The sequence below is a fragment of the Micromonospora antibiotica genome (assembly GCF_017599305.1).
In the GTDB taxonomy this organism is placed as follows: domain Bacteria; phylum Actinomycetota; class Actinomycetes; order Mycobacteriales; family Micromonosporaceae; genus Micromonospora; species Micromonospora antibiotica.
The window spans coordinates 1-57,671 of sequence record NZ_JAGFWR010000010.1; the positions used below are offsets into that span (position 1 = coordinate 1).

Below are 57,671 nucleotides of genomic sequence, written 5' to 3' on the forward strand. Positions count from 1 at the left end.
GGCCCCCGCGCTGGCCCACCGGCCCCCGCGCTGGCCCACCGGCCCCCGCGCTGGCCCACCGGCCCCCGCGCTGGCCCACCGGCCCCCGCGCTGGCCCACCGGCCCCCGCGCTGGCCCACCGACCCCCGCGCTGGCCCACCGACCCCCTTGCCGGCTGGCGGGGCTGGCCCGCCGGCCCGCCAGCTCCGCCAGCCCTCGCCAGCCCGCCAGCCCTTGCCAGCCCGCTGGGCGACGTAACCGGAGGGTCCGGGCGAAGAGCAGGCGGCGTCCGTAGGCATAGGCAATTCCGAGGGCGTGGGCCGTGACCGGCTGTGGGGCGGGCGGAACAAGCGCGGGATGAAGCAAGGGAGGCCGGGGCAGGGGAGGGCGGGCGGAGCAGAGGGCAGGCTGGGGACGGGGAGGCGGGCAGGAGGCGGGGAGGCGGGCAGGGGCGGTGACGGTGGGGATGCGGCCCGTGATGTGGGATCCCGCACGTGGTCATTGGCCCACCTCCGCAGGGTGTGGGAGCATGGCTGCATGACCGCCGCTGTCGTCCGCCGCTTCGTGGCCCGTCGCCACGTCGACTACGGCCGCGTGCGCAGCGCGATCTGTCCGGCCCACTGACGACGCCCGACTCATTCGTCTCGGGCGCGTGTTCCGCGCCGGCCGTTCCGACACCGTTGTCCTCGGCCCTTCCCGGGCCGGCTGCCGCCGCGAGCGCGCTCCCACCGAGGCACCGCAGAGACAACGGAGGACGCCGCGATGGCGGTCAGCAGCACCCCGGCCCGTCCCGGGACCCCGACGGCCACCGCCGTTCCCGCCACCCGTGCCCCCCGTCGTCCCCGTGGCGAGGGACAGTGGGCCCTCGGCCACCGTGAGCCGCTCAACCCCAACGAGCGGATCAAGAAGGACGACGACCCGCTGAACGTCCGGGCCCGGATCGAGAACATCTACGCCCACGGTGGTTTCGCCTCCATCGACCCACAGGACCTGCGCGGCCGGTTCCGCTGGTGGGGCCTCTACACCCAGCGCAAGGCCGGAATCGACGGCGGGCGCACCGCCGTGCTGGAGCCGCACGAGCTGGAGGACGAGTTCTTCATGCTCCGGGTCCGGGTCGACGGCGGCCAGCTCTCCCTGGCCCAGCTCCGGGTGATCGCCGACATCTCCCGGGAGTTCGCCCGGGACACCGCCGACATCACCGACCGGCAGAACATCCAGTACCACTGGATCCGGGTCGAGGACATGCCGGAGATCTGGCGTCGGCTGGAGTCGGTCGGCCTGCAGACCACCGAGGCGTGCGGGGACTGCCCCCGTATCGTGCTGGGCAGCCCGGTCGCCGGGGTCGCCGAGGACGAGGTGCTCGACCCGACCCCCGCGCTCGACGAGATCGTCAGCCGGTACGTCGGCGACAAGGCGTACTCGAACCTGCCCCGCAAGTTCAAGACCACGATTTCCTGGCTGGTCGACACCCCGTACGAGGCGAACGACATCGCCTTCCTCGGGGTGGAGCACCCGGAGCACGGCCCCGGCTTCGACGTCTGGGTCGGTGGCGGCCTGTCCACCAACCCGATGCTGGCCAAGCGGCTCGGCGTCTGGGTGCCGCTGGCCGAGGTACCGGACGTCTGGGCGGGGGTGGTCGGCATCTTCCGCGACTACGGCTACCGCCGGCTGCGCAACCGCGCGCGGCTGAAGTTCCTGGTCGCCGACTGGGGCGTGGAGAAGTTCCGCGAGGTGCTGGAAAAGGAATACCTGGGGCGTACCCTGCTCGACGGCCCGGCCCCGCAACTGCCCGACAAGCCGGTCGACCACATCGGCGTGCACCGGCAGCGCGACGGGCTCAACTACGTCGGGGCCGCCCCGGTGGTCGGGCGGGTCTCCGGCGGGCAGTTGACCAAGCTCGCCGACGTGGTCGAGGCGCACGGCAGCGGCCGGGTGCGGCTCACGCCGTACCAGAAGCTGCTGGTGCTGGACGTGCCGCCGGCGCGGACCGAGTCCCTGGTCGACGAGCTGCGCGGGATCGGCCTGGAGGCCCGGCCGTCGGCCTGGCGGCGCGGCACCATGGCCTGCACCGGCATCGAATTCTGCAAGCTGGCCATCGTCGAGACCAAGGCGCGCGGCGAGGAGCTGGTGGCCCGGCTGGAGGAGCGGCTGCGCGACTTCGACGCCGACATCTCCATCCACCTCAACGGCTGCCCGAACGCCTGCGCGCGCACCCAGGTCGCCGACATCGGCCTCAAGGGCCAGCTGGTGGTCGGCCCGGACGGCCGGCAGGTGGAGGGCTTCCAGGTGCACCTCGGCGGCGGGTTGGGGATGGCCCAGGGCCAGACCGCCGGGTTCGGCCGCAAGCTGCGCGGCCTGAAGACCACCGCCGACGAGCTTCCCGAGTACGTGGAACGACTGGCCCGCCGCTACCTGGCCGGCCGGACCGAGGGCGAGACGTTCGCCAACTGGGTGATCAGGGTCGACGAGGAGGAACTCCGATGAGCGAAACCCGATCCGCGCCGCTGTACTGCCCGTACTGCGGCGAAGAGGACCTGCGGCCGAACGAGGCCGGACACGGCGCCTGGGAGTGCCACGCCTGCGCCCGGGTCTTCACCGTGAAGTTCAACGGCCTGCTGAGTCGGGCGGTGGCCCGGTGACCCGCCTGCTGTCCGCCACGGGCCTGGGCCTGGTCGGTTCCGGCGGCCCGAAGCTGACCGATCCGGCCCGCCGTGACCCCGCCCGGCGTGACCCGGCCGAGTTGCGGGCGTTGGCCGAGCGGGCCGGCCGCGAGCTGGAGGGCGCCCCGGCGCTGGAGATCGCCCGCTGGGCGGCCGACACCTTCGGCGACCGGTTCTGCGTGACCAGTTCGATGGCCGACGCCGTGCTCGCCCACCTGGTGTCCCGGGTCGCCCCCGGGGTGGACGTGGTCTTCCTCGACACCGGGCTGCACTTCCCGGAGACGCTACGGGTCCGCGACGAGGTGGCCCGCCGCCTGCCGGTGAACGTGCGTTCGATCCGGCCCCGGCAGACCGTCGGCCAGCAGGACGGCGAGTACGGCCCCCGACTGTTCAACCGCTCCCCGGACGACTGCTGCCAGCTGCGCAAGGTGGAGCCGTTGGAGCGGGCCCTGTCCGGTTACGACGCCTGGGCCGCCGGGCTGCGCCGGGACGAGTCGCCGACCCGGGCGAACACGCCGGTGGTGACGTTCGACCCCCGGCGCGGCAAGGTCAAGGTGAACCCGATCGCCGCCTGGTCGCAGGCCGACGTGGACTCCTACATCTCCCGCTACGACATCCCGGTCAACGAGTTGCTCGGCCGGGGCTACGGCTCGATCGGCTGCTGGCCGTGCACCCGCCGGACCAAGGCGGGGGAGGACCCCCGGTCCGGCCGGTGGGCGATGTTCGAGAAGACCGAGTGCGGTCTGCACCTCTGACCGGCCCGGAGCGCGTTCCGGTGGCCGGCGTGGGACTCACCACGCCGGCCACCGGCCTGTCCGGTGCCGCCGTCGCGCCCGCCGTGGTGCGGCCCGGTGCCGCCGTCGCGTCCGGCGCGGCGCGGCCCGGCTCCGGGGTGCCGGTGGTGCTGGTGGCGCACGGCAGCCGGGACCTGCGGGCGGCGGCGGCGACCCGGGCGTTGGCCGGTGCCGTCGAGGCCGCCCGGCCGGGCACCCCGGTGTTGCCCAGCTGGTTGGACCACACCGATCCGGGGCCGACGGAGGTGCTGCGGGGGCTGGCTGCCGCCGGTCACCGGACGGCGGTCGTGGTGCCGTTGCTGCTCACCGCCGCCTACCACCGTCGGGTGGACGTCCCGGCGGCGGTCACGGCGGCCCGGCAGGTCGCGCCCGGGCTGACGGTACGGGTGACCGACGTGCTCGGTCCGGCCGACGGGACGGTGGACGCGGGGCTGCTGGCCGGGCTGGCCGGCCGGTTGGCCGAGGCCCGACCCGGGCCGGTGGACGCGTTGGTGCTGGCGGCGGCGGGCACCCGGGATGCGCGGGCCCGTGGTTCGGTGGGGCGGGTCGCCGCCGCCGTGGCTGACAGTTTCGGGGTGCCCTGCACCGTGTCGTACGCCTCGGCGGCCCCACCGACCGCCGACGTGGCGGTGACCCGGCTGCGCGGGGCGGGTGCCCGTCGGGTGGCGGTGGTGGCGTACTTCCTGGCCCCGGGGCTGTTCCACGACTCGGTGGTGGCGGCGGCCGACCGGGCGGGTGCGGTGGCCGTCAGCGGGCCGTTGGACGACTCGCCGGAGTTGGTCGACCTGGTGCTGCGCCGGGTCGACGCCACCGCTGCGGAGTGATGTGCGTCACTGCCCCGGCGCTACTTTCCGTGATTGCGCCGACACCGGCATTTCGGTCCGCTTGATCACGCAGAGTGTGGAAAGCAGAACGCCCCGGCGGGGTGTGAACCCGGCCGGGGCGAACAGCGTGTGATGGTTTTCAGGCGGAGTGAGCGCGCAGCACCCGGAGCCCGCCACGGCGCTTGACCGCGCGGCGCTCCTCCTCGCTCATCCCGCCCCAGACGCCGGCGTCCTGACCGGACTCCAGTGCCCACTGGAGGCACTGGTCGGTCACGGAGCAGCGCCGGCAGACGGCCTTGGCCTGCTCGACCTGAAGAACAGCCGGGCCGGACGTCCCGATCGGGAAGAACAGCTCCGGGTCCTCGTCGCGGCAGACGGCATTGTGACGCCAGTCCATGGCGGCAACACTCCTCATTCTGGATGGATGGCAGATAACGCTGGTGCTTTTCTTATTTGCGTCCGCAGTGCCGGTCGTCACGGTTCGCGTACGACTATTCAGCATTGCGTGAGCAGACTCGTTCAGCGCCTGGGCCTGCTGGAACTGCTCAACCGGCCGAGCATGTCCTGGCAATGTCCCGGTAACTCAAGTTCGCTTGTGAATACTTTCACGAACGAACGCGATGTCAAGGGGTGACGCTCGGAAAAACTCCGCTCGGTGAGCAAGCTCACGACCCTTTTGTCGGGTTCTCAGGCTTCCCTGTTACCCGGCGTACCACAGTCGAGGATCAATATAGTACAGTCCGCGTGACATTGCTGACATTTCCGGCACTCCTCCTCGGTGTGGCGGCCACCGCGCCGCGCGGTGTCCCGACCGCTCGACCTAGGGCGTTACCCGAGACCTAGCAGATTACTCTCAGTGCGCCGGAAACGGAGGTGAATCTGACTTTGTGTCGCTCGCCGAGGTAGTCCCCGTCCAGCTGGAAGGCCTGTGGACGGGCCGAGACCAGCGTGAACTCCTCCAGATCGTGCAACCGCAGCACCTGCTTGCCGCGCGGATCGGGGTGTCGGGACAGCAACTGAGTCACTGTCCGTGTCGTACTGGCGACGCGCAGCTGACGTAGCGCCAGCACGTCCAGCCCGAGATCGAACGACGCCTCCGGGTTCGGGTTGACCTCCCGGTCGCCCAGGTACGTCCACGGCGCGGTGTTCTGGATGATCACCGTGCCCAGCTCGCCCTCGGCCGGCTCCCCGGGCCGCTCCAGGCTGATCGCCGGATGCCGGCGGTGCGCACCGAGGAAGTAGTGACTGAGGGTGGAACGGAAGTAGAGCGACGGCGAGGACACCCGGCCCCGTCGCCGGGCCTGCTCCACCCGGTGGATCACCGCCGCGTCCAGGCCGAAGCCCGCGCAGAAGGTGAAGTAGCGGTCGTCGGCCCGCCCCAGCCCGATCGTGCGGGACCGGCCCAGCCGAAGCCCCTCCAGGATCATGCTGGTGCCGTCCGCCCACTCCCGGGGCAGCCCGAGGGCCCGGGCGAAGACGTTCGTCGAACCACCCGGCACGGTGGCCAGCGCCGGCAACCGCTCCGCCGGGGAGCCCCCGGTGCGGATCGTCGGCGGATCGGCCGTCATCAGGCCGTTGACCACCTCGTTGACGGTGCCGTCACCACCGAGCGTGACCACCAGGTCGACGCCCTCCTGGGCGGCCTCCCGGGCCAGGTCGGTGGCGTGACCCCGACGTCGGGTGTACCGCACCGACAGGTCTACTTGGCTGCGCAGCGCCCGGACCAGCACGTCCCGGCTGCGTTCGCTGGTGGTGGTGGCCTTCGGATTGACCACCAGGACGGCCCGCATGGCCGGCACTTTACGTGATCGGGCGGGGGTATCGTGGCCCGCGTGACGATCGACTCCGCGCCGGTTCCCGACACCCTGCGCTGGGCGGTACGCCTGCTGCGGGCCGAGGCCGTCGCGCTGGCGGCACTCGCCGGCTGGCTGGTCTGGGCCGACCTCACCGCCACCCGGACCGACCTGGTCTCGGCACTCTTCGTGACGGGGTTCGCCGTCGGCGGGGCGGCGGCGCTCTGGGCGTTGGGTGGGGCGCTGGCCCGCCGACGGGCCGGTGCCCGCGCCCCGGCGATGGTGCTGGAGTTGATGCTGCTGCCGGTCGGCTGGTTCATGATCTCCGGCGGGCTGGGCTGGCTCGGCGTGCCGCTGATGGTGCTCGGTCTCGGCGTCTGCGCGCTGCTGGTCAGCCCACCCACCACGAAGGCCCTGGGCTTCGGCTGACCAACCCGGTGACACCGCGCCCGGCGGCGGGCTCAGTAACCGGAGCGGCGGGTCAGCAGTGAGATGGTGGCCCGGCCGTCGGTCGACTCGGCCGCCGCCGCCGTGGTCAGCGCGGTGAGCACCTTCCAGGCGAACGAGGACTCGCCCGGGAGGGCGGCCCCGCGCACGGTCGGCACCGTCACCTCGACGGTCAGCGCGTCCTCGGTGACCGCGAAGCGGCACTCCAACTCGGCGTCGCGGGTGGCGATGGCGAGCAGCATCGCGCACGCCTCGTCCACCGCGATGCGCAGGTCCTCGATCTCGTCGAGCGCGAACTGGAGACGGGCCGCGAGGCCCGCCGTGGCGGTGCGCAGTACGCCCAGGTAGCCGCCGTCGGCGGGCACGGTGAGGTGCACCACGTCGTCGTCGGTCGCTGGCTGGCCGGTCAGTTGAGTCACGCCTCATCCCCCCGGTCCGGGACTCTACCCGGCCGGGCATCCGGACGCGTGGCCGACGTCACCCCTACCGCGGCGAGCGCGCGCAGGGCCGCCCCGTCGAGCCGGTAGGGCACCCACTCGGTCATCGGCCCGGCCCCGATCGAGGCGTAGAACCGGGCGGCCGGGTTCCAGTCGATCATCCACCAGTCGAGCCGCTGGTAACCGCGTTCGACGCAGATCCCGGCGAGGCTGGCGAGCAGCGCCCGACCGGCCCCGGTGCCCCGGTGGGTCGGGCGGACGTACAGGTCCTCCAGGTAGATGCCGTGCACACCGGCCCAGGTGGAGAAGTTGAGGAACCACAGCGCGAAGCCGACCGGCTGGTCGTCGTCGTCCACGGCGACGTGCCCGAACAGGGCCGGTGCGGGGCCGAACAGCGCGGTGTCCAGCTGCGCCGTGGTGAGCCGGCACCGGTCGGCGGCCCGTTCGTAGTCGGCCAACTCGTGCACCATCGCGACGACGGCCGGCACGTCCTCAGGACGTGCCGGCCGGATCGTCGGTGCCGTGGCGGGCACGGTCACGCCTGCTTGGTCTCCCAGAAAATCTTGGAGATCTCGTCGATCTTCTGGAGCAGCTCGTCGGCCTTGGCCGGGTCGGTCGCACCCTTGGCGCCGGCCGCGCCGGCCGCCTTGGTGGCCTCGTTGAACAGCTGGTGCAGGTGCGGGTACTTCTCGAAGTGCGGCGGCTTGAAGTAGTCGGTCCACAGCACCCACAGGTGGTGCTTGACCAGGTCCGCGCGCTGCTCCTTGATCAGGATCGCCCGGGTGCGGAACTCCGGGTCGGTGTTCGCCTGGTACTTCTCGCAGATCATTTTGACCGACTCGGCCTCGATCCGGGCCTGCGCCGGGTCGTACACGCCGCACGGCAGGTCGCAGTGCGCGCTGGCGGTCACACGGGGTGAAAGGATGCGGGCAAGTCGCATCAGGGTCCTCCATGGGATGTTTGCGATGATCCGAGCCGACACTACTCCTGAGCACGTCCCCGGCAGGGGCGGAGGGGAAACCTCGTGACGGTCGACGGGTCCGGTTCCCCCCCACGGCTGTCCGCCCCGCTCACCGCCGTGGGCGTGACCGGGCCGTCCATGTCGCCGACCCTGCGCCACGGCGACGCCGTCCTGGTCCGGCGGGGCGGTCGGCCGGTCCGCCCCGGTGACGTGGTGGTGGCCGTCTTCCGGAGCCGCCCGGAACTGCTGGTGGTCAAGCGTGCCGTCCGCCCCCAGGAGGGCGGCTGGTGGTTGCACGGTGACAACGCGCTGGTCACCGACGACTCCCGGGCGTACGGGGTGGCCGACGTGCTGGGCCGGGTGGTGCTGCGCTACTGGCCCCGCCCCGGCCGGCTGGCGACCACGCCGATATGACCCTCCTCACAACCCGGTACGGGTCGGCTGACTATGCTCGGGAGGTGCCCGGGTGACCCCCGTACCGCGTACCGCGTGTCGCCGCTCCGCCTCACCTCGCGCCCTCGCGCCGGCCGCTCCGTCTGCTCGACAGATCCTGGAGTCACCATGTCTGCGTCCACCGTGGATCCCGCTGATCCCGTCTTTCTGCTGCACCGGGGCGGCAAGCTCGCCGTCGCCCCGACGGTCCCGCTGAGCACCCGCGAGGACCTCTCCCTGGCGTACACCCCGGGGGTGGCCCGGGTGTGCGAGGCGATCGCCGCCGACCCGGCCCTGGCCGACGACTACACCTGGGTGTCGCACACCGTCGCGGTGGTCACCGACGGCTCCGCCGTCCTCGGGCTCGGCAACATCGGCGCACGTGCCTCGTTGCCGGTGATGGAGGGCAAGGCGGTGCTGTTCAAGCAGTTCGCCGACGTCGACGCGGTGCCGATCTGCCTGGACACCCAGGACGTCGACGAGATCGTGGCGACGGTGCGGGCCCTCGCCCCGTCGTTCGGCGGGATCAACCTGGAGGACATCAGCGCCCCACGCTGCTTCGAGGTGGAACGGCGGCTCGACGAGATGCTGCCCATCCCGGTCTTCCACGACGACCAGCACGGCACCGCGATCGTCGTGCTGGCGGCGCTGCGCAACGCGGCGACCCTGCTGCACCGCAAGCTCGGCGACCTGCGGGTGACGGTCAGCGGGGCCGGTGCCGCCGGGATCGCGGTCACCCACATGCTGGTCGCCGGGGGAGTGGACCCCGCACGGGTGGTGGTCTGCGACTCCCGGGGCGTCATCGGGCCGCACCGTACCGACCTGACCGCGACCAAGGCGCACCTCGCCGAGACCACCAACGCCGAGGGCCGCCGGGGGGACGTCGCCGAGGCGCTGCGCGGCGCGGACGTGCTGATCGGCGTCTCCGGCGGGCGGATCGCCGAGGCGGCGGTCGCCGGGATGGCCCCGGGCGGCATCGTCTTCGCGCTGGCCAACCCGACCCCCGAGGTCGACCCGGAGGTGGCCGCCCGGCACGCGGCGGTGGTCGCCACCGGGCGCAGCGACTACCCCAACCAGATCAACAACGTGCTCGCCTTCCCGGGGGTCTTCCGGGGCGCGCTGGACGCGCGGGCCACCCGGATCACCGACGGGATGAAGGTGGCCGCCGCCGACGCGATCGCCGGGGTGGTCGACGGGTCGCTCAGCGCGGACGCCATCGTGCCGTCGCCGCTCGACCCCCGGGTCGCCCCGGCCGTGGCGGCGGCGGTCGCCGAGGCGGCCCGCCACGACGGGGTCGCCCGCGTCTGAACCGACCGGTCGCGTGCCGCACGACGCGCCCCCGAGCAGGTGTGGAGGGTCCGGGCCGACGGCCCGGACCCTTCATGAACGATCGTTACGCTGTTACGGTGCGGATCATGCGTGCCGCCTATGCCTCCCGGTTCGACGCCGACAACCCGCTCACCGCGCTCACCGTCGGTGACCGTCCCGAGCCCGCCCACCCGGCCGACGACTGGGTGACGGTGCAGGTGCGGGCCAGCTCGCTCAACCACCACGACCTGTGGTCGCTACAGGGCGTGGGGCTCGCCGACGGTCAACTGCCGATGATCCTCGGCTGCGACGCGGCCGGCACCGACCCGGACGGCAACGAGGTGGTCATCTACCCGGTGCTGCCCACCCCCGGCGACCCGCGCGGGGTCTCCATCCTCTCCGAGCACTACCAGGGCACCCTCGCCGAGCGGGTGGCCGTACCCCGGATGAACCTGCTGCCGCTGCCGGCGGGCCTGTCGGCGACCGACGCGGCCTGCCTGCCGACCGCCTGGCTCACCGCCTGGCGGATGCTCACCACCCGGGGCCGGATCGCCGACGGCGAGGCGGTGCTGGTGCAGGGGGCCGGCGGGGGCGTCGCCACCGCGGCGGTCGCGCTCGGCCTGGCGCTCGGCAAGCGGGTGTACGCCACCAGCCGCGACGCCGCCAAGCGGGAACGCGTCGCCGCGCTGGGGGCGACCGCGGTGGAGCCCGGTGCCCGGCTGCCGGAGCGGGTCGACGTGGTCATCGAGACGGTCGGTGCGGCCACCTTCGACCACTCGTTGAAGTCGGCCGCTCCGATGGCCCGGATCGTGGTCGCCGGCGCGACCTCCGGCCACCTGCCGCCGGTGAACCTGCGCCGGGTCTTCGCCATGCAGCTGGAGATCCTCGGCACCTCCATGGGCACCCCGGACGAGCTGACCGAGCTGCTCGCCTTCTGCGCCGAACACGAGGTGCGCCCGGTGGTGGACAGCGTGGTCCCGTTCAGCCGGGTGGCCGACGCCTTCGCCCGGCTGCGCTCCGGCGAGGTCTTCGGCAAGGTCGTCGTCGACCACACCGCCTGACCGCCCGGCGGTGTCGGGCGGCCCGTGGGGCCGGCCGCCGGTCGGGCGACCGGCGCGGTCAGAGGCGGTCGTCGAGGACGGCGACGTCGCCCCGGGCCGCCGAGGCGGGAAGTCGACCCTTGGCGGCCTCGTCGCCGTAGAGGGACCAGCGGAGGAACTCGATCGTGGTGTCGGCGACCACCCGCAGGGCCGGGCCGTCACCGAGCAGCGCCCGACCATGGTCACCCCGGGGCAGGCTGAGCATCGCCTTGGGCCAGGGCACCGCGTCGTAGACGGCCTTGCCGGCGGCGTAGTCGACCACCTCGTCGGCCTCGCCGTGCACGAAGAGCTGCGGGGCGGCGGCCCCGGCGAAGGCGGTGCCCACGCCCAGCCCCGTCCCGGCGAGCACCACCCCGGCCTTGAGCCGCTCGTCACGGCCGGTGGTGAACAGACCGATGGTGGTCACCCCACCGGCCGAGTGGCCGGCCGCGCCCACCCGGTCGGTGGCGAGCCGGCCGCGCAGCGGGTCACCGGCCTTCACGTCCAGGGCCAGCACCTTGTCCAGCACGTACGACACGTCGGCGGGCTGGTTGAGCACGTCGAGGACACTGCCGTCGGTGCCCTTGCCGGTGTGCGGGAAGGTCGGCGCGGCCACCACGAAACCGGCCGCCGCCCAGCGGGTCAGCAGCACCTGGTAGTCGACCGGCCGCCCGTCCAGGCCGTGGCTGAACGCCACCACCGGGAACCGTCCGGTCGCCGCCGTCGCGTCGCGCCGGGCCGCCTCGCCGGCAGTGCCCCGGGCCGGATACCACAGGGTCACCGGCAGCGGGCGGTCGCCGCCCCGGTTGAGCTTGAGCTGTCGTACGCCGACCGCGAACGCCTCGGCCGGCGCGGTGCCGGCGGGGACGCGCGGTGCCGGCGCACTGGTCTTCGGCGGTTCCGGTGGGGCGACGGCGCGGTCGGGGGCCTGCGTCGAGCAGCCGGCCAGGCCGGCGGCGAGCAGCGCGGCGGTCAGCAGGACCGGGATGCGGCGACGGGACATGAACCCGATTGTGCCTCGCCCGCCGGGCCACCCGACCGGCTACGCCCGCCCCGGCGGGACGGTCGGCCCGCCGACCCGCCCCGGCCCCGGCCGGTCAGGGCCCACCGGTCGTCGAGGGTGGTGACGCCGGGACGGGCGGTGCCGGTACGCAGCCGGCGGCCGGCGTCCCGGTCGTCGTAGAGGGTCCACCGGAGGAAGTCGGTGGTGGCGGCGAGGACCTCGGCGAAGCCGGGGCGGCCCGGGGTCAGGTATTCGCCGTGGCCCTGCCCGAGCACGCTGAGGAACCCCTTCGGGCCGGTCGCCCGCCGGTAACCGGCCTGACCGACGGTCAACGGCACCACCGGGTCGGCGGTGCCGTGCACGAAGAGCAGCGGGGCGGCCGGCCCGGCGAAGGCACCGGCCAGCCCGCCCCCGGCGATGATCACACCGGAGCGCAGCCGGGCCGGGTGACCGGAGGTGAACATGCCGGCGGTGGTGAAGCCGCCCGCCGAGTGGCCGGTCGCGGCGAACCGGCCGACGTCCAGGTGCCCGGCCAGCGGGTCACCGGCACGGGCGTCCAGCCGGACCAGGTGCCGGATCACCCGCCAGGCGTCGGCGGGCTGGTTGCGGACGTCGGCGCGGCTGAACCGGGCCGCCCACCGGTTGGTGTTCGGGTAGGTCGGCGCGGCCACCACGAAACCGGCGGCGGCCCACCGGGTGGCCAGCGCGGCGTGCAGCTCGGGCAGGCTGCGCAGGCCGTGGCTGTGCACCACCACCGGGAACCGGCCCGGGGCGACCCGGCCCCGCTCGGTCGGGTACCACAGCGTCACCGGCAGCGGGCGCGGCCCGGACGGGTCGACGGTGAGGGTGCGGACCGCGACCGGCAGGGCCTGCTCCGGGGCGTGCCGGGCCGGCGGTGGCGGTGCATCGGTGGCGGCGGTGGCCGGGCCGCAACCGGCGAGCAACGCGGCCAGCACCACGGCGCACAGCCGCCTCACCCCCATGCCTGCACGGTAGGTGGTCGGTGGCCCGGTCCGGCCCCGCCGTCCGGACCGATGGTGGTCACCACCCCGGTCGGTCGGCCTCCACCGCTCAGCCCGCCTCCGCCAGCACCGCCCGGGTCTGCCGGGCGATCTCCCGCTCCTCGTCGGTGCCGACCACGCAGACGCTGACCTGCGCGCCGGCCGGGGAGATCACCCGGTCGCCGGTGCCGGTGTTGCGGTCGGGGTCGACGGCGATGCCGAGCCGCGCCAGCCCGGCCAGCGCGGCGGCCCGCACCTCGGGGGAGTGCTCGCCCACCCCGGCGGTGAAGGTGATCGCGTCCGCCCCGCCCAGCAGCGCGTGGTACGCCCCGACGTAGCCGGTGATCCGCCGGCAGTAGACGTCGAAGGCGAGGACCGCGGCGGGATCTCCGGCGGCCCGACGGGACTGCACCTCCCGCATGTCGTTGGCCCCGGTCAGCCCGAGCAGCCCGCTGCGGTGGTTGAGCAGGTCGTCGATCTCGTCGACCCCCATCCCGCCCTCCCGGCGCAGGTGGAAGATCACCGTCGGGTCGAGGTCCCCGCTGCGGGTGCCCATCACCAACCCTTCCAGCGGGGACATCCCCATCGAGGTGGCCACGCTGCGTCCGCCGTCCACCGCGCAGGCGCTCGCCCCGTTGCCCAGGTGCAGGCTGATCGTGCGCAGCCGGTCGTACGGCCGGTCGAGCAGCTCGGCGGTGCGCCGCGACACGTACGCGTGGGAGGTGCCGTGGAAGCCGTACCGGCGGATGTCGTGGCGGCGGGCGGTGTCCAGGTCGATGGCGTACGTGGCGGCGGACTCGGGCAGGGTGTGGTGGAAGGCGGTGTCGAAGACCGCCGCCTGGGCGACGTCCGGCAGCAGTTCCCGGGTGACCTCGATGCCGGCCAGGTTGGCCGGGTTGTGCAGCGGTGCCAGCGGCACCAGCTCCCCGATCGCGGCGACGACCGCGTCGTCGATCCGCACCGGCGCGCTGAACCGTCGGCCGCCGTGCACCACCCGGTGCCCCACCGCGGTCAGCCCGGTCAGGTCGAGCCGGCCGAGGATGTCCCGGACGGCGGTGGCGTGGTCGGGCGGCCCGCCGCCCGGCTCGCCGATCCGCTCCACGGTGCCGGAGTCGACGGTCGACTCCCCGGCGTAGAGCCGGTACTTCACCGACGACGACCCGCAGTTGAGCACCAGCACCCGGTCGGTCACGACCCCTCCTCCGACGATCCGGCCGCCTGGATGGCGGTGATCGCCACCGTGTTGACGATGTCGGCGACCTTCGCGCCCCGGGACAGGTCGTTGACCGGCCGGCGCAGGCCCTGCATCACCGGCCCGACGGCCACCGCCCCCGCCGACCGCTGCACCGCCTTGTACGTGTTGTTGCCGGTGTTGAGGTCCGGGAAGACGAACACGGTGGCCCGCCCGGCGACCGTGCTCTGGGGCAGCTTCGTCGCCGCGACCTGCGGGTCGATCGCCGCGTCGTACTGGATGGGCCCCTCGACCAGCAGGTCGGGCCGGCGCTCGCGGACCAGCCTGGTGGCGGCGGCGACCTTCTCCACGTCGGCCCCCGCGCCGGAGTCCCCGGTCGAGTAGGACAGCATCGCCACCCGGGGCTCGATGTCGAACCGGGCCGCCGTGTCGGCCGAGGAGATGGCGATGTCGGCGAGCTGGGCGGCGTCCGGGTCGGGGTTGACCGCGCAGTCGCCGTAGACCAGCACCCGGTCGGCGAGCAGCATGAAGAACACGCTCGACGCCACCGAGACACCCGGCACGGTGCGGATGATCTCGAAGGCGGGACGGATGGTGGCGGCCGTGGTGTGGGTGGCCCCGGAGACCATCCCGTCGGCGTGCCCGGTGGCCACCATCATGGTGCCGAAGTAGTTGGGTTGGGCCACGATGTCGTGGGCCAGTTCGGCGGTGACGCCCCGGTGGGCGCGCAGCTGCGCGTACCGGGTGGCGAACTCGTCCCGCCAGGCGCTGCCGGCCGGGTCGACCACCTCCGCGCCGGTCAGGTCGATGCCCAGCTCGCGGGTGCGGCGGGCCACGTCGTCGGGGCGGCCGAGCAGGGTCAGGTCGGCCACCCCCCGGCGGAGCAGGATCTCGGTGGCCCGCAGAATGCGCTCGTCGGAGCCCTCCGGCAGCACCAACCGGCGACGGTCGGCGCGGGCCCGGTCGATCAGGTCGTACTCGAACATCAGCGGGGTGACCCGCGCGGAGCGGGTCACCCGCAGCCGGCGGGCCAGGTCGACGGTGTCGACGTGGCGCTCGAACGCGCCGAGCGCGGCCTCCACCTTGCGCGGGTTGGCCGGGCCGGGCCGGCCCTCGATGTGACTGGACGCCTCGACCGTGTCGTAGCTGTCGCTGGTCACCGAGAGCACGGCGAAGCCGGTGTTGAGCCGTTCGACCAGGCGCATCACCCGGGGGTCGGGCTGCTCGCCGAGGGTGAGCACCACCCCGGCCAGCGAGACCTGCCCGGCGACGTGCGCGGTGGCCGCCGCGACCAGCAGGTCGGCCCGGTCGCCCGGGGTGATCACCAGGGCGCCCTCGGTGAGGTGGTCGAGCAGGGTCGGCACGTGCGCCGCGCCGACCACGTAGTCGAGCACGTCCCGGCCGAGGGCGGCGGCGTCCCCGGCCAGCAGGGTGGCGTCGAGCGCCGCCGCCACCTCGGCCACCGTCGGCGCCGACACGCTCGGCTCCTCGGGGATGGCGTACGCGGGGACCGGCAGCTCCGGCAGGGTCAGCGCCCCGGTCACCCGGTTGGCGATCACCGCCAGCACCGTCGCGCCCAGGTCGGCCAGATCGTGGTACGCCCCGCGTGCCGCCGCCGTGACCGCCTCCGGCTGCTGCCCGAAGCCGTCCACCACGGGCACCACCACGCTGCCGAACTCGGTGGCCAACCGGGCGTTGAAGGCCAGTTCGCGGGGCCCGGCGGTGTCCCCGCCGTCGGCGAAGTCGCTGCCCACCACGATCACCGCCGGGCAGCGTCGTTCCACCGCCCGGTACCGCTCGACGAGCCGGGAGATCAGCTCCTCCCGCCGACCGTCGGCGACCAGGGCCGACGCCTCGGCGTACGTGGTGCCGGTCAGTTCGTCGTCGGGCAGGTCGATCCGGTAGCGGTCGTGCAGCAGGGCGAGGATCGGGTCGGGGCCGGCGTCGGAGACCAGCGGCCGGAACACCCCGATCCGTTCGACCTGCCGGGAGAGGAGTTCCGCGAGGCCGAGGGCGATGGTCGACTTGCCGCCGCCGGACCCCACGCTGGTCAGGTAGACGCTGCGGGCCACGCCCCCACCCTAGGAGATCACGTCGTCCGCCGCCCGGGACCTTCGTCCCGTACCGGTGCCGCCAAGCGGTGCCGGCCGGTGCCCGCCAGCGGCCGTCGGTGCGACCCGAGTCTCATTCGTGGGACGCGCTAGGAGCTGAGTGATCCTCGTGCCTAGACTCGCATCCCATGACTGCCGACCCTCTGAGCAGGAAAAATGCTCCCTCCGAGAGATCGAAGCCTGAGGGCGCAATTGGCGGTCAGTCGGCTCAGGATCCACATCGTACCGACGGCGTGACGGGTCTCGATGGGCCGACCGTGACGATCAGCCGCGCCGACGGGCCCACCGCGACGATCGCCGCGGTGCCCCAGCTCACCCCCGTCTTCGTCGACCCCAGCGGCCGACGTCACTCCCGGCTGCGCTGGCTGGCGTACGCCCTCGGGTTGGTGGGCCTGATCTACACCGGGCTGGTGGGCGTCAGCTTCGCGGGCGGCCTCGCGCCGCACGCGGTGCTCCCCTTCGTCGACGAGGTCGCGCAACCCGAACGGTCGCCGTCGCCCTCCCCGTCGCCCACGACGGGCACCCCGGCCGCCCCCGCCCCCACCGTGCCGCCGACCGCCGCCCCCCGCACGCCCGGGTCGGGAACACGGGCCGCCGTCCCGGTCACCCCGTCCACGGTCCGCCCCACCACCGGCACCGCCTCGCCGTCGCCGAGCGCCACCGGTTCGCCGAGCCGCAACCCGGCCACCGCGTCGGCCTCACCCCGGCCCACCCGGCCCGTCCCGGAACCGACGACGCCGAACGCCCCGGACCCGACCGACGAACCACCGTCCCTGCCCGACCCGCTGCCCGGCGGCGTCGACGGCGTACGCCTCGATGGTTGAGCCGGCCGTCCGGTCGGGGCGCCGTCGCGTCGTCCGGTCCGCCAGGCGACGCCGGGCGGTGCCACCACCGAGCTGGATCCTGCTGGGTACGGTGCTGGCCCTGCTGGCCGGCGTGCTGCTCGTCGGCGCGTACGCCAACGCGTCCTTCGCTCCGGACCGCCGGGAGAGCACCGCCGGGCAACGGGAAGTGCCCACCTCGGTGGTGACCGGTGGCCCGATCATCAGCGCCAGCAGCGACATGGTCCGCTCCTACCGGCTGCCGCCGCGCACCATCGCGTTGACCTTCGACGACGGCCCCGACCCGGTCTGGACCCGGGAGGTGCTGCGGGTTCTGGACGCCCACCAGGTCAAGGGCACGTTCTTCGTGCTGGGCACCCAGGTCGCCCGGCACCCCGAGGTGGCCCGTGAGCTGGCCGACGGCGGTCACCAGCTCGGTGTGCACACCTTCACCCACCCCGACCTCGCCGAGCTGCCGGCGTGGCGGCAACGCCTGGAGTACGCCCAGACCCAGCTCGCCGTGGCCAGCGCCACCGGCCTGCGGACCTCGCTGGTCCGCTTCCCCTACTCCTCCCACCCGGGCGCGATCGACAACCGGGACTGGCCGGTGATGACCGCCGCCGGTGACCTGGGCTACCTGACGTTGCTCAACGACACCGACAGCCAGGACTGGTCGCTGCCCGGGGTGGACCGGATCGTCGACAACGCCACCCCCGACGACGGGGCCGGTGCGATCACCCTCTGGCACGACGCCGGTGGTGACCGGGCGCAGACCGTCGCCGCCCTCGACCGGTTCATTCCGATGATGAAGCAGCGGGGGTACCGGTTCGTCACCGCCACCGAGGGGTTGAACCTCGCCTTCGCCGCCGCCGGGGCGGACCACCGGGTGGACGCCGCCGTGCCCGCCACCGCCGCCGACCGGTGGCGCGGCCGGATGCTGATCTGGGCGGTGCAGGGCGCCGACAGCATGCTGACCGTGTTCGGCGGGCTCTTCGTCGTCGTCGGCCTGCTCACCGTGGGCCGCACGTTCGTGCTGTTCGTGCTGGCCGGGCGGCACGCCCGACGACGGCGGGCCAAGGGTTGGAGCTGGGGGCCGCCGGTCACCGCGCCGGTCTCGGTGATCGTCCCGGCGTACAACGAGAAGGAGGGGATCGCCGCCGCGGTCCGTTCCCTCGCCGGTGGCGACCACCCCGGCGGGATCGAGGTGGTGGTCGTCGACGACGGCTCCACCGACGGCACCGCCGACATCGTCGACGCGCTCGGCCTGCCCAACGTCCGGGTCGTCCGCAAGCCCAACGGCGGTAAACCCAGCGCCCTGAACACCGGCCTGGCGCTGGCCCGGCACGACCTGATCGTGATGGTCGACGGGGACACCGTGTTCGAGCCCGACGCCGTCCGCCGGCTGGTGCAACCCTTCGCCGACCCGCAGGTCGGCGCGGTGGCCGGCAACGTCAAGGTCGGCAACCGGCGCAGCCTGATCGCCAAGTGGCAGCACATCGAGTACGTCATCGGGTTCAACCTGGACCGGCGGCTCTACGAGACGCTGCGCTGCATGTCCACGGTGCCGGGCGCGATCGGCGGGTTCCGGCGGGAGGCGCTGCGCTACGCCGGGGGGATGACCGACGACACCCTGGCCGAGGACACCGACATCACCATCGCCCTGGGCCGGGCCGGCTGGAAGGTGGTCTACGAGGAGACCGCCCGCGCCTGGACGGAGGCCCCGGCGACCATCGGCCAACTGTGGAAGCAGCGTTACCGGTGGAGCTACGGCACCATGCAGGCGATGTGGAAGCACCGGCGTTCGGTCTTCGACCGGGGCGCGTCCGGCCGGTTCACCAGGCGCTGCCTGTTCTTCCTCAGCCTGTTCGGGGTGCTGCTGCCCCTGCTCGCGCCGGTGATCGACCTGCTGGCCCTGTACGGCCTGTTCTTCCTCGACCGTAAGGCCACGGCGGTGGCCTGGCTGGCCATGCTCGGGGTGCAGGCGGCCACCGCCGTGGTGGCGTTCCGGCTGGACCGGGAGAAGCTGGGGGTGCTGTGGGTGCTGCCCCTGCAACAGTTCGTCTACCGGCAGCTGATGTACCTGGTGATGGTCCAGGCGGTGGTCACCGCGCTGACCGGCGGTCGGCTGGGCTGGCAGAAGCTGCGCCGCACCGGCCTGGAACCGGCCGTCCGCAACGGCTGACCGCCGCCGGTCCCCGGTACGGGGGTGGGCCGTCCGCACCCCGCCGTTCCGCCCGCCCCGGGGCCGGCCCGGGGCGGGCCCCGGTCAGTCCTCGTCGAGGTCGTCGAGGCGGGCCAGCCAGGTGGCGAAGCGCTCGATCGGCGTCTCGAACTCGGGGTTGAGGTCGACGAAGTCGCGCAGTCGTTCCCCGAGCCACTCCAGGGTCACCTGCTCGTCGCCGCGCCGCTGCACCAGTTCCTCGATGCCACGATCGGTGAAGTACACCGGGCTCCTCGTTCCTTGCTGACGGGCCCGGCCCGCCCCCTGACAGGGGGCGGGCCGGGTGGGTCGGAATGGGTCAGGGGCGGGGTAGGGCGGCGTCGATCAGCCCGGTCTGCTCCACCTCGTGCATCTTGGCCGAGCCGACCGCCGGGGCGGCGGCGGCGGGGCGGGAGATGCGACGCAGCCGGACGTCGGCCAGGTGCTCCAGCAGGTTGAGCGCGACGAAGCTCCACGCCCCCTGGTTGGCCGGCTCCTCCTGCACCCAGGCGAAGTCCTCCGCGTTCGGGTACGCCGCCAGCGCGTCGCGGATCTCCTGCACCGGCAGCGGGTATAGCTGCTCGATCCGGATGATCGCGGTGTCGGTGACGCCCCGCTCCTGCCGGGCGGAGAACAGGTCGTAGTAGACCTTGCCCGAGCAGAGCAGCACCCGCTTGACCTGCTCCCGCGCGGGTGCGGCGGTGTCGGCCAGCACCGGGGCGAAGGTGCCGGTGGTGAAGTCCTCCACCGGGCTGACGCAGAGCTTGTGCCGCAGCAGCGACTTGGGCGTGAACACCACCAGCGGCTTGCGCTTGGGCGACAGGGCCTGCCGGCGCAGCAGGTGGAAGTAGTTCGCCGGGGTGGTCGGGATCGCCACCCGCATGTTGTCCTCGGCGCACATCTGCAGGAACCGCTCGGGGCGACCGGAGGTGTGGTCCGGGCCCTGCCCCTCGTGGCCGTGCGGCAGCAGCAGGGTCACCGCGGAACGCTGGCCCCACTTCACCTCGCCGGAGGAGATGAACTCGTCGATCACCGACTGGGCGCCGTTGACGAAGTCACCGAACTGCGCCTCCCAGCAGACCAGCGCGTTGACGTTCTCCACCGAGTAGCCGTACTCGAAGCCCATCGCCGCGTACTCGCTCAGCAGCGAGTCGTGCACGAAGAACCGGGACCGCTCGCCGTCGGCGGTGAGCGTCTTGAGCGGCAGGTAGTCGTCGCCGGTCTTGGCGTCGACGATCGAGGCGTGCCGCTGGACGAAGGTGCCCCGGCGGGAGTCCTGACCGGCGAGCCGGACGGTGACCCCGTCGTGCAGCAGCGAGCCGAAGGCGATGATCTCGCCGTACCCCCAGTCGATGTTGCCCTCGGCGGACATCCTGGCCCGCCGGTCGAGCAACTGCTGGATGCGCTTGTGCGGGGTGAAGCCCTCGGGGAGGTTGACGTGCGCCTCGCCGATCGCCTTGACCACGGCGGCGTCGGTGGCGGTCGCCACCTGCGGCTCCGGCTCGTCCTCGCGGCTGGGCCGGCTGACCTGGCGCGGGGTGGTGGCGGCGTCGCGGGTGGCCTTGAAGACCCGCTCCAGCTGCGACTGGTAGTCGCGCAGCAGCTCCTCGGCGTCCTCGACGGTGATGTCGCCCCGGCCGATCAGCTCCTCGGTGTAGAGCTTGCGGACCGACCGCTTCGAGTCGATGATCTTGTACATCTGCGGGTTGGACATCGACGGGTCGTCGCCCTCGTTGTGCCCGCGCCGCCGGTAGCAGACCATGTCGATCACGACGTCCTTGTTGAACGCCTGCCGGTACTCGAAGGCCAGCCGGGCGACCCGGACCACGGTCTCCGGGTCGTCGCCGTTGACGTGGAAGATCGGCGCCTGGATCATCCGGGCCACGTCGGTGCTGTAGAGGCTGGACCGGCTGTACTCCGGGGCGGTGGTGAAGCCGACCTGGTTGTTGACCACCACGTGCACGGTCCCGCCGGTGCGGTAACCGCGCAGCTGGGACAGGTTGAGCGTCTCGGCGACGACCCCCTGGCCGGCGAACGCGGCGTCACCGTGCACCGCCAACGGCAGCACGGTGTAACCCTCCAGCTTGAGATCGATCCGGTCCTGCTTGGCCCGGACGATGCCCTCCAGCACCGGGTCCACCGCCTCCAGGTGCGACGGGTTCGCCACCAACGACACCTTGACCGAGTGGTCGCCGGCCGGGGTGGTGAACTTGCCGTTCTGGCCCAGGTGGTATTTCACGTCGCCGGAGCCCTGGGTGGAGCGCGGGTCGAGGTGCCCCTCGAACTCCGAGAAGATCTTCTCGTACGGCTTGCCGACGATGTTGGCCAGCACGTTGAGCCGGCCCCGGTGCGCCATACCGATGACGACCTCGTCCAGCCCGTCCTCGGCGGACGCCTCCAGCACCTCGCCGAGCAGTGGGATCAGCGACTCGCCACCCTCCAGCGAGAACCGCTTCTGGCCGACGTACTTGGTCTGCAGGAACGTCTCGAACGCCTCGGCGGCGTTGAGCCGGTTGAGCACGTGCTTCTGCTCGTCGGCGGCCGGCTTCTCGTAGCGGCGCTCGATCCGTTCCTGGATCCAGCGGCGCTCCTCCGGGTCCTGGATGTGCATGTACTCGATGCCGAGCCGACGGCAGTACGAGTCGCGCAGCACGCCGAGGATCTCGCGCAGCTTCATCCGCTGCTTGCCGGCGAAGCCGTTGACCGGGAAGGTGCGGTCCAGGTCCCACAGGGTCAGCCCGTGCTGGAGGACGTCCAGGTCGGGGTGCTTGCGGATGGTGAATTCCAGCGGGTCGGTGTCGGCCATCAGGTGGCCCCGGACCCGGTAGGCGTGGATCAGCTCGTGCACCCGCGCGGTCTTGTTGATCTGGCCCTCGGAGTCGACGGCCACGTCCCGCATCCAGCGCACCGGCTCGTACGGGATGCGCAGCGAGGTGAAGACCTCGTCGTAGAAGCCGCGTTCGCCGAGCAGCAGCTCGTGCATGACCTTGAGGAACTCGCCGGACTGCGCGCCCTGGATGATCCGGTGGTCGTACGTGCTGGTCAGCGTGATGATCTTGCTGACCGCCAGCTCGGCCAGGGTCGCCTCGCTCATCCCCTGGTAGGGCGCGGGGTACTCCATCGCGCCGACCCCGATGATCGCGCTCTGCCCCTGCATCAGCCGGGGGATCGAGTGCACCGTGCCGATGCCGCCGGGGTTGGTCAGCGAGATCGTGGTGCCGCTGTGGTCCTCCATGGTCAGCTCGTTGCGACGGGCCCGCCGGACCACGTCCTCGTACGCCTGCCAGAACTGCCGGAAGTCCATCTGCTCGCAGCCCTTGATGGACGGCACCACCAGGTTGCGGGAGCCGTCGGGCTTGGTCAGGTCGATGGCGATGCCCAGGTTGACGTGCTCCGGGCGGACCATCGCCGGCTTGCCGTCGACCTCGGCGAAGGAGTTGTTCAGCTCCGGGTGCTCGACCACGGCCCGGACCAGCGCGTACCCGATCAGGTGGGTGAAGCTCACCTTGCCGCCGCGCCCCCGGGCGAGGTGGTTGTTGATCACGATGCGGTTGTCGACCAGCAGCTTGGCCGGCACGGCGCGCACGCTGGTGGCGGTCGGCACGGACAGCGAGGCGTCCATGTTCTGCACGATCCGGGCGGCCACCCCGCGCAGCGGCGTGGTGCCCGCGGCGCTGGCCGCCGGTGCCTTCGCCGGGGCGGGCTTCTCGGTCGACGCCGGCTTGCCGGCGGACCTGGTGGCCGACTTCGTGGCGGTGGCCGGCTTGGGGGCGGTGGCCGGCTTCGTGGTCGCGGTCGGTGCGGCAGCGCCGGTCGGCTTCGCGGTCGTGGTCGGCTTCGCGCCGGCCGCCGGAGCCTTCGCTGCCGGTTCGGCCGTGGTGGCTGCGGCCGGCTCCGGCGCTGCGGCCGGTTGGGGCGACGCGGCCCTACCGTCGGCCGGGCGCGGTGTCGCGGCGCCCGGGGCCGGTCGGTAGTCGGTGAAGAAGTCGTGCCAGGCCGAGTCGACGCTTGATGGGTCGGCGAGGTAGCGCTGGTACATCTCCTCGACGATCCACTCGTTCGGGCCGAAACCCGCCAGTGGGTTCTCCTGCGAAGTCTGCTGGGTCGACACGGCCGGTAATCGCCTCTTTCACGCGGGTTTGTGTGTCACGCGGTGCCGCCGTCATGCGAAGTGTCGTGGGACGGAGACGAGTCCCAGGCTACGCCGTGAAAATACGATAGGCATTTCCGCCTCGGCCAGGTGGTCCTTTTCACAAAAATTGTAGGAAGTCAATCAGCTCTTCGTGTCCACCTGGCTCCGGACTGTTCTGATGATCCGGAGCGGAGTCGGCCGGTCACCCGCGCCGGGCGGGCTCCCTGCTCCCACCCGGGCCTCCCGGTTTCCATCCGGGCCTCCCGGCTGGGGGCACCGGGCGGAGACGGAACGACCCGGCGTGACGGTCGTCACGCCGGGCCGGGCCGGTCGGAGCGCGGTCGGTCAGGAGATGTCCCGCCGCCGCATGGTGAGCGTGCCGATCGCGCCGGCCACCACCGCGTACCCGATCAGGACCACCGCGCCCGCCCAGCGGGGCGGGTTGCCGGGGATCTCGGTCCCGCTGACCATCAGCGACGATGCCAGCGACGGCACCAGCACCTGGAGGTCGTTGATCCAGTCACCCCAGCGGGCGGCCAGGATGCTGATCGCGATGGCCGCGCCGACCGCGCCACCCAGGTAGAGCAGGATGCCGGTGACGGTGGCACCGATCTGGCTGCGGATCAGCACCCCGATCCCGACGCCGAGCACCGACCAGAGCAGATAGGCCAGGCCGTTGAGCGCGGTGGCCCGCCAGACCGCGCCGCTGCCGAGCTGGGAGCCCAGGTCGACGCTGCTCATCACCAGTGCCCCGAAGATCAGGTTGAACCCGGTGGTGACCAGCCAGAACAGTACGGCCAGGACGGCCGCGGCGGCCAGCTTGGCCAACATCACCGCGGTGCGGTGCGGCACGGTGAGGAAGGTGGTGGTGACCGTCTGGTGGAAGAACTCGCTGGTCACCACGATGATGCCGAGCAGCATCACGATCATCAGACCGAAGAACTGCCCGTTGGTGTAGACGTTGGCGGCCAGGCTGTCCACCGACTGCGCGGCCTGGATCTGGTCGGCCTGGTCGGCCGGCACGTCGCCGAAGTTGTTGTTGGCCAGCGCGTCGGTCTGCAACCAGTTGATCAGGGCGGTGAGTGCCCACAGCGGCACCGTGATCAGGCCGAAGATCCACCACGTGCTGGTGGTACGGATCTTCAACAGCTCGGATCGGACCAGGTTCATCGGATGCCCGCCTTCCCGGCCGTCAGCTCCAGGAAGACCCGTTCCAGGTCGGGTCGTTCCGGGGTCAGTTCGTGCAGCTCGACCTTCGCGGCCAGCGCGGCCCGGCCGATCGCCGGGGCCTCCAGCCCGCTGATCAGCAGCACACCGTGCTCGTCGGTCTCCACCGTCGCGGACTGCTCACGCAGCGCCACGGTCAACTCCTCGGCCTGCGGGGTACGCACCCGCACCCGGCCGCCCTGCGCCATCGAGCCGAGCACCTGCTCCACCGGCCCCTGCCGGATCAGCTTGCCGGCCGCGATGATCACCACGTCGTCGGCGAGGAGCTGCATCTCGGACAGCAGGTGGCTGGAGACCAGCACCGTACGCCCCTCGTGGGCGAGCCCCTTGAGGAAGCCCCGCATCCAGCGGATGCCCTCCGGGTCCAGACCGTTGGCCGGCTCGTCGAGGATCAGCACCCGGGGGTTGCCGAGCATCGCGGCGGCGATACCGAGCCGCTGCTTCATGCCCAGCGAGTACCCCTTGAACTTGCGCTTCGCCGCCGGAGTGAGCCCGACCAGGGCCAGCGCCTCGTCGGCCCGGCTCTTCGGCAGGCCCGCCGCCGCACAGATCACCCGCAGGTGATTGATCCCGGTACGACCCTTGTGCGCGCTGGACGCCTCCAGCACCGCGCCCACGTGCCGCAGCGGGTCGGTCAGGTCGGCGTACCGCTGGCCGCCGATCGTCGCCGTGCCACCGCTCGGGGTGACCAGGTTCAGCAGCATCCGCAGAGTGGTCGTCTTACCCGCCCCGTTCGGGCCGAGGAAGCCGGTCACCCGGCCGGACTCGACCGTGAAGGACAGGTTGTCGACCGCCCGTACGTTCTTGTACTGCTTGGTCAGTCCGGACACGACGATCTGGCCGGTGCTGGGGCTCCACTGCCCGTCGGACATCGTTCTCCTCCCGTGCGGCGGCGCCTCGTGCGCCGCAGTCTGCGGCGTCGTTACGCAACGCGCCGCTGACCAGCCTGACTGGCCTGGTCAAGATATGCCATCAGCCCGGGTCGGTAAGTCGTGCTCCGTCTCAGGCAGGAGGCGGTCGTCCTCAGGGACGAGACACGGGCGGCAGCGCCACCCAGGTGGCGCGGGCCCGACCGAGCAACGCGCCGGCGCTGCCGTAGAGGCTGGTGTGCACCACCGCCAGCCGTCCCTCCGCGGTGATCACCTTACCGGTGACCACGCACTCCTCACCCGGTTCGGGAAGCGCGTCGAGCGCCACGGCGATCCGGCCCAGCACGTACGGCCGGCCGGGGGCGATCACCGCCCAGCCCCCGGGGCAGTCCAGCGCCGCCCAGGTGGTCGGTGCGGTCACCTGTCGGGGGGTACGCCACGACGCGGCGGTCCGGCCGTCGGGCAGCCGGCCGGGAAAGATCCGCAGCCCGTCCGGGTGCTCCGGGCCGCAGACGTAACAGCCGGGGAAGGGGTGGTCCACCAGTCCCGGGTAGCCGGCCGAGGCGGCACGTGCGGTCACCGGGTCCACCGGGTCCACCAGGGCGACCGGGTCGGGCAGGTCGCCGGCCGGGCGTACCTCGGCGACCAGGTGCCCGTCGGGGTCGTACACGTCGCCGTCGGTGAGGGTGAGCGGGGTGTCCAGCGGCGGCGGACGACGCAGCGTCACCTCGACGGGCCGGTCCGTGTCGTACGCCCCGGCGAAGACCCCGGCGCTCCACCCGCCGTTACCCGAACCGGGCGGGCCGTTGTACCGGGATTCGATGATCATCGCCACTCCGCACGTCGTCGTCCGCCCCGGACGGCCGGACGCCCGCAGGCAGCCTCGCACGCCCCACCCGCACCACGGCACGCGCGCCGCCGGACCCGGGGCCCACCCGACTGCCGACCGGCACCCGGGCCGGCCCGGCGCCCCCGCAGGTCACTGCGGGGGCGGCCCGCCGACCGGCGTTCACCGGATCGACACCCGTCAGGCGGGGGCCCGGCCACCCGGGGCACCTACACAGGTCCCATGGCTGTTCTGCATGCCGCTGGCGCACCCCTGACGACCAGTGGATACACCCTGCTGATCGCCGACGACCCGACCCAGGTCGCGGCAGCGCAACGCCTGCGCCACGAGGTGTTCGCCACCGAACTCGGCGCGACCCTGCGTCCGGATGCCGCCGGACTGGACACCGACGACCTCGACGCCCACTGCGACCACCTGATCGTCCGTGAGGAGCGCACCGGCGCGGTGGTCGGCACCTACCGGCTGCTGCCACCGGGCCGCACCGAACGTCGGTACGCCGCCGGGGAGTTCGACCTGACCGCGCTGGACCCGCTGCGTGACCTGCTGGTCGAGACCGGGCGTTCCTGCGTCCACCCGGACCACCGCTCCGGCGCGGTGATCAACCTGATGTGGGCCGGGCTGACCCGCTACCTGCACCTGCGCGGCTCCAACTGGCTGGGCGGCTGCGCCTCGGTGCCGGTCGACGACGGTGGCCGGGCCGCCGCGCAGGCGTGGGCGCTGGGCCGCGCCGGTCACCTGGCCCCGCCGCTGCTGCGGGTCCGCCCGCTGCGGCCCTGGTTCGCCGAGCCGGGCGCGGCGGCGGCGGAGACCGCCACCGGGGACTCCGCCGGGCGGGCACTGGTCCCGCCGCTGCTGCGCGGCTACCTGCGGCTGGGCGCGTGGATCGCCGGGGAGCCGGCGTACGACCCCGACTTCCGCTGCGCCGACTTCTACGTGCTGTTCGCACTCGACCGGATGAACCCGCGCTACCTGCGGCACTTCCTGGGCGGGGCGGCACGGTGAGCGCCGAACTGTGGCGGCCGACCGCCGGCTGCGGCCCGGACTGCCTGCCGGGGGCGCGGCGGGTGGAGGTGTCGCCCGGGCGGCAGGTGGCCCGACTGCTGGGCATGCTCGGGATGCTGCTGGTCGGGGCCGTCCTGGTCGTACTGCTGCCGGTGCTGCCGACGGCGGGGCGGGCGGCGGCACTGCGGGGCTGGGCCCGGTGGACCGCCGGTGCGCTCGGGGTGCGGCTGGCGGTACGCGGGCGGCTGCCCCGGCGGCGGGCGCTGCTGGTCGCCAACCACGTCTCCTGGCTGGACATCCTCGCGGTGCTGACGGTCGCTCCGGCCCGGCTGCTGGCCAAGCGGGAGGTGCGGAACTGGCCGCTGCTCGGGCTGCTGGCCCGCGCCGGGGGCGCACTCTTCGTGGACCGGTCGCGACCCCGGGACCTGCCCCGCACGGTGGACCGGCTCGCGGCGACGCTGCGGGCCGGTCACCCGGTCGCGGTCTTCCCCGAGGGTACGACCTGGTGCGGCGTCGCTCCCTCGGCCGGCTGCCGACCGTCCCGGGGATTCCGGCCGGCGGTCTTCCAGGCGGCGATCGACGCCCGGGTCCCCGTGGTGCCGCTGCGGATCAGCTACCGCTCTGCTGCCACCGGGGCGACGACCACCGCCGCCGCCTTCCTCGGTGACGAGACCCTGTGGCGCTCGGTGCGTCGGGTGCTGGCCGCCCGGGACCTGGTGGTGCACGTCGCGGTGACCGCCGCCCTGCACCCGGCCCCCGGCGCGGACCGTCGGCTGCTGGCCCGGGCCGCCGAGTCGGCCGTGCACCTGCTCCCGCCCCGTCCGCTCGCCGTCCGTCCCACCCTCGCGCCCGTGCCCCTGGTCGGGTCGTCCGTGCCTGAGTCGGCGGTCGGGGAGAGGCTCGGCCTGGCCGCCTGACCGGCGGGGTCGGGAGGGGGTGCTGACTGCCGGCCCGACCGGGGGGAAGGGGGAGGGTTCGCGACGCGGGAGAAAGAGGGCGCGGAAGGGTTCGCGACGGGAGGTGGAGAGGGACGGGTTCGCGACTCGCGACAGTCTTGTCCTATCGCGATGTATCGCGTTACGCTCTCCTCGTGAAGTGACGCGGCTACCGGCCGCGACCCACCCGAGGGAGGCGTCATGGCCAGCTGGACGGTCGACAAACCACAACGAATCACCATCGAGGAGCCGGTCACCCGGCTCGACGTCCGGCTGATCACCGGGCGGCTCAACGTGGTCGGCACCGACGGTCCGGTCCGGGTCGACGTCACCCGGATCAGCAGCCGACCCGTCATCGTCGAGCACCGCGACGGGGTGCTCCGGGTCGGCCACGAGCGCCACCCCCGCTGGCCCGGGGTGCTCTGGTGGCTCGGGCAGCTCGGTCGCCGGTTCCGCGCCGAGGTGTCCATCGCCGTCCCGGCCGACATCCTGGCCGACCTGCACCTGATCAGCGGGTCGCTGGTCGCCTCCGGGCTGGTCAACGACACCACCGTGAACGTCACCTCCGGGCAGGTCGCCCTGATGGGCCTGGCCGGGCGTACCAACGCGCGGATCGTCTCCGGCCCGGTCGAGGCCCTCGGGGTCACCGGTGAGCTGACCCTCGACACGGTCTCCGGCGAGGTGACCCTCGCCGAGAGCGCGGCCGGCCGGGTGCACGCCAACACCGTCTCCGGGGCGATCACCTGCGACCTGGACAACCCCCGGCGCAGCGAGATCCGACTCACCACCATCTCCGGGCCGATCACCGTCCGGGTCCGCGAGGACAGCGACCTCTCCGTCCACCTGCACACCACCTCCGGGCGGATCACCAGCGGCTTCCCGCAGGTCGGCGGCGGCGTCGGGGTCGGCCCGGTCAAGGACAGCCACGGGGTGCTCGGGGCGGGCGAGGGTAAGCTCTGGGCGTCCGCGACGTCCGGCAGCATCGCGCTGCTCGCCCGGCCGGTGGACGCCGACCAGGAGGAGCTGCCGTGACCGCCGTGTTCAGTCACGGGCGGCTGCGCCTCTATCTGCTCCGGCTGCTCGACGACGGCCCCAAGCACGGCTACGAGCTGATCCGGCTGCTGGAGGAGCGTTTCCTCGGCCTGTACGCGCCCAGCGCCGGCACCATCTATCCCCGGCTGCAACGGCTGGAGGCCGACGGCCTGGTCACCCACACCGCCGCCGGTGGCCGCAAGGTCTACGAGATCACCGAGGCCGGCCGGGCCGAGCTACGCCAGCGCGCCGCCGAGGTGACCACCCTGGAATCCGACATCACCGCCTCGGTGGAGGACCTGTCCGCGTTGGCCGGGGAGATCCAGACCGAGGTACGCGGCTCGGTGCGCGACCTCAAGCGCGAGCTGCGCGAGGCGACCCGGCAGGCCCGCTGGGACCTGCCGGCACCCGCCCCGACGCCCCGTCCGGCGGCCCCGGGGGAGTCCCCCCTGCTGGCCGATTTCGACAAGCGGCTGGCCGAGTTCACCGTCGAGGTCGGCTCGCTGGTCCGGGCCGGGCGGCTCAGCGACGTCCAGCTGCGCACCGCGATCCGGGTCCTCGACGGCGCGTTGGACGGGCTGCGCCGGCTGCTGCGCTGACCAACCGGGCCGGGGTGGCGGCCGTCCGGGCCGGGCTGGCGGCTTCACAGGGATTTTGCAGGAACCGTCCAGCACTGGCGCAGCGACATCACGGATGATGGCCAGCATGGCCGCTACCCAGACTGAGGCGCGACTGCTCGTCGTCGAGGACGACCCCAACATCCTCGAACTGCTCTCCGCCAGCCTCCGCTTCGCGGGGTTCGACGTGGCGACCGCCACCAGCGGCAGCGCGGCCCTGCACGCGGCCAAGGACCACCGCCCCGACCTGGTGGTGCTCGACGTGATGCTGCCCGACCTGGACGGCTTCGAGGTCATCCGGATGCTCCGGGAGGGCGGCACGCGTACCCCGGTGGTGTTCCTGACCGCCCGGGACGCCACCGACGACAAGATCCGGGGGCTCACCCTGGGTGGCGACGACTACGTCACCAAGCCGTTCAGCCTGGAGGAGCTGACCGCCCGCATCCGGGCGGTGCTGCGACGCACCGCGACCGGTGAGCAGGCCCCGTCCCGGCTCACCTTCGCCGACCTGGAGCTGGACGAGGAGACCCACGAGGTACACCGGGCCGGCCAGCGGGTGCAGCTCTCGCCGACCGAGTTCAAGCTGCTGCGTTACCTGATGCTCAACGCCAACCGGGTGCTGTCCAAGGCGCAGATCCTCGACCACGTGTGGAACTACGACTTCCGGGGCGACGACAACATCGTCGAGTCCTACATCTCCTACCTGCGCCGCAAGGTCGACAACACCCAGCCCCGCCTGATCCACACCCTGCGCGGCGTGGGCTACGTCCTGCGCAAGCCGGCGGCGTGAGCCCGCTCGACGAGGCGAAGGGGCGGATCCGGAGCGTTCCGCTGCGGGTCAAGCTGGTCGCGGCGGTCCTCACCCTGGTGGCCGTCGCCCTCGTGGTGATCAGCTCGCTGACCACGTACTTCCTGCGCGAGTACCTGATCGGGCAGGTCGACGGCGAGTTGCAGTCGGCCAGCGTCCAGGTCGGCCGGGCGCTGCCGGACCTGGAGAGCGGACGGGTCAAGGCCGCGCTGCCCACCGACTACGTCGTCGCGCTCGCCGACGAGGACACCTCCCGGTTCATCGGGTACGACCCGGCGCTCGAACCGGACGACCTTCCCCCGGTGCCGGCGGACCTGCCCGGGTTCCGGGCTGACGAGGGCGAACCGTTCACGGTCCGGTCCCAGGACGGCCGGGAACGGTGGCGGATGCTCTACCGGGAGCTGTCCGACGGCCGGGTCCTCGCCGTCGGGCAGCACCTCACCGACGTCGACCTGGCCGTCAAGCGGCTGATCTGGATAGACATGCTGGTCGGCGGGGCGGTGCTGATCCTGCTCGCCTCGATCGGCGCGGCCATCGTGCGGACCAGCCTGAAACCGCTCGTGGAGATCGAACGGACGGCTGCGGCGATCGCCGGTGGCGACCTGACCCGCCGGGTGCCCGACCCCGAGGAGGGGCAGGAGTGCGCCACCTCCGAGTTGGGCCGGCTCTCCCGGGCGTTGAACGCGATGCTGGCCCAGATCGAGGCCGCCTTCACCGCCCGCGCCGCCTCGGAGATGGCCGCCCGTACGGCCGAGGCCGGCGCCCGGGACGCGGCGCACGCCGCGCTGGCGTCGGAGGCCCGCGCCCGCCGGTCGGAGGAGCGGATGCGGCAGTTCGTCGCGGACGCCTCGCACGAACTGCGTACCCCGCTGACCACCATCCGGGGCTTCGCCGAGCTGTACCGGCAGGGCGCCGCCCGCGCCCCGGAGCAGACCGCCGACCTGCTGCGCCGCATCGAGGACGAGGCGGCCCGGATGGGGCTGCTGGTGGAGGACCTGCTGCTGCTCGCCCGGCTGGACCGGGAACGACCGCTGTCGCTGGCCCCGGTGGAGCTACCGGTGCTCGCCTCCGACGCGGTCGAGGCGGCCCGGGTGGTCGCTCCGCAACGGCGCATCGAGCTGGAGATCGCGTCGGGCTCCGGCCCGCTGGTGGTGCACGCCGACGACGCCCGGCTGCGGCAGGTGATCGGCAACCTGATGACCAACGCGCTGACCCACACCCCGCCGGAGGCGTCGGTGACCCTGCGACTGCGTTCCGAGGCCGGGAACCTGGCCGTGGTGGAGGTGGCCGACACCGGGCCGGGGCTCGCCCCGGAGCAGGCCGAGCGGGTCTTCGAGCGGTTCTACCGGGCCGACGCGGCCCGGACCCGCCGGGCCAGCGGGATCACCAGCACCGGGCTGGGGCTGGCCATCGTCGCCGCCCTGGTCACCGCGCACCAGGGCACGGTGGAGGTGGCCGAGACGCCCGGCGGCGGGGCGACCTTCCGGGTCCGGCTGCCGCTGCTGCCCGAGTCCGGCGGTGACGGTGAGTGATCCCACTCCGGGCCGGGAGTGGCTTTCAGAAAACTTCCAGGGGGATTCCAGGCTGGTGACAGTGGCACAGGGAAAACTAGTGGCATGACCGAGTTCGAGACCGACCCGCAGCGTCGGCCGGCTGCCACCGACGCCGAGCCGTCGCACCCCTCCGCCGAGCCGTCCCGCGTCGAGCGCGGCGAGTCCGACACCACCGCCTCTCCGGGCGGCACCGCCTCCCCTGGCACCACCGCCGCCGGCACCGCGGGGGCGCCGGCCGGCACATCCCACCCCGGATCGTCGTACGCGCCACCGTCGTCGCCGTACGCGCCGCCCGCCGCGAGCGCGTACCCGCAGTCGTCGTACCAGCCTGCGGCGGCCTCCGGTGACCAGGCGTACCGGCCCGGCTATCCGGCGTCCACCGGCTACCCGCAGGCGGGGCAGTACCCGTCGGCCGGTTACCCGCAGCCCGGCCAGCACCAGTCCGGTTGGGCCGGCGGCTACCCCGGCCAGCACCGCCCCGGCCAGCCGGGCGCGGCGGCGCAGTCCGCCGGTTATCCCGGTTCCGCCGTCGGCGGTCAGCCGGGTGCCGGTTACCCCGGCCAGCCCGGCGCGCAGTCGTCCGGGGGTTACCCGGGGCAGCCGTCCGCCGGCTACCCGGGTCAGCCCGGCCCCGGCGGGCCGCAGCAGCCCGGCCAGCCGGCCCCGCCGTGGGCGTCCGGCCCGGCGCCGCAGGCCGGCAGGGTGGCCAAGTTCGTCGGCGCGGGGGTGGCGGTCTTCGCCCTGATGCTCGGTTCGGGCGTGGCCGGCGGGGCGCTCGCCCTGGCGGTCGACGGCGACGGGGGCGGCATCACCCGCAACTACTCGGCCGCCCCCGTGATCAACAGCGCCGACCTGCCGAAGATCGCCGCCTCGGTGCAGGACAGCGTGGTCTCGATCATGACCGACAGCGGCGAGGGATCGGGCGTGGTCCTCAGCTCCGACGGCTTCGTGCTGACCAACAACCACGTGGTCGCGTCCGCCTCCGGCAAGACCGTCCGGGTGGTGTTCGCCAACGGCCAGTCCGCCCCCGCCGAGATCCGCGGCACCGACCCGAAGACCGACCTCGCGGTGGTCAAGACCAGCGGCCTGGACAACCTCAAGGCGGCGAAGTTCGGCGACAGCGACGCCATGCAGGTGGGCGACCAGGTGCTCGCCCTGGGCAGCCCGCTCGGTCTGCAGGGTTCGGTGACGGCCGGCATCCTCAGCGCCCGGGACCGCACCATCCAGGCCGGCAGCGGCGACAGCCCGCAGCAGGCCCCGCAGGGTGGCGCCAGCTCGATCTCCGGCCTGCTCCAGACCGACGCCCCGATCAACCCGGGCAACTCCGGCGGCGCGCTGGTCAACACCCGGGGCGAGGTGATCGGCATCAACACCGCCATCGCCACCGCCGGGCAGGGCAGCACCGGCAACATCGGGGTCGGCTTCGCCATCCCGAGCAACAAGGCCAAGAACGTCGCCGAGAAGCTCCAGCGGGGTGAGAAGGTCAGCCACCCGTCCCTCGGCGTCAGCGTCAACGCGGCCGAGGACGGCGGGGCCCTGGTGGCCGCCGTCACCGGGGGCAGCGCCGCCGAGAAGGCCGGCATCCAGCGGGGCGACGTGATCACCAGGTTCGGCGACAAGGTGATCAACGACTCCAACGATCTGGTCGGCGCGGTGCAGGCCGGCAAGGTCGGCGACCGGGTCCAGGTGACCTACAAGCGAAATGGTACGGAGGCGACTGCAACCGTGACGCTCGCCGAGACGTCATAGTCCTCAGACCTACCTCCTCCGGGCGGCGGGCGGCGGAGCCAAGGGGGTTGGCTCCACCGCCCGCCGCCGTACGCACCCCGGTCGGGCCCCACCCGACCGGGGTGCGTTTGGTTGTCCGGCCAGCGGGAAATCGCCGCCGATCCCGGGTCGGGACGAGGTTCCGTAGCGGGACAACGGGGGAGGATTCGTGGCCGTGACCCACCGTCCGTCGGAGCGCCCACCGTCCGGGCCGCCACTGCGGATCGCGATGCTCGTTCCGCCCTGGCTGTCGGTGCCGCCGCCCGGGTACGGCGGGCTGGAGCAGGTGGTGCACGGGCTGGTCGACATGCTGGCCAGCCACGGCCACCAGGTGACCCTCTTCGGCGCGGGCCGGCAGCACGGCACCGCCGCCGACTTCGTCTCCACCATCGACGAGGTGCAGTACGACCGGCTCGGTGAGTCGCTGCCGGAGCTCGCCCACCTGGCACGGGCCAACCAGTTGATCTCTGCCGCCGACTTCGACGTGATCCACGACCACACCACGATCGGGCCGCTGGTCGCCGGCCGGCGTGCGGTGCCCACCGTGGCGACCGTGCACGGCAACCCGGTCGGCGAGTACGGCGCGGTGCTCAGCGACACCGATCACGGGGTGGGCCTGGTGGCGATCTCCCACGCCCAACGGCGGGCCAACCCCGGCCTGCCCTGGGTCGGCACGGTGCACAACGCCCTCAACGCCCGGGACGTGCCGACCAAGCGGCAACCCGGCCGGGGCCCGGTGCTCTGGCTGGCCCGGTTCAGCCCGGACAAGGGCCCCGACACGGCGATCCGGGCCTGCCGGGCGGCCGGCCTGCCGCTCACCCTGGCCGGCAAGTGCAACGAGCCGGCCGAGCGCCACTACTTCGCCGAGGTGGTCCAGCCGATGCTGGGCGACGACGTCGACGTGATCATGAACGCCGACCGGGAGGCGACCCTGCGGTTACTGGTCGACGCCCGCTGCCTGATCATGCCGATCCAGTGGGAGGAACCGTTCGGCATGGTGATGGTGGAGGCCATGGCGACCGGCACACCGGTGGTGGCGCTACGCCGGGGCGCGGTGCCGGAGGTGGTGGTCGACGGGGTGACCGGACTGGTCCGCGACCGGGCCGAGGAGCTGCCGGCGGCCCTGCGCGAGGTGGTCCGGCTCGACCCGGCGGCCTGCACCGCCCACGTGGCCGACAACTTCTCCACCGGGCGGATGGCGCGCGGCTACGAGGCGATCTACCGGGCCGTGGCACTCGGCGTGGCCCCGCCCGTGCACCGGCCCGTCGCACTGCGTACCCGCTGAGCGGGGTGCGGGGCGGTGCAGCGGACGGTGGTTCCGGTGCCGGCGTAGGGCGTCAGACGGCGGTCGCGGCCAGTTTCCGGGCGGCGGCTTCGAGTTGCCGGCCGTACGCCGCGGTGATGCCACCCTCGTCGATCCGGCGGGTGACCTTCTCGCGGAGCGCGGTCGCCTGCGCGGGCACGTCGGACTGGCCCTCGGCGGCGGACCGGGTCAGGTTGGCGAGCACGTTACGCAGGTCCAGGCCGACGTCCTCGCGGACCTCGCCGGTGCGGACCCCGTCGTCGATCAGCTGACGCATCCGGTCGGCCGCCTCGGTCAACCCGCCGCCGCCCTGCCCGCCGTCGGGGGTGGTGGTGGGCTGTGGGCGGGGCGGTGTGGGCGTCGTGGTGGCCCGCCGGGGCGCCGGCTGCGCGGTGGGGTCCGCCGGTGGCTGGGTGCGCGGCGGCGACGGCTCCGTCGCCGGGGCCTCGGTCTGCCGGGCGACCGGCGGGGTGGTGTGGGTCCCCGGCTCCAGCAGCGGGGCGAGCAGGAGGACCGCCGCGACGGTGAACACCACCAGCGCGCCCACCGCCACCAACGGCCGCCGCGACGGCGGCAGCTCCGGCTCCGGCTCGTGGGGCCCGGTCGCCGCACGACCGTTCCCCGTGCCGCCGCCACCTGCGCCACCGTTGGCCGTGCCACCTGCGCCACCCGCGCCGTTGTTCGCCGCGCCGTAGGCGGTGTGCCGGCCGTCCGCCGCGCCGGGGCCCGGCGGTCCGCCTGCGGGGGACCGGTCGCCGGATGCGCCGCCGGACCCCGCCCCGGCCAGCCCGGCTCCCGGGATGCCGGTGCCGGCCGCACCGCCAGGACCCGCGCCGACGCCGGAAGCCGCACCGACGCCGGCCACTGCGCCCACGCCCGAAGCCACGCCGACGCCGCCCGCCGCACCGACGCCCGACGCCGCGCCCGGCGTGCCGGCCAGTGCGGGCAGGGTGACCGTGGGGGAGAGCATGGTGGCCGCCTGCGGATCACCGGGCAGCAGCTGGTCCCGCAGCGCGGTGGCGACCTGGTGCGCGGTCGGCCGCTCGTGCGGGTCCCGGGCCAGGCAGCGCAGGCAGACGTCCACCACCACCGGAGGCAGCCCCGGCACGCCGTCCAGTGACGGCGGTGTCTCGTCGACGATCGCGTCGGCGAGCTGTTCCCAGGTCTCCGCCGGGTACGGCGGATGGCCGGTCAGCGTCTCGTAGAGCAGCACGCCCAGGGAGTAGACGTCGGTCGACGGCTGGGCCGGTGCCCCGTCCAGGCGTTCCGGGGCCACGTACGCCGGGGTGCCGAAGGTGCCCCCGTCCTCGTCGTCGTCGGGGGTGCCGACCTGGGTGGCGATGCCGAAGTCGAGCACCTTCGCGCCGGTCCGGGTCATCATCACGTTCGCCGGGGTGATGTCCCGGTGCACGATGCCCAGCCGGTGCGCCGCCGCCAACGCCTCGGCGACCTGGGCGCCCACCTCGACCGCCTCCGGCCAGGGCAGCGGACCCTCGCTCAGCCGGTGCTCCAGCTCCTCGCCGGTGAGCAGCTCCATCACCACGAACGAGGTGATCTCGCCGTCCGGGGCGAGCGCCTCGCCGTAGTCGTGCACCGCGGTCACGTGCGGGTGGACCAGTTGGGCGGCCGACCGGGCCTCCTCGCGGACCATGTCCCGGAAGCGGGCGTCGGCGGCTAGCGACGGCGCGAGCACCTTGACCGCGACGACCCGGTCCAGCACCTCGTCGCGGGCCCGCCAGATCACCGACATCCCGCCGGCCCCGATCCTGTCGAGGAGCCGGTACCTGCGGGCCAGCAACCTACCGGCGTTCAGGGCTGCCATCAGTGTTCGCACCTGCCTGGGGTTCGGGGTGGTGTCAGGTTGCGCGAATGTGTCCCCCCTGTCAACGGTTGTCCATTTGTCCGGTGACCCTCCGCAGTGGCGGTTTCGCCCACCGCCACCGGTTCCCGATCGACGCCGGTGACCAGCGGCTGCGCCGCAGGCACGGGCGGTGGCGTGCCAGGATGAACGACATGAGTGGCGGTCCGGTGGCGTTCGTGCTCGGCGGCGGGGGAGTGCTCGGCGCGGTCGAGGTGGGCATGCTGCGTGCCCTGTTCCGGGCCCGGATCCGCCCCGACGTCGTGCTCGGCACCTCGATCGGCGCGGTCAACGGCGCGTTGGTCGCCGCCGACCCGTCCGAGGCGGTCACCGACCGGCTGGTCCGGCTGTGGGCGTCCCCGGAGGCGAGCGAGGTGTACGGCGACTCGGTCGCCCGGCAACTGCGCCGCTTCGCCGCCCGTACCCACCTGCACTCGCCCCGGCCGCTACGCAAGCTGCTGGAGGGGGAGCTGGGCGCGGACACCACCTTCGCCGACCTGAAGGTGCCGTTCCGCTGCTGCGCGGCCAACATCGAGCGGGCCGCCGAACACTGGTTCCACACCGGACCGCTGGTGCCGGCGGTGCTCGCCTCCGCCTCCGTACCGGGGCTGCTGCCGCCGGCACAGATCGACGGCCAGCATTACATTGACGGCGGGATCGTCAACTCCATCCCGATCGGCGAGGCGGTCGCGGTCGGCGCGACGCAGATCTTCGTCCTCCAGGTGGGGCGGATCGAGCGGGAGCTGACGCCGCCCCGCCGACCGTGGGAGATCGCCCAGGTCGCATTCGAGATCGCCCGCCGGCACCGGTTCGCCCGGGAGATGGCGGCCCTGCCCGAGGGGGTACGGGTGCACGTGCTGCCGACCGGCGGGCTGGAACCACGCGACGACAGCCCGTGGGCGTACCGGGACATGGCGGCGGTGGGTCGGCGGATCAGCCGCGCCTACACCGCCTCCCGGCACTACCTGGCGAGCCTGGACCGCTGATGCCGCTGCCCCCTCGGTGGGTACGCCGGCTGTTGTTCGCACCCGGGGTGATCCTGCTCGCGGTCACGGTGCTGACCACGGTGCCGGTCTGGGCGCTGCTCGCGCTGGCCGCGTCGCCGTTCGTGCCGGGCCGGTTGCGCCCGCTGCGGCTGCTCTGGATCGGGTGCGTCTACCTGGTCTGGGACGCCGCCGCACTGGTCGCCCTCTTCGTGCTGTGGCTGGCCTCCGGATTCGGCCGGTGGAAGCGCACGCCGTCCTTCCAGCGGGCACACTACGTGCTCGCCGGCTGGTTCCTGCGGGTGCTGTTCTGGCAGGCCCGGTGGACGCTGCGGCTGAGCATCGACGTGGTCGGCACCGACCCGGACACCGCCCTGCCGGGCCGGCCGGAGCTGGTGCTCTGCCGGCACGCCGGCCCGGGTGACTCGTTCATCCTGATCCACTCCCTGGTCAACTGGTTCCGGCGGGAGCCCCGGATCGTGCTCAAGGAGGCGCTCCAGTGGGACCCGGCGATCGACGTGCTGCTCAACCGCCTGCCCAACCGGTTCGTCGCCGCCGGTGACGGCCGGGACGCGGCGGTCCGGCAGATCGGTCACCTCGCCACCGGCCTGGACGACGACGACGCCTTCGTGATCTTCCCGGAGGGCGGCAACTTCACCCCCGGCCGACGCGTACGGGCCATCGACCGGCTCCGCGCGCTCGGGCTGGAGCGGATGGCGGTGCGCGCCGAGCGGATGCAGCACGTGCTCGCCCCGCAGCCCGGCGGGGTGCTCGCCGCCCTGGACGCCGCACCCGAGGCCGGCGTGATCTTCGTGGCGCACACCGGCCTGGACCGGATGCTCACCGTCGCCGACGTGTGGCGGGAGCTGCCCATGGACAAACGGATCGTGATGCGGTTCTGGTCGGTGCCGCCCGAGGACGTCCCGACCGGCCGGCAGGAACGGATCGACTGGCTCTTCGACTGGTGGGACCGGATCGACAGGTGGATCGCCGCCAACCGGGACGGCGTGACCGCTGAATGAACGCACCGTGACGGTCGACCGGTTCGCCGCCGATCCCACGTAGGGTGCGCAGGTGGACCAGATCTGCGTGGTGACGACGGTGGTGGACTCGCGCTCCGTCGCGGACCTGATGGCGGCTGCCGCGGTGGCCGGGCGGCTGGCCGCCTGCGCCCAGGTCGGCGGCCAGGTCGACAGCACGTACTGGTGGCGGGCCGGGGTGGAGACCAGCACCGAATGGTCGGTGCAGTTCAAGACCGCCCCGGACCGGGCCACCGCGCTGGTCGGCCAGATCCGGGCCAACCATCCCTACGAGGTGCCCGAGATCCTGGTCACCCGGGTGGACAGCGGTGATCCGGCGTACGCGCTCTGGGTGCACGAGAACACCCGTACCTAGGTACGGGCACTCTGGCCAGGGGTTGCCGCCCACCGGCAGGATGGCCGGGTGCAGAACACCGGTTACCCCTGCCCCCGCTGCGGTGCGCCCGCCGAACTGACCCGCGGGTGCGTCGGTTGCGGGTTCGGGCCGTACCCGCCCGCCGCCGAGGTGGTCCGGCTGGACCGGGAGATCGTTTCGCTCGGCCGGGAGGTGGAGCGGGCCCGGGAGGCGTACCAGGGGCTCGGCGCGCGCCTGCTCGCGGCGCAGCGCCAGCGGGCGGAACTGGCGGCCCGGATCCGCCGGGAGATCCCCGCGCCGGTCCCGGTCGGTGCGGCGGTCCGCGTACCCGCGCCGGCCGGACGTCCCGTTCCGCCGGCCGTTCGTCCGGCAGGCCACCCGGTCGTCCCGGCCGCGCGCCCGGTCGTCCCGGTGCGTCCCGGCGGTGTCGTCGGGTCCGGCGGGTCCGTGCCGCCGGCCGGGTTCGGACCCCCACCCGTGGGTACGCCGGGCCGCCCGGAGACCTCGACCCGGACGATCCAGTGGCTGCTGTTCGTCCTCGGTGGCCTGCTGCTGGGCACGGCGGCGGTGGTCTTCACCGCGGTCGCCTGGGCGGCGGTGGGGGTGGCGGGCCGGGCGCTGATCCTGGCCGGGTTCACCGCGCTCGCCCTGGCGGTGCCGTTGGTGGCGAAGTGGCGCGGCCTGCGCGGCACCGCCGAGACGTTCGCGGCGGTGGGCCTGCTGCTGGTGGTCCTCGACGGGTACGCCGCCTGGTCGGTGAACCTGCTCGGCACCGCCGACTGGTCGGGCACCCGGTACGCCGCCCTGGTCACCGGGCTCAGCGCGGCGGTCGCCACCGGGTACGCCCTGCTCAGCCGGCTCACCGTGCCGTGGTTCGCGGCGCTGTTCGTCGTCCAGCCGGTGCTGCCGCTGGCGGTGGCGCAGTCCCGGCCCGGGGCCACCGGTTGGACGCTGACGTTCCTCGGGGTGGCGCTGCTCGACCTCGCGGTGGTGGTCGCGCTGCACCGCCGCTCGCCGGCCCCGCTCGCCGTTCCGACCGGCCCGGTTCCGACCGGCCCGGTCCCGGCGGCCACCGGGTCGGCAGCGAACCGCCCGGTGCCGGCCGGGCCTGATCCCGCCGCTCCGCCACTGGCCGGAGCGGTGCCACCCGGGGCGGCTCCGGCCGCTGCGGGTCCCGGGGAAGCGGTGGTGGTGCCCGCCGGGGGGTCGGGCGCCACCACCGTCCCGGCGGACGGGGGACCGGCGGCCGGCGGGGGGCCGGTCGCCGGACCGCCCGGTTCCACCGCTGTGCTCGCCGGCCGGGTGCTCGGTTGGCTCGGCTTCGGTGCCGCGACGACGGTCGCCGCGAGCTGCGCGCTGGTGCCGCTGGTGCTCGGCCGGGCCGGCGGTCAGCCGCTGCTGGCCGGCCTGCCGATGCTGCTCGTCGGCCTGGTCCTGGCCGGTGCGGCCCGGGTCGCGGGTGCCGGGGTGTTCCGCCAGCTCACCACCGGGTTGCTGGTGCCGTTGCTCGCCGTCGCGATGCTGCGGCCGGTGGCCGAGCTGCGGGCCGGGTTCCTGCTGCTCGCGGTCGGCCTGGTGGCGGCGGCTCTGGCCGGTGGCGTGAGGCTGCTGCCGCAGCGGCACCGCACCGGCCCCCGGGTCGGCGCGCTGCTGGTGGCGGCCGGTGCGGCCCAGGTCACCGTGCTCGCCACCGGTTCCCTCGCGGCGCTCGCGGTGGGCCGGTCGCTGCCCGCCTGGCAGGGGGCCGCCGCGGGTCCCGATCTCTCGTGGGGCTGGCAGCTCCCGCTCACCGCCCTGCTCACCGTCGGCGCCGGCCTCCTGCTGCTGTCGAGGGCGGCCCGTCCGGTGACCGTACTGCTGGGCGTGGTGGTCACCGCCGCCGCGCTACCGGCGGTGACCACCACGCCGTGGCCGGCCACCCTCGCGGTCGACCTGGTCGTCGGGGCGGCACTGCTGCCGGTGGCGGTGCTGCGGTGCCGTCGTGCCGCGACGGTGCTCGTCGGCGCGGCCGGTGCCGCCGTGCTGCTCGGGCACGGACTGCTGGTGGCGGCGGCCGACCCGGTGGGGCTGCTGGCGGCACTCGGGGTGGTGCTGGTCGTCGGGCTGGCGGTGGCGCTGTCCCCCCGCCCGGCGAACGCCGTCGCGGCCCGGGTCGCCGGGGTCGCCCTGACGGTCGCCCTGCTCACCGTGCCGGCCGGCGCTGCGGTCGCGCTGCGGGCCGCCGGGTCGCCGGCCTGGTGGCAGCTGCGGGTCGGGTTCGCCGCCGCCGTGCTGCTGCTGGTCCCGCTGCTCGCGCTCCGTCGTCGCCGCCCCGACCTCGACGGGTACGCCGGCACCGCGCTCGCCGTGGCGCTGGCCGCCGTGGTCACGCCGACCGTCGTACCGGGTGGGGAGTCGTCGGCCCTCTATGCCGCGGCGGCGCTCGGCGTGCTGGTGCTGGCCGAACGGCGTACCGCTGCGGTGACGACCGGCCGGGTGGTCGGCGTCGGCCTGGCCGGGCTGGCCCTGGTCGCCGCCGCTCCGGTGACCCTCACCGCGCTGGTCGCCCCCTACGGTGACCCGGTCCGACCCTGGTCGGGGGCGCCGACCGGGGACGGCCCGTCGGGTGCCCCGGCGGTCGGTGTGGCGCTGCTGGTCCTCGCCCTCACCGCCGCGCTGTTCGTCCACCGGTACACCGGCCGCCGGTCCGGGTCGGCCGTGGCCGCGCTGCCGTTCGGGGCGGCGGCGCTGCCCGTGCTGCTGCTCGTCGGCCCCGCACCCTGGCCGGTGGTGCCGGCGGTGGTCCTGCTCGTCGGCAGCGCGGCGCTGCTCACCGCCGCGCTCGCCGGCCCGGTTCGGACCGCCGCCGTCGCCACGGCCACCCCGCCTGCGGCGGTCCCGGGTGAGCCCGGTCCCGGCGCGGCACCGACTGCGGGTGGGCCACCGGTGGGCCACCGGCGTGGCGGGGAACTGCTGGTGCCGGTCACCACCCCGATCGGTCTGCTGTGGACGTTCTTCGGCCTGGTCGGGCTGCTCGCCACCCGGGCCGGTACGTTGGCCGCGCTGGCCCTGCTGGTGATCGTGACGGCGGTGATCGGTGCGGTCGGCAGGCGGCCCGGGGTACGGCTGCTCGGCTGCCTGACCACGGTCGCGGCGGCCACCTCCTTCGCGTTGACCGCGCCCCTGGCCGCCGGCCTGCCGACCCGGACGGCCGGGTTCCCGGTGCTCGTGGTGGCGGTGGCGGTGCTGCTCGGCGCACCCCTGCTGGCCCGGCGCGGGTCGCTCACCGTACGGGCGTTGGAGGCCGCCGCGCAGGCGGTGGCCGTGCTCGCCCTGCTGCTCACCGTCGGTGCGATCCGACACGCGGCGGTGATCTGCGTGCTCTGGGGGGCCGCCGTGGCGCTGCGGGTGCTGTACCCGGGTCAGTCGGCCGGCCAACGGTGGGTCTTCGGGGCGGTGGCCGGTGGCAGTGAACTGCTCGGCGCGTGGCTGCTGCTGATCAGCGGCGAGGTGGTGCTGCTGGAGGCGTACACCCTGCCGGTGGCCGGGCTGACATTGGTGGCCGGCCTGCTGGCGCTGCGGAGCCGGCCCGGGTTGACCAGTTGGCTGGCCCTCGGCCCCGGGCTCGCCGCCGCTCTGCTGCCCAGCCTGGTGTCGGTGCTGGTGGCGGCGGACCCGCAGCCCTGGCGGCGGCTGCTGCTGGGCGGTGCCGCGCTGGGCGTGGTGCTGGTCGGCGCGGTCCGGCGCTGGCAGGCGCCGGTGGTGCTCGGCGGCGGCAGCCTCGTCCTGCTCGCGCTGCACGAACTGGTCCGGGGCTGGGACCTGCTGCCCCGCTGGATCTACCTGGCCGTCGGCGGGCTGGCGTTGATCACGCTCGCGGCCACCTACGAGCGGCGTCGGCGGGATGTGAGCCGGCTGCGGGCGGCGGTGGGCCGGATGGGCTGAGCCGCCCACCGGTAGGGTCGTGCCAAGGCAGCGCCTGCGCACCGCCGAGCCGGCGCGCAGGTGCCGACCGGGCCGGCGGTGGCGGCCCGGCAGAGCGACGAGATCCTCCGGAGCGCGCGATGAGATTCGAGATCAGCAAGGTGCTGGACGCCATCGAGGGGCGGGTCTGCACCGATCCGTCCCTGGCCCGAGCGGTGCTGGACCTGGCCGAGGTGATCCGCTACCAGGATCTCGACGGTGGTCGTCCGGCCAGCCTGCTGCGGCTCGGCATGGTGATCGACGCGCTCTCCCGCGAGCTGGCCGAGGACAGCGTCCCGGTCTACGCGATCGTGCACCGGGCGCTGCTCTCCGACGCCGACCTCACCTCCAACGAGCGGATGGTGGTCCGCCGGTGGGCCGACGACGGCCTGGTCGAGGTGCTCGACAACCCGGGTGACCGGATGCTGGAGGTGGCCGACCTGCTCGGCCTGCCGGTGGTCAGCCGGGTCCGGTTCGACGGGCTATGCGGCCGGTTCCCGTGGCTGGTGGAACAGCCGGGGCGGGTGGTCGCCCCGGTGCCCGGTGCCGGCGGCCCGGCCTTCGTCGCGCACGTCGGCGGCGGGCACACCCCGGTCGAGGGGGACCGTTCCCCGGTCGGTGGGCAGTTGCTGGCCCGACAGTGGCGGTGCCCGGAACCGGGCTGCGCGCTCTTCGGCGGCGGTGGGGGCGGCGGGGCGTTCGCCGACCTGGCCCGGGTGGACCGTGCCCCGGCCGGCCAGCCGCCGCCGGCCCTGCGGCAGGGTGTGCCGACCTGCCCCCGGCACGGTGCCCGGCTCTCCGACGCCGGGCCGCGCCCGCGCAGCGAGGTGCTGGCGATCCGGATCGGTGGCCTGATCCGTCGCCGCTTCGTCCTTACCGAGGACCAGCCGGTGACGGTCGGCCGGGCACCCGAGGAGCCCGGTGGCGTGATGCTCGGCCAGTGGCTCAACGACGAGACGCGACGGTGGATCAGCCGGGCACACGTCCGGTTCGAGCTGCGGGTCGGCGAGGTGATCGTCACCGACGTGAGCACCAACGGCTCCGGCATCCGGCCGAACGGCTCGATGGCCGAGGCGGAGCGGGTCCCGCTGGCACCGAAGCAGTCCCGGGTGCTCGGCGGCGCGGACATGGTGGAGCTGTACCCGGGGGTGCAGGTCGGTCGGGCCCGGGAACTGCCCACCGGCGCGGCGTTCACCCCGACCTCGGTGATGGCCGAGGCACCCACCATGGCGATGCGGCTGCCCCGCAACTGACCGGTGTCGCCCTGACCGGCCGGTCGCGCAGACCGGCCGGTCGTCGGCTCACATGCCACCGGCGGGCCGCCACGGTGACCGGTGTGCCGCCACGGCAAGGTGTGCCACCACGGGGGCGTCGACCCGACACCCGCCGTGGGTACGCGGCTCAGGCGGCCAGCACCGCGGCGAGCTGCGCCACCGCGTGGTCGATCTCGTCGGCGGTGATCACCAACGGCGGGGCCAGCCGGATCGTCGAGCCGTGGGTGTCCTTGGCGAGCACGCCCCGCTCCATCAGCCGCTCACACGCCTGCCGGCCGGTCATCAGCGTCGGGTCGATGTCCACCCCGGCCCACAGCCCACGCACCCGTACCGCCACCAGACCCTTGCCGAGCAGCCCCTCCAGCCCGGCCCGCAGCCGTTCGCCCAGCTCGGTGGAGCGGCGCTGGAAGTCGCCGGTGGCCAGCAGCCGGACCACCTCGGTGGCGACCGCGCAGGCGAGCGGGTTGCCGCCGAAGGTCGAGCCGTGCTGGCCCGGCTTGAGCACCCCGAGCACGTCCGCGTTCCCGGCCACCGCGGAGACCGGCACGATGCCGCCGCCGAGCGCCTTGCCCAGCAGGTACAGGTCCGGCACGACACCCTCGTGCTCGCAGGCGAAGGTGCGCCCGGTGCGACCCAGACCGGACTGGATCTCGTCGGCGACGAACAGCACGTTGCGGTCGGTGCAGACCCGGCGTACGCCCGGCAGGTAACCGTCCGGCGGCAGCACCACGCCCTGCTCGCCCTGGATCGGCTCCAGCAGCACGGCGACGGTGTTCTCGTCGATCGCCGCCTCCAACGCCGCCAGGTCGCCGTAGGGCACCACGGTGAACCCGGGCGTGTACGGTCCGAAGTCGGCGCGGGCGTCGTCGTCGGTGGAGAAACTGACGATGGTGGTGGTCCGGCCGTGGAAGTTCCCGTCGGCCACGATGATGTTGGCCTGCCCCGGGGTGACCCCCTTGACCTGGTAGCCCCACTTGCGGGCCACCTTGATGCCGGTCTCCACCGCCTCGGCGCCGGTGTTCATCGGCAGCACCAGGTCCTTGCCGCAGAGCGCGGCCAGCTCCCGGCAGAAGTCGGCGAACTGGTCGTGGATGAACGCCCGGCTGGTGAGGGTGAGCCGGTCGAGCTGCTCGTGGGCGGCCCGGATCAGGGTGGGGTGCCGGTGGCCGAAGTTCAGCGCCGAGTAGCCGGCCAGGCAGTCCAGGTAGCGACGGCCGTCCACGTCGGTGAGCCAGGCGCCCTCGGCGGAGGAGATCACCACCGGCAGCGGGTGGTAGTTGTGCGCGGTGTACCGCTCCGCGTCCCGGACGGCGGACGGGGTCCGCAGCATGTCCTCGATCACTGGCTCGCCTTTCCCTGACGGAGTCGCAACGTGCAGCACTTCGGTCCGCCGCCGGCCTTGCGCAGCTCGGACAGGTCGACACCGATGGTCTGGTAACCCCGGTCGCGCAGCTTGGCGGCCAGCCCGGTGGCCTGGGCGGGCAGCACCACATGCCGGCCGTCGCCGACCGCGTTGAGGCCGAGCACCTCGGCGTCGGCCATGGTGGCGTGGACGGCGTCCGGGAAGAGCCGGCGCAGCACCGCCCGGCTGCCGGGGGAGAACGCCTCCGGCAGGTACGCCACGGTCCGCTCGTCGAGCACGGTCAGCGCGGTGTCCAGGTGGTAGAAGCGCGGGTCGACCAGTTGCAGGGTGACCACCGGGTGACCGAAGACCTCCTGCAGCTGGGCGTGTGAGGCGTGCGCGGTACGGAACCCGGTGCCGGCGAGCAGGTGGTCGCCGACCAGCAGCACGTCCCCCTCGCCCTCGTTGACGTGCTTCGGGTCGTACACCTCGAAGCCGGCGGCCTCGAACCAGGCCCGGTAGGCGGGGGCCTCGTCGGCGCGCTGCGGGTCGCGGAACTGCACCGCCATCGCCCGGTCCCCGATGACCGTGCCACCGTTGGCGGCGAAGACCATGTCGGGCAGGCCGGCGACCGGGTCGATCAACTCGACGGTGTGGCCGAGGTCGAGGTAGGTGCGGCGCAGCTGCTCCCACTGCCGGATCGCCAGCGCGGTGTCGACCGGTGCGGTCGGGTCCATCCACGGGTTGATGGCGTAGTCGACGGCGAAGTACGTCGGCCGGCACATCAGGAAGCGCTGGCTGGTGGCGTCCATCGTCATTGTCCTGCTCCTGGGGTCGGGCGCGCCCGGCCTCCGTGGCCCACGGGCTGGCGCCGTGGCTCAACGGTATGTGCCCCGGGGGTGCGGCAACCACCGCCGAGACTTGCGTACGACAGCGGTTCGTTGCGTGTGGTCCGACAGTGACGGCGATCCGTTGCGTGGCAGCGCACAGCGAAGGGGCCGTCACCCCGGCGGGAGTGACGGCCCCTGTGCGCATCGGTGGCGGCGAACCGCTGCCCCCGAACGAGTGGGTGCCCGGCTGGTGAACCACCAGACTGGTCGGGCGGTGCCGGCGAACCGGCTGGTCCAACGTCGCCGGCGAACCGCCGGCGAGATCAAATGTGCCCTCAGAAGCGGTCCACAAACTGTGAGTCAAGCCACTCCCGGAACCGGGCCACCCAGTCGCCGTCGGTGGTCGGCCAGTCGAACTGGCCGGTGAAGGCGAGCACGCCCAGCACCACCGCGGCCAGGCCGACCAACACGCCGACCAGCGCGTCCGTCGTGCCGGCCACGTGCCGACGGCGGGTCGCGATCAGGCCCAGCACCGAGAACACCGCGCCGAGCGCGCCGAGCGCGATGCCGTACCCGGCCAGGGAACCGGTGAGCACGAACGCCGCGCCCACCACCGACACGATCAGGCCGAGGGTGGCGAGCAGGCTCGTCCTCGGCTTCGGACCGGCCACCACCGGCGGCTCCGGGCGGACCTCGTCGGCGGCCACCCGGTCCCGGTCGGTGGTCGGGGTGGGGACGCCGGCCGGTGCGGCGGGTGCCGTCCGGTCGGCGGGCGTCGTCCGGTCCCGGTCGGTCGGGCGGTCCGCGTCCACCGGGCTCGGCGCGGTGCGCACCGGGCCGGCGTCGGCGACCCGGATCGGGTCGGTCGGCGTCCGGGGCTCCTCATCGACCGTGCCGGGTCGGGCGGCGGCGCTGCGGCTGCCGTCGACGGCGCTGCGGGCGGTCGCCGCCCGCGCCAGCGCGCCGCGCTCCGCCGCCCGCCGCTCCGCATCCGGGTCGGGCCCGCCCGCGTCGACGCGGCCGTCGACGCCACGCCGGGTGGCGTCCGCACGCTCGGCGCTGCGTCGCGCCACGTCGGCGTCGCGCTCACCGTCGGTGGCCAGCGACCCGCTGCGGTACGTCGCCCGCTCGGCGTCCCGGTCCGTCACCACCGGCTGGTCGTCGCGCGCGTCGACCACCCCGTCACCGTTGCTGTCCTGCGCCGTACGACGCCGCAGGAGCGAAGGAACGTTCACCACCACACCTCCTTGTCGATGCGTGGAGCCCTCGGAAGGGTCGGTGGCCGCCACGCGGGAACGACCTGGATGTACCCCGCACGTCCATCGACCACACACCACCGCGCCGGACCGGGCCGTGTCATGTCGGCCGACCGGGCCGTGCCGAGCCGTGTCGGGCCGAGCCGTGTCGGGCTGGGCCGTGCCGGGCTGGGCTGGGCTTGGACCGTGCCGTGCTGGGCTGGGGCGGTGCGGGCCGGGGCGGGGCACCGGCGTCGGTGGGGTCCGGGCGCCTGACTACCCTTGGTGCCCGTGCCAGAGGGACACACCATCCACCGGCTGGCGGCCCGGCACGCCGAGCTGTTCGCCGGCGACAAGGTCACCGCCAGCAGCCCGCAGGGCCGCTTCGCCGACGGTGCCGCCCTGATCTCCGGCACCGTCCTGCACGGCACCGAGGCGTACGGCAAGCACCTGCTGCACCACCACGCCGACGAGCGCACCCTGCATGTCCATCTCGGCCTGTACGGCAGGTTCACCGACGGCGACGGCGAGCCGCCCGTACCGGTGGGGCAGGTCCGGTTGCGGCTGGCCAGCGACCGGCACTGGCTCGACCTGCGCGGACCCGCCGCCTGTGAACTGCTCACCCCGCCCGAGGTGGCGGCGTTGCGCGGCCGGCTCGGCCCGGACCCGCTGCGCGCCGACGCCGACCCCGACCGGGCGTACGCCCGGATCGGCCGCAGCCCGACCCCGCTGGCCGCGCTGCTGCTCGACCAGTCGGTGGTCGCCGGCACCGGGCTGATCTTCGTGACCGAGGCGCTGTTCCGGGCCGGCCTGCGGCCGACGCTGCCCGGCCGGCAGCTCACCCGGGCCGGCTGGGCGGCGCTCTGGGCCGACCTGGTGGCACTGATGACCCTGGCGGTGACGCGCGGCCGGATCGACACCGTCCGCGACGCCCACCTGCCCGAGGCGATGGGCCGCCCCGCCCGGGTCGACCGGCACGGCGGCGAGGTGTACGTCTACCGCCGCGACGGCGCCCCGTGTCACGTCTGCGGCGGCCCGGTCAGTCGGGGCGGGCTGGCCGGCCGCAACCTCTACTGGTGCGCCACCTGTCAACCCTGAGTACGGGCGACGCCTACGTGCCGTCGACCAGCCAGCGGGCCACCTCGACCTGGTTGGTGAAGACCGTGTCGCCGTCCAGGCTCCAGGCGAGGCAGTGCGCGATGGTCCAGCCGACCACCCGGTCCCGGTCGAGGCCGAGCGCGCCGGTGACCCGGTCCAGCCGACGCCGTACCGCCTCGGGGGAGTGCCCCAGCTCGACGCCGCGCACGATCGGCACCACCGCGAACTCCCGCTCGCCCAGCAGCGGCTTCGGGTCGATCACCAGCCACGGTTCCCGGGTGGCCCGCAGCACGTTGCCGGCGTGCAGGTCCTGATTGACCAGCACCTGCTCGCCCTGGCTGTCGACCAGCCGGTCGAGCTGGTCGAGCGCTGCGTCGACCAGCCGCCGCTCGTAGGGCCGGCCGGCCCGGTCCCACTTCTCCGGCAGCCGGTGCCGCCAGCCGGTCGCCTCCTCGGCGAGCGGGATGAACGGCCCGGCCACCCGCCGCCACAGCCGGGGCAGCAGGCCGGCCACCACGTCCACCGCCTCGTCGGCGGGCAGCTCGTGCAGCGGTGAGCCGGGCCGGCACCGCTCCACCAGCAGCGCCCGCCGCTGCGGGTCGTGGGCGAGCAGCCGGACCGCCGCCTCGCCGTCCCAGTGCGCCAACGCGTCGGCCTCGTGCCGGCTGTCCGGGTCCGGGTACTGCAACTTCAACACCGCCGGGGTGCCGTCGGGCAGGTCGGCGGGCATCGCCAGCGAGGCGAACGCGTACGGGAAGGGCGGCCCGAGCCGCAGCGACCACTGTTGCGCGCACTCGTCCCGCCACCGGGCCAGCGTGGCCAGCCACTCCCGCCCCTCCGGCGTCTGCCGCACCCACGACAACCCCGCCGGAATCTCCACCCGCCCATTGTGCGGATCGGGGAGAGTTGTCGCTGCCCTGGCGACAACAACTCTCCACAATGTTCCGCCGTGCTGTGCGGCACGCCGCTGCGGGACGGAGGAGTAGTGCGGCGGGGTGGTCGGCGTGGGTGCGGGAGGCGGCGGGTCAGCGGTCGAGGGCGTCGACGGCCTTGCGGGCGGCGATCAGCACCGGGTCCCAGACCGGCGCGTACGGCGGGGCGTAGCCGAGGTCGAGGGCGGTCATCTCGTCCACCGTCATCTCGTTCCACAGCGCCACGGCCAGCGCGTCGATCCGCTTCGCCGCCTCGGAACGGCCGACGATCTGTGCGCCGAGCAGCCGACCGGTGGGCCGTTCGGCGATCAGCTTGACCGTCATCGCCTGGGCCCCCGGGTAGTAACCGGCCCGGTTCGTCGACTCGGCGATCACCGAGACGAACTCGAACCCGGCCGCCGTGGCGTCCCGCTCCCGCAGCCCGGTACGCCCCACCTCCAGGTCGCACACCTTCGTCACGGCGGTGCCGATCACCCCGGGGAAGGTGGCGTACCCGCCGCCGATGTTGATCCCGGCGACCCGGCCCTGCTTGTTGGCGTGGGTGCCGAGCGGGATGTGCACCGACATGCCGGTGACCCGGTGCAGGGTCTCCACGCAGTCGCCGGCCGCCCAGACGCCGGGCACCCCGGCGACCCGCATCCGGCGGTCCACCCGTACCCCGCCGGACTCGCCGAGCGGGAGGCCGGCGGCGGCGGCGAGCGCGGTGTTGGGGCGTACGCCCAGGCCGAGGACCACGACGTCGGCCGGCACCGGGCCGGCGGAGGTGACCACCGCGGACACCCGGCCGTCGCGCTGCTCGACCCCGCTGACCGTGACACCGGTACGGATCTCGACGCCCAGCCCGCGCATCGCCTCGGCGACCAGCCCGGCCATGTCCTCGTCGACGGTGGCCATCGGTTGCTCGCCCCGCTCGACCAGGGTGACGGCGAGCCCGCGTTGGATCAGCGCCTCGGCCATCTCCACCCCGATGTAGCCGCCGCCGACCACCACCGCCCGGGTCGGCGTCGGGTCGGCGTCCAGCCAGGCCCGCAGCGCCGCCGCGTCGTCCAGGGTCTGGATGCCGAAGATGCCGTCGACGTCGTCGTCCGCCCAGTCGGGCAGGTTCGGGACGGAGCCGGTGGCGTACACCAGGGTGTCGAACGGTTCGCGGACCTCGCCGCCGTCGTCGAGCCGGCGGGCGGTGACCTCCCTGCGGTCGAGGTCGATGCCGGTGACCTCGGTACGCAGCCGTACGTCGATGGCGAAGTCGTCGCGGAAGGTGGCCGGGTCGCGGGCGATCAACGCGTCCCGCTCCTGCACCAGTCCACTGATCCAGTACGGGATGCCGCACGCCGAGTACGACGTGAAATGCCCCCGCTCGAACGCCACGATCTCCAGGTCGTCGACGCCCCGGCGGCGGCGGGCCTGGGAGGCCGCCGCCATCCCGGCGGCGTCCCCACCGACGACGATCAGCCGCTCCGTCACGACGCCCAGTCTTCCACGCGCCGGCCGCCCCCGGGCCGGTCAGCCACGGGTCTGCCGGGCGACCTCGGTGACCACGTCCTCCAGCCGGCCCGACCGGGCGAACACGGCCCGCTGCCGGGCCGCCCCGGTGCCGTGCCGGCGCAGCGTGGCCAGCAGCTCGGTCACCTCGGCCAGGTCGTCGTGCGCCTCCAGGGCCGGGCGGACCCGCTCGACGAGCCGGTCGACCAGTTCCCAGGCCGGGCGCAGCTCACCGTTGGTCAGGTCGACGCCGTCGCCCTCCAACCCGTCGTGGGCGGCCCGCCAGTGCGCGGCCACCAGCAGGTGGTGGTCGGTGTTCACCGGCGGGCGGCCCGCCGCCACGTCGTCCATGGCGGTGGCGACCAGCGCCCGGACCAGCCCCGCCACCAGCACCGCGTCGTCGACCGACGGGCAGACGTCACCGATGCGGACCTCCACCGTCGGGTACTTCGCCGACAGCCGGGCGTACCAGTAGAGCATCCCCTCGTCGAGCATCACCCCGCTGGCGATCAACTGCCGGATCAGCCGCTCGTAGTGCTCGTACGACTCCAGGTAGGGGGTGGGCGCGACCGACGGCCAGCGTTCCCACTCGACGGAACGCCAGCTCGCGTAGCCGGTGTCGACCCCCTCGGAGAAGGGCGAGTTGGTGGTCATCGCGTGCAGCACCGGCAGCCACGGCCGAATGTGGTTGAGCACCTGCACACCGGTGTCCGGGTCCGGGACACCCACGTGCACGTGCATGCCGTTGTTGCCGGGGCCGGGCACCAGCAGCCGGAACCGTTCGATCATCCGGTCGAAGCGGGGCTTGTCCACCACCGGCGGCACCGGTCCCGCGACCGGGCCGGTGCCGATGGCCAGCACCCGGACGCCGGCCCGCTCGGCGGCGTCGGCCAACGCGCCGCGCAGCACACCCAGCGAGTGCCGGATCGAGCCCAGGTCCAACCCGGGTGGGCTGCCGATCTCGATCTGGCTGGTCTGGAACTCCCGCTCCACCTGCCCGCGCAACTCGGCCGGCACCTGCGCCATGACCAGGTCGACGGCGGGCACCGCGGCACCGGTGTGCGGATCGACCAGGAGGAACTCCTCCTCGACGCCCACCGTCAGCCGGTCGGGCCCGGTCCGCTCCGGAGCCACCGCCCCGGCCGCCACCCCACTGGTCATCGCCATCACCGTCCGTCCCGTCCCGCCGCGGCGGGTTCGCCACGGTGCTGTCCGGCCCATTACCCGCAGTGTCCGGCGGAGAAAACGCGACACGGCGCGTCGTCGCGTCGGATGCTTACCATGACCCGGTCCCGCCGACCGGTGCCGTGCCGCACCCCCGCCCCGACCTGGAGCGGGCCGGGGCGGGAACGTGAGGGAGGTCAGGTGACCCCGACGACGGTGCCCCAGTCGGCGCCCCCGACCCCGGCGCGGCGGCCCGGCCACCCGCCCCGGCCGGCCGGGCGGGACTGGCGGCGGCAGGTGCCCCGGATGTTCGCGGCGCTGCTGTGGTTCATCGCCGCGATCTGCGCGCTGGCGGCGGTGAGCAGCGCGGCCAACGCCGAGTTCCAGCCGGTCCGGACCACCATCGACACGCTGCTGGTGCCGGCGCCGGCCAACCTGGCGTACGCGGTGTTCCTCGGCACCCTCGCCGCGGCGGTGCTGCGCCGTAAGCGGCTGGCGTACTGGGTGCTGGTCGTCTACTTCATCCTCAGCCTGGTCGTCGGGGTGCTGACCGGCCTGGTGCTGGTGACCGTCGGCGCGGACCAGCTCACCGACGACGCCGGCCGGCGGCTGTTCACCCTGATCGACGCCGTCGGTGTCTGGGTGGGCATCGGGTTCGCCGCCGCCGCCCTGACCCTGCTGCTGACCGCCCGGCGGGAGTTCTACGCCCGGGTCCGCAGCGGCAGCACCCGCCGCGCCCTCGGGGTGTTCTTCGGTCTCGCCGCGGCTGCCGTCGGGCTCGGTTACCTGCTGCTCACCGCCGTGCCCGGCAGCCTGCGCAGCTTGCTGGACCGGGTCGGGTACGCCATCGAGAAGGTCTTCGGCGGGGCGATCACCCTGGACGTCACCCGGCAGGGCCAGGCCCCCGGCTGGGTCAACCTGCTGCTCGGCGGGATGGGCGCGGTAGCCTTCCTGGCCGGCCTGTTCACCCTGCTGCGTTCCCAGCGCGCCGCCGCCGTGCTGCACCCCGACGAGGAGCAGCGGATCCGGGAACTGCTGGCCCGCTACGGCGACCGGGACTCGCTCGGCTACTTCGCCACCCGACGGGACAAGGCGGCGATCTTCTCAGCCAGCGGGAAGGCGGCGCTGACCTACCGGGTGGTCAACGGGGTGAGCCTGGCCAGCGGCGACCCGGTCGGCGACCCGGAGGCGTGGGGTCCGGCCATCACCGCCTGGCTGGACCAGGCCCGGGAGTACGCCTGGACCCCGGCGGTGATGGGGGCCAGCGAGGCCGGCGCGCGGGCCTACCACCGGCACGGGTTGAAGGTGCTGCAACTGGGCGACGAGGCGATCCTGCTGGCCCGGGAGTTCGACCTGGGCGGGCGGGACATGCGCCCGGTCCGGCAGGCGGTGCACCGGGTCGAGCGGGCCGGTCACACCGCGCTGGTCCGCCGGCACCACGAGATCCCGCCGGACGAGCTGGCCGACCTCGCCGCCCTGGCCACCCGCTGGCGGGACACCGAGCACGAGCGCGGCTTCTCGATGGCGCTGGGCCGGCTCGGTGACCCGGCCGACGGTGACTGCGTGCTGGTGGAGGCCCGCGACGGCACCGGCCGGGTGCGGGCGCTGCTGTCGTTGAGCCCGTGGGGCACCGACGGCCTGTCGCTGGACCTGATGCGTCGGGACCGCACCGCCGAGAACGGGGTCACCGAGTTCATGGTGGCCGCGCTGCTCGGTGCGGCCCCCCGGCTGGGTGTCGAGCGGGTGTCGCTGAACTTCGCCGTGTTCCGGTCGGTGTTCGAGCAGGGCGCCCGGATCGGCGCCGGCCCGGTGATCCGGCTGTGGCGGCGTACGCTGCTGTTCTTCTCCCGCTGGTGGCAGTTGGAGTCGCTGTACCTGTCCAATGCCAAGTACCAGCCGCACTGGACGCCCCGCTACCTGTGCTTCGGCGAGCGGCGGGAGTTGGCCCGGGTGGGGTTGGCCGCCGCCGTCGCGGAGGGCTTCGTGGCGTTGCCGGGCGGCCGGCCGTCCCCGCTGTACGGGGCACCCCCGGCCGGTGGCGGGGTGGGGTTCGTGCCGCCGGACGCGGCCACGGTGCACGCGGTCAGCCCCGAACCGGCCCGCGAGCAGCAGCCCGAGCAGGTGCGGGTCCGGCGGGCGAAGCTGGACCGGCTACGGGCGCAGGGCGTCGAGGCGTACCCGGTGGGGTGGCCGCGTACCGACGGGTGTGCGGCGGTGCGGGCGCGGCACGCCGGGCTGGCCCCGGACACCGGCACGGGGGAGACCGTGTCGGTGGCCGGGCGGGTGCTGCTGGTCCGCGACCACGGTCGGATCTGCTTCGTCACCATCCGGGACGGCAGTGGCGACCTGCAACTGGTGCTGGAGAAGGAGCTGCCCCGGTGGCGGGCCACCGTCGACATCGGCGACCACGTCGGCGCGACCGGCGAGGTGTACGCCACCCGGCGTGGCGAGGTGTCGGTCCGGGTGGCCGACTGGCAGCTCACGGCCAAGTGCCTGCGCCCGCTGCCCGACAAGCACCACGGCCTGGCCGACCCGGAGGCGCGGGTCCGCCGCCGCTACCTGGACCTGGCGACCAGCCCGCAGGCCCGGGACCTGCTGCGCGCCCGCAGCGCCACCCTGACCAGCCTGCGGCAGACCCTGGTGTCGCGGGACTTCCTGGAGGTGGAGACGCCGATCCTGCAACGGGTGCACGGCGGAGCGAACGCCCGCCCGTTCGTCACCCACAGCAACGCCTACGACCTGCGGTTGACCCTGCGGATCGCCCCGGAGCTGTACCTCAAGCGGCTCGCCGTGGGCGGCGTCGAGCGGGTGTACGAGCTGGGCCGGGTGTTCCGCAACGAGGGTGTCGACTTCAGCCACAACCCGGAGTTCACCGTGCTGGAGGCGTACCAGGCGTACGCCGACTACCACGACATGCGGGAGCTGGCCCGGGAGCTGATCGTCGCGGCGGCGGTGGCGGTGCACGGGGCTCCACTGGCCCGTCGACCGGGCACCGGTGAGCTGGTCGACATCGGCGGGCCGTGGCCGGTCCACACGGTGCACGGGGCGGTCTCCGCCGCGCTGGGCGAGGAGGTGACCGTCGACACCGACGTCGCCACCCTGCGCCGGCTCGCCGACACGGCCCAGGTGCCGTACGACCCGGGGTGGGCGCGCGCCGAGCTGCTGCTGGAGCTGTACGAGCGGCTGGTCGAGGCGCGTACCGACGTGCCCACGTTCTACCTGGACTTCCCGACCGACGTGTCGCCGTTGACCCGGCAGCACCGGTCCGATCCCCGGTTGGCCGAGCGGTGGGACCTGGTGGCGTTCGGGATGGAGCTGGGCACCGCGTACTCGGAGCTGGTCGACCCGACCGAGCAGCGGCGGCGGTTGACCGCCCAGTCGTTGAAGGCGGCCGGTGGTGACCCGGAGGCGATGGAGCTGGACGAGGACTTCCTCACCGCCCTGGAGTACGCGATGCCGCCGACCGGTGGCCTGGGGTTGGGCGTGGACCGGTTGGTGATGTTGCTGACCGGCCGGTCCATCCGGGAGACCCTGCCGTTCCCGATGGTCCGCGAGTCCTCGTGAACCGTCCCCACCGTGACCCGGACCCGGCGGCCCGCCGTGGGGGCGGCGGGCACCGGATCGCCCGGACCGGGGCGGCGGTGGCGCTGGTGGTGGCGGCGGTCTGTTACGCCTCCTGGCTGCTCGCCCCGGTGCTCAACCCGGGGCTGCGGCCGGTGCAGAGCTACCTGAGTGAACTGGCCGCCCGGGACCAGCCGTACCACCTGGTCTTCCAGCTCGGCGACGTGACGACCGGGCTGTGCGCGACGGCGGCGGGGTTGCTGCTGGCCCGGGTGGTCCGGGAGGTGCCCCGGCCGGCCTGGTGGGGGCTGCTGGTGTTCGCTGTCGCCACCGCCGTCGACGGCGGTTACACCTCGATGGACTGCGCCCCCTCGATCGACGACCGCTGCGCCCGGCTGGAGGAGCTGGGCGAGTTGTCCTGGCGGCACCAGGCCCACACGGTCACCTCGTCGGTGGCGGTGGCCGGCGCACTGCTCAGCCTGGTTGCGGTCCTCGCCGTGCTGCGGGGCCCGGTCCGCCGCCGGGCCGGGCTGGTGGTGGCGGTGGTGCTGGCGGTCGGCACGGTCGGCACGCTGGTCGCCACCCTGCACCCCGAGTGGGGGCTGGGCCTGTGGCAGCGGGTCCAGCTCACCGGCCTGTCCGGCTGGCTGCTGCTCACCGCCGCCGTCGCCCGCCGGGGCCCCGGCCCGGAGCGCCCCCGGTGACCGGCCCGGCCACCCCTGATCGGCCTGCGCCCGACCGGCCCACCGCCGACGACGCGGCGGCTACCGGTCGGGCCGGCGGGCCGGGGGTGCTGCTCTGCCCGGGGATGGGGGAGGGGGCGGCGACCTGGGACCGGCTGGTGCCGCCGCTGACCGCCGCCGGCTGCCGGGTGCGCCGGCTGGACCGGCCGGACGACACCCGGGTGCCCACCCTCACCGCCGAACTGGCCCGCCTCGACACGGCGGTGACCGGGCTGGACCGGCCGGTGCTGGTGGCGCACTCGGCGGCGGCGCTGCCCGCCGAGGCGTACGCCCGGCGGCATCCGGGGCGGCTCGCCGGGCTGGTGCTGGTGGACCCGAGCCTGGTGGACCCGGCCGGGGCGGCCCGGTGGCGGTGGTGGTCGGCGTGGACGGCCGGCACGGTGGCGGCCGGGGCACCGGTGCTGGCCGGGGCGCTCGACCGGTCCGGTCTGGCCCGCCGGTACGGCCCGGGGGCGTGGCGTCGGGCGGTGCGCCCGATGAGCGTCCGCCCGCCCGACCCGACCGCTGCGGCGGCGTACGGCTGCGGATCGGTGCTGGTCGGGGCGCTGGTGCAGTGGTTGGCGCACCCGGCGGTGGCGGCGGAACTGGTGGCGTTGCGGGCGGTGACGGCGGCACCGACGCTGCCGGTGCGGGTGTTGACCGCGCTCGGCGACGTGCCCACCCCGGCCGGTCGGGCGGCGTGGCGGGCCGGGCACGCC

46 protein-coding genes and 3 pseudogenes (1 of these 49 running past the window's edge) are annotated in these 57,671 nt (G+C 74.0%); 28 read left to right on the forward strand and 21 right to left on the reverse strand.

Going from position 1 to position 57,671, the window contains the following annotated elements:
* Positions 1-741: 741 nt before the first annotated feature.
* The 4 genes from JQN83_RS18215 (at position 742) to JQN83_RS18230 (ending at position 4,257) form a co-directional block, all read left to right on the forward strand.
* Entirely contained in the window at positions 742-2,463 is a 1,722-nt protein-coding gene (locus JQN83_RS18215; RefSeq protein WP_208568332.1) for a nitrite/sulfite reductase, read from the forward strand.
* Complete coding sequence (locus tag JQN83_RS18220; RefSeq protein ID WP_208568333.1) at positions 2,460-2,618, forward strand: IS1 family transposase; 159 nt, start codon at positions 2,460-2,462, stop codon at positions 2,616-2,618. Before JQN83_RS18215 ends, JQN83_RS18220 begins: the two co-directional genes overlap by 4 nt.
* Complete coding sequence (locus JQN83_RS18225; RefSeq protein ID WP_208568334.1) at positions 2,615-3,394, forward strand: phosphoadenylyl-sulfate reductase; 780 nt, start codon at positions 2,615-2,617, stop codon at positions 3,392-3,394. The genes JQN83_RS18220 and JQN83_RS18225 overlap by 4 nt, the downstream gene beginning before the upstream one ends.
* Positions 3,395-3,480: 86 nt before the next feature.
* On the forward strand, positions 3,481-4,257 hold the full coding sequence (locus JQN83_RS18230; RefSeq protein ID WP_307799439.1) for a sirohydrochlorin chelatase: 777 nt from the start codon (positions 3,481-3,483) through the stop codon (positions 4,255-4,257).
* A 139-nt stretch (positions 4,258-4,396) separates the two neighbouring features.
* Here the strand turns inward: JQN83_RS18230 and JQN83_RS18235 are convergent, their stop codons facing one another.
* Both JQN83_RS18235 and JQN83_RS18240 read right to left on the reverse strand, forming a co-directional pair.
* On the reverse strand, positions 4,397-4,654 hold the full coding sequence (locus JQN83_RS18235; RefSeq protein WP_067311984.1) for a WhiB family transcriptional regulator: 258 nt from the start codon (positions 4,652-4,654) through the stop codon (positions 4,397-4,399).
* Between the two features lie 442 nt (positions 4,655-5,096).
* Positions 5,097-6,047, reverse strand: a complete 951-nt coding sequence (locus tag JQN83_RS18240; RefSeq protein WP_208568335.1) for a diacylglycerol/lipid kinase family protein — start codon at positions 6,045-6,047, stop codon at positions 5,097-5,099.
* Positions 6,048-6,089: 42 nt separating this feature from the next.
* Here JQN83_RS18240 and JQN83_RS18245 point away from each other — a divergent pair, with 42 nt between their 5' ends.
* Complete coding sequence (locus JQN83_RS18245) at positions 6,090-6,479, forward strand: hypothetical protein (protein WP_208568336.1); 390 nt, start codon at positions 6,090-6,092, stop codon at positions 6,477-6,479.
* Between the two features lie 32 nt (positions 6,480-6,511).
* Here the strand turns inward: JQN83_RS18245 and JQN83_RS18250 are convergent, their stop codons facing one another.
* The 3 genes from JQN83_RS18250 to sodN are packed head-to-tail and all read right to left on the reverse strand — an operon-like array spanning position 6,512 to position 7,874.
* Positions 6,512-6,916, reverse strand: coding sequence for an ATP-binding protein (locus tag JQN83_RS18250; RefSeq protein ID WP_208568337.1), 405 nt, complete (start codon positions 6,914-6,916; stop codon positions 6,512-6,514).
* Positions 6,913-7,473, reverse strand: a complete 561-nt coding sequence (locus tag JQN83_RS18255; protein ID WP_307799413.1) for a GNAT family N-acetyltransferase — start codon at positions 7,471-7,473, stop codon at positions 6,913-6,915. Before JQN83_RS18255 ends, JQN83_RS18250 begins: the two co-directional genes overlap by 4 nt.
* Positions 7,470-7,874 carry a superoxide dismutase, Ni gene (sodN, locus tag JQN83_RS18260; RefSeq protein WP_091241196.1) on the reverse strand — a complete coding sequence of 135 codons (405 nt, stop codon included), beginning with the start codon at positions 7,872-7,874 and terminating at the stop codon, positions 7,470-7,472. Before sodN ends, JQN83_RS18255 begins: the two co-directional genes overlap by 4 nt.
* Positions 7,875-7,958: 84 nt before the next feature.
* Here sodN and JQN83_RS18265 point away from each other — a divergent pair, with 84 nt between their 5' ends.
* The 3 genes from JQN83_RS18265 to JQN83_RS18275 all read left to right on the forward strand — a co-directional run bounded on the left by JQN83_RS18265 (position 7,959) and on the right by JQN83_RS18275 (position 10,696).
* Positions 7,959-8,309: a S24/S26 family peptidase gene (locus JQN83_RS18265; protein WP_307799415.1), complete on the forward strand. Its 351-nt coding sequence runs from the start codon at positions 7,959-7,961 to the stop codon at positions 8,307-8,309.
* A 147-nt stretch (positions 8,310-8,456) separates the two neighbouring features.
* Positions 8,457-9,635: an NAD(P)-dependent malic enzyme gene (locus JQN83_RS18270; protein WP_208568338.1), complete on the forward strand. Its 1,179-nt coding sequence runs from the start codon at positions 8,457-8,459 to the stop codon at positions 9,633-9,635.
* Between the two features lie 98 nt (positions 9,636-9,733).
* A complete protein-coding gene (locus JQN83_RS18275) occupies positions 9,734-10,696 on the forward strand; it encodes a zinc-binding dehydrogenase (RefSeq protein WP_208568339.1) in 963 nt (320 codons plus the stop codon).
* Positions 10,697-10,754: 58 nt separating this feature from the next.
* Here JQN83_RS18275 and JQN83_RS18280 read toward each other — a convergent pair whose 3' ends face one another.
* From JQN83_RS18280 to pta, 4 genes are all read right to left on the reverse strand, one after another.
* A complete protein-coding gene (locus tag JQN83_RS18280) occupies positions 10,755-11,717 on the reverse strand; it encodes an alpha/beta hydrolase family protein (RefSeq protein WP_208568340.1) in 963 nt (320 codons plus the stop codon).
* A complete protein-coding gene (locus JQN83_RS18285; RefSeq protein WP_208568341.1) occupies positions 11,687-12,700 on the reverse strand; it encodes an alpha/beta hydrolase family protein in 1,014 nt (337 codons plus the stop codon). The genes JQN83_RS18280 and JQN83_RS18285 overlap by 31 nt, the downstream gene beginning before the upstream one ends.
* 88 nt (positions 12,701-12,788) lie before the next feature.
* Complete coding sequence (locus JQN83_RS18290; protein ID WP_208568342.1) at positions 12,789-13,910, reverse strand: acetate/propionate family kinase; 1,122 nt, start codon at positions 13,908-13,910, stop codon at positions 12,789-12,791.
* Complete coding sequence (gene pta / locus JQN83_RS18295; protein ID WP_208568343.1) at positions 13,907-15,982, reverse strand: phosphate acetyltransferase; 2,076 nt, start codon at positions 15,980-15,982, stop codon at positions 13,907-13,909. The genes JQN83_RS18290 and pta overlap by 4 nt, the downstream gene beginning before the upstream one ends.
* Positions 15,983-16,254: 272 nt before the next feature.
* On the opposite strand from pta, the gene JQN83_RS18300 reads away from it, so the two are divergent.
* Positions 16,255-16,845 carry a hypothetical protein gene (locus tag JQN83_RS18300; protein ID WP_208568344.1) on the forward strand — a complete coding sequence of 197 codons (591 nt, stop codon included), beginning with the start codon at positions 16,255-16,257 and terminating at the stop codon, positions 16,843-16,845.
* A gap of 58 nt (positions 16,846-16,903) precedes the next feature.
* Entirely contained in the window at positions 16,904-19,024 is a 2,121-nt protein-coding gene (locus JQN83_RS18305) for a bifunctional polysaccharide deacetylase/glycosyltransferase family 2 protein (protein ID WP_372444065.1), read from the forward strand.
* An 84-nt stretch (positions 19,025-19,108) separates the two neighbouring features.
* Here JQN83_RS18305 and JQN83_RS18310 read toward each other — a convergent pair whose 3' ends face one another.
* The 5 genes from JQN83_RS18310 to JQN83_RS18330 form a co-directional block, all read right to left on the reverse strand.
* On the reverse strand, positions 19,109-19,288 hold the full coding sequence (locus tag JQN83_RS18310) for a DUF6104 family protein (RefSeq protein WP_091241170.1): 180 nt from the start codon (positions 19,286-19,288) through the stop codon (positions 19,109-19,111).
* Between the two features lie 73 nt (positions 19,289-19,361).
* Entirely contained in the window at positions 19,362-23,153 is a 3,792-nt protein-coding gene (locus tag JQN83_RS18315; RefSeq protein ID WP_208568346.1) for a multifunctional oxoglutarate decarboxylase/oxoglutarate dehydrogenase thiamine pyrophosphate-binding subunit/dihydrolipoyllysine-residue succinyltransferase subunit, read from the reverse strand.
* Positions 23,154-23,519: 366 nt separating this feature from the next.
* Positions 23,520-24,344 carry a DUF2705 family protein gene (locus JQN83_RS18320; RefSeq protein ID WP_208568347.1) on the reverse strand — a complete coding sequence of 275 codons (825 nt, stop codon included), beginning with the start codon at positions 24,342-24,344 and terminating at the stop codon, positions 23,520-23,522.
* The gene (locus JQN83_RS18325; RefSeq protein WP_208568348.1) at positions 24,341-25,273 is read right to left on the reverse strand and encodes an ABC transporter ATP-binding protein; all 933 of its coding nucleotides are present in this window, start codon (positions 25,271-25,273) and stop codon (positions 24,341-24,343) included. The genes JQN83_RS18320 and JQN83_RS18325 overlap by 4 nt, the downstream gene beginning before the upstream one ends.
* A 151-nt stretch (positions 25,274-25,424) precedes the next feature.
* Complete coding sequence (locus tag JQN83_RS18330; RefSeq protein ID WP_208568349.1) at positions 25,425-26,099, reverse strand: hotdog fold domain-containing protein; 675 nt, start codon at positions 26,097-26,099, stop codon at positions 25,425-25,427.
* Between the two features lie 240 nt (positions 26,100-26,339).
* Here JQN83_RS18330 and JQN83_RS18335 point away from each other — a divergent pair, with 240 nt between their 5' ends.
* The 9 genes and pseudogenes from JQN83_RS18335 to JQN83_RS18370 all read left to right on the forward strand — a co-directional run bounded on the left by JQN83_RS18335 (position 26,340) and on the right by JQN83_RS18370 (position 35,116).
* Complete coding sequence (locus JQN83_RS18335) at positions 26,340-27,119, forward strand: GNAT family N-acetyltransferase (protein WP_208568350.1); 780 nt, start codon at positions 26,340-26,342, stop codon at positions 27,117-27,119.
* A pseudogene (locus tag JQN83_RS18340) lies at positions 27,116-27,971 on the forward strand (lysophospholipid acyltransferase family protein); the annotation flags it as partial. The gene JQN83_RS18335 and the pseudogene JQN83_RS18340, both read left to right, overlap by 4 nt.
* Positions 27,972-28,255: 284 nt before the next feature.
* Positions 28,256-29,086, forward strand: coding sequence for a DUF4097 family beta strand repeat-containing protein (locus JQN83_RS18345; RefSeq protein WP_208568352.1), 831 nt, complete (start codon positions 28,256-28,258; stop codon positions 29,084-29,086).
* Positions 29,083-29,685 (forward strand): PadR family transcriptional regulator, encoded by a 603-nt coding sequence (locus tag JQN83_RS18350; protein WP_208568353.1) that lies wholly within the window; start codon positions 29,083-29,085, stop codon positions 29,683-29,685. The genes JQN83_RS18345 and JQN83_RS18350 overlap by 4 nt, the downstream gene beginning before the upstream one ends.
* 106 nt (positions 29,686-29,791) lie before the next feature.
* Positions 29,792-30,493, forward strand: coding sequence for a response regulator transcription factor (locus tag JQN83_RS18355; RefSeq protein ID WP_091068807.1), 702 nt, complete (start codon positions 29,792-29,794; stop codon positions 30,491-30,493).
* Positions 30,490-30,655 (forward strand): annotated as a pseudogene (locus tag JQN83_RS34370) (two-component sensor histidine kinase); the annotation flags it as partial. The gene JQN83_RS18355 and the pseudogene JQN83_RS34370, both read left to right, overlap by 4 nt.
* A gap of 137 nt (positions 30,656-30,792) precedes the next feature.
* Positions 30,793-32,043 (forward strand): annotated as a pseudogene (locus JQN83_RS18360) (sensor histidine kinase); the annotation flags it as partial.
* Between the two features lie 84 nt (positions 32,044-32,127).
* The gene (locus JQN83_RS18365) at positions 32,128-33,813 is read left to right on the forward strand and encodes a trypsin-like peptidase domain-containing protein (RefSeq protein WP_208568355.1); all 1,686 of its coding nucleotides are present in this window, start codon (positions 32,128-32,130) and stop codon (positions 33,811-33,813) included.
* Positions 33,814-34,006: 193 nt separating this feature from the next.
* A complete protein-coding gene (locus JQN83_RS18370; RefSeq protein ID WP_372444069.1) occupies positions 34,007-35,116 on the forward strand; it encodes a glycosyltransferase family 4 protein in 1,110 nt (369 codons plus the stop codon).
* Positions 35,117-35,168: 52 nt separating this feature from the next.
* Here JQN83_RS18370 and JQN83_RS18375 read toward each other — a convergent pair whose 3' ends face one another.
* Entirely contained in the window at positions 35,169-36,956 is a 1,788-nt protein-coding gene (locus JQN83_RS18375; protein WP_208568356.1) for a serine/threonine-protein kinase, read from the reverse strand.
* Between the two features lie 191 nt (positions 36,957-37,147).
* On the opposite strand from JQN83_RS18375, the gene JQN83_RS18380 reads away from it, so the two are divergent.
* The 5 genes from JQN83_RS18380 to JQN83_RS18400 all read left to right on the forward strand — a co-directional run bounded on the left by JQN83_RS18380 (position 37,148) and on the right by JQN83_RS18400 (position 44,565).
* Positions 37,148-37,978: a patatin-like phospholipase family protein gene (locus JQN83_RS18380; protein WP_208568494.1), complete on the forward strand. Its 831-nt coding sequence runs from the start codon at positions 37,148-37,150 to the stop codon at positions 37,976-37,978.
* On the forward strand, positions 37,978-38,997 hold the full coding sequence (locus tag JQN83_RS18385; protein ID WP_208568357.1) for a 1-acyl-sn-glycerol-3-phosphate acyltransferase: 1,020 nt from the start codon (positions 37,978-37,980) through the stop codon (positions 38,995-38,997). Before JQN83_RS18380 ends, JQN83_RS18385 begins: the two co-directional genes overlap by 1 nt.
* A 52-nt stretch (positions 38,998-39,049) precedes the next feature.
* Positions 39,050-39,370, forward strand: a complete 321-nt coding sequence (cutA, locus tag JQN83_RS18390) for a divalent-cation tolerance protein CutA (protein WP_208568358.1) — start codon at positions 39,050-39,052, stop codon at positions 39,368-39,370.
* Between the two features lie 48 nt (positions 39,371-39,418).
* Positions 39,419-43,294 carry an SCO7613 C-terminal domain-containing membrane protein gene (locus JQN83_RS18395; protein WP_208568359.1) on the forward strand — a complete coding sequence of 1,292 codons (3,876 nt, stop codon included), beginning with the start codon at positions 39,419-39,421 and terminating at the stop codon, positions 43,292-43,294.
* Positions 43,295-43,413: 119 nt separating this feature from the next.
* Positions 43,414-44,565, forward strand: coding sequence for an FHA domain-containing protein (locus JQN83_RS18400; RefSeq protein WP_208568360.1), 1,152 nt, complete (start codon positions 43,414-43,416; stop codon positions 44,563-44,565).
* A gap of 148 nt (positions 44,566-44,713) precedes the next feature.
* Here the strand turns inward: JQN83_RS18400 and rocD are convergent, their stop codons facing one another.
* From rocD to JQN83_RS18415, 3 genes are all read right to left on the reverse strand, one after another.
* A complete protein-coding gene (gene rocD, locus JQN83_RS18405; protein WP_208568361.1) occupies positions 44,714-45,928 on the reverse strand; it encodes an ornithine--oxo-acid transaminase in 1,215 nt (404 codons plus the stop codon).
* A complete protein-coding gene (gene ddaH / locus JQN83_RS18410) occupies positions 45,925-46,740 on the reverse strand; it encodes a dimethylargininase (protein WP_208568495.1) in 816 nt (271 codons plus the stop codon). Before ddaH ends, rocD begins: the two co-directional genes overlap by 4 nt.
* Positions 46,741-47,093: 353 nt before the next feature.
* Positions 47,094-47,993 carry a DMT family transporter gene (locus JQN83_RS18415; RefSeq protein WP_307799418.1) on the reverse strand — a complete coding sequence of 300 codons (900 nt, stop codon included), beginning with the start codon at positions 47,991-47,993 and terminating at the stop codon, positions 47,094-47,096.
* Positions 47,994-48,284: 291 nt separating this feature from the next.
* Between JQN83_RS18415 and JQN83_RS18420 the strand changes: the two genes are divergently transcribed.
* Positions 48,285-49,091 (forward strand): Fpg/Nei family DNA glycosylase, encoded by an 807-nt coding sequence (locus tag JQN83_RS18420; protein ID WP_208568363.1) that lies wholly within the window; start codon positions 48,285-48,287, stop codon positions 49,089-49,091.
* Between the two features lie 13 nt (positions 49,092-49,104).
* Here JQN83_RS18420 and JQN83_RS18425 read toward each other — a convergent pair whose 3' ends face one another.
* The 3 genes from JQN83_RS18425 to JQN83_RS18435 all read right to left on the reverse strand — a co-directional run bounded on the left by JQN83_RS18425 (position 49,105) and on the right by JQN83_RS18435 (position 52,666).
* On the reverse strand, positions 49,105-49,971 hold the full coding sequence (locus tag JQN83_RS18425; RefSeq protein ID WP_208568364.1) for an aminoglycoside phosphotransferase family protein: 867 nt from the start codon (positions 49,969-49,971) through the stop codon (positions 49,105-49,107).
* A 145-nt stretch (positions 49,972-50,116) separates the two neighbouring features.
* Entirely contained in the window at positions 50,117-51,487 is a 1,371-nt protein-coding gene (locus JQN83_RS18430; protein WP_208568365.1) for an FAD-dependent oxidoreductase, read from the reverse strand.
* A 39-nt stretch (positions 51,488-51,526) separates the two neighbouring features.
* The gene (locus tag JQN83_RS18435) at positions 51,527-52,666 is read right to left on the reverse strand and encodes a carboxylate-amine ligase (protein ID WP_208568366.1); all 1,140 of its coding nucleotides are present in this window, start codon (positions 52,664-52,666) and stop codon (positions 51,527-51,529) included.
* A 204-nt stretch (positions 52,667-52,870) separates the two neighbouring features.
* On the opposite strand from JQN83_RS18435, the gene lysX reads away from it, so the two are divergent.
* The 3 genes in view from lysX to JQN83_RS18450 are tightly spaced (each overlapping or abutting the next) and all read left to right on the forward strand, a layout consistent with a single transcriptional unit that may run on beyond the window.
* The gene (lysX, locus tag JQN83_RS18440; RefSeq protein WP_307799420.1) at positions 52,871-56,233 is read left to right on the forward strand and encodes a bifunctional lysylphosphatidylglycerol synthetase/lysine--tRNA ligase LysX; all 3,363 of its coding nucleotides are present in this window, start codon (positions 52,871-52,873) and stop codon (positions 56,231-56,233) included.
* Positions 56,230-56,934, forward strand: coding sequence for a DUF998 domain-containing protein (locus JQN83_RS18445; RefSeq protein ID WP_208568368.1), 705 nt, complete (start codon positions 56,230-56,232; stop codon positions 56,932-56,934). The genes lysX and JQN83_RS18445 overlap by 4 nt, the downstream gene beginning before the upstream one ends.
* Positions 56,931-57,671: the 5' portion of an alpha/beta fold hydrolase gene (locus JQN83_RS18450; RefSeq protein ID WP_208568369.1), read on the forward strand. It continues 129 nt past the right edge of the window; 741 of the gene's 870 nt are visible here — the first part of the coding sequence; it begins with the start codon at positions 56,931-56,933; the stop codon falls past the right edge of the window. Before JQN83_RS18445 ends, JQN83_RS18450 begins: the two co-directional genes overlap by 4 nt.

Coding starts and splice junctions, on each gene's coding strand:
- JQN83_RS18215 (WP_208568332.1), top strand. CDS start 742: ATGGCGGTCAGCAGCACCCCGGCCCGTCCCGGGACCCCGACGGCCACC.
- JQN83_RS18220 (WP_208568333.1), top strand. CDS start 2,460: ATGAGCGAAACCCGATCCGCGCCGCTGTACTGCCCGTACTGCGGCGAA.
- JQN83_RS18235 (WP_067311984.1), bottom strand. CDS start 4,654: ATGGACTGGCGTCACAATGCCGTCTGCCGCGACGAGGACCCGGAGCTG.
- JQN83_RS18240 (WP_208568335.1), bottom strand. CDS start 6,047: ATGCGGGCCGTCCTGGTGGTCAATCCGAAGGCCACCACCACCAGCGAA.
- sodN (WP_091241196.1), bottom strand. CDS start 7,874: ATGCGACTTGCCCGCATCCTTTCACCCCGTGTGACCGCCAGCGCGCAC.
- JQN83_RS18270 (WP_208568338.1), top strand. CDS start 8,457: ATGTCTGCGTCCACCGTGGATCCCGCTGATCCCGTCTTTCTGCTGCAC.
- JQN83_RS18280 (WP_208568340.1), bottom strand. CDS start 11,717: ATGTCCCGTCGCCGCATCCCGGTCCTGCTGACCGCCGCGCTGCTCGCC.
- JQN83_RS18285 (WP_208568341.1), bottom strand. CDS start 12,700: ATGGGGGTGAGGCGGCTGTGCGCCGTGGTGCTGGCCGCGTTGCTCGCC.
- JQN83_RS18320 (WP_208568347.1), bottom strand. CDS start 24,344: ATGAACCTGGTCCGATCCGAGCTGTTGAAGATCCGTACCACCAGCACG.
- JQN83_RS18325 (WP_208568348.1), bottom strand. CDS start 25,273: ATGTCCGACGGGCAGTGGAGCCCCAGCACCGGCCAGATCGTCGTGTCC.
- JQN83_RS18330 (WP_208568349.1), bottom strand. CDS start 26,099: ATGATCATCGAATCCCGGTACAACGGCCCGCCCGGTTCGGGTAACGGC.
- JQN83_RS18335 (WP_208568350.1), top strand. CDS start 26,340: ATGGCTGTTCTGCATGCCGCTGGCGCACCCCTGACGACCAGTGGATAC.
- JQN83_RS18345 (WP_208568352.1), top strand. CDS start 28,256: ATGGCCAGCTGGACGGTCGACAAACCACAACGAATCACCATCGAGGAG.
- JQN83_RS18355 (WP_091068807.1), top strand. CDS start 29,792: ATGGCCGCTACCCAGACTGAGGCGCGACTGCTCGTCGTCGAGGACGAC.
- JQN83_RS18365 (WP_208568355.1), top strand. CDS start 32,128: ATGACCGAGTTCGAGACCGACCCGCAGCGTCGGCCGGCTGCCACCGAC.
- JQN83_RS18375 (WP_208568356.1), bottom strand. CDS start 36,956: ATGGCAGCCCTGAACGCCGGTAGGTTGCTGGCCCGCAGGTACCGGCTC.
- JQN83_RS18380 (WP_208568494.1), top strand. CDS start 37,148: ATGAGTGGCGGTCCGGTGGCGTTCGTGCTCGGCGGCGGGGGAGTGCTC.
- JQN83_RS18385 (WP_208568357.1), top strand. CDS start 37,978: ATGCCGCTGCCCCCTCGGTGGGTACGCCGGCTGTTGTTCGCACCCGGG.
- JQN83_RS18400 (WP_208568360.1), top strand. CDS start 43,414: ATGAGATTCGAGATCAGCAAGGTGCTGGACGCCATCGAGGGGCGGGTC.
- ddaH (WP_208568495.1), bottom strand. CDS start 46,740: ATGGACGCCACCAGCCAGCGCTTCCTGATGTGCCGGCCGACGTACTTC.
- JQN83_RS18435 (WP_208568366.1), bottom strand. CDS start 52,666: ATGACCAGTGGGGTGGCGGCCGGGGCGGTGGCTCCGGAGCGGACCGGG.